This is a genomic window from Sphingomonas metalli, from assembly GCF_014641735.1.
Taxonomy (GTDB): Bacteria; Pseudomonadota; Alphaproteobacteria; order Sphingomonadales; family Sphingomonadaceae; genus Sphingomonas; species Sphingomonas metalli.
On record NZ_BMIH01000003.1, the window covers coordinates 611306 to 667652 of the forward strand.

General features: G+C 69.3%; 55 protein-coding genes (2 of these 55 cut by a window edge). 33 read left to right on the plus strand and 22 right to left on the minus strand.

The window, feature by feature from the left end:
• The 7 genes from pyrF to IEX18_RS13340 form a co-directional block, all read left to right on the plus strand.
• On the plus strand, window positions 1-654 hold the 3' portion of the coding sequence (pyrF, locus tag IEX18_RS13310) for an orotidine-5'-phosphate decarboxylase (protein WP_188659224.1). Its footprint begins 21 nt before the window's first position; only the last 654 of its 675 coding nucleotides appear in the window; its start codon lies beyond the left edge, outside the window; it ends in the stop codon at window positions 652-654.
• Between the two features lie 418 nt (window positions 655-1072).
• Complete coding sequence (locus IEX18_RS13315; protein WP_188659225.1) at window positions 1073-1708, plus strand: phosphoribosylanthranilate isomerase; 636 nt, start codon at window positions 1073-1075, stop codon at window positions 1706-1708.
• Window positions 1705-2937, plus strand: a complete 1233-nt coding sequence (trpB, locus tag IEX18_RS13320; protein ID WP_188659226.1) for a tryptophan synthase subunit beta — start codon at window positions 1705-1707, stop codon at window positions 2935-2937. Before IEX18_RS13315 ends, trpB begins: the two co-directional genes overlap by 4 nt.
• A gap of 223 nt (window positions 2938-3160) precedes the next feature.
• A complete protein-coding gene (gene trpA / locus IEX18_RS13325) occupies window positions 3161-3958 on the plus strand; it encodes a tryptophan synthase subunit alpha (protein ID WP_188659227.1) in 798 nt (265 codons plus the stop codon).
• Window positions 3959-3962: 4 nt separating this feature from the next.
• Complete coding sequence (accD, locus tag IEX18_RS13330) at window positions 3963-4814, plus strand: acetyl-CoA carboxylase, carboxyltransferase subunit beta (RefSeq protein WP_188659228.1); 852 nt, start codon at window positions 3963-3965, stop codon at window positions 4812-4814.
• Between the two features lie 255 nt (window positions 4815-5069).
• Window positions 5070-6377: a bifunctional folylpolyglutamate synthase/dihydrofolate synthase gene (locus IEX18_RS13335; protein WP_188659229.1), complete on the plus strand. Its 1308-nt coding sequence runs from the start codon at window positions 5070-5072 to the stop codon at window positions 6375-6377.
• Window positions 6378-6452: 75 nt separating this feature from the next.
• The gene (locus tag IEX18_RS13340) at window positions 6453-6872 is read left to right on the plus strand and encodes a DUF6628 family protein (protein WP_188659230.1); all 420 of its coding nucleotides are present in this window, start codon (window positions 6453-6455) and stop codon (window positions 6870-6872) included.
• A gap of 22 nt (window positions 6873-6894) precedes the next feature.
• Here IEX18_RS13340 and IEX18_RS13345 read toward each other — a convergent pair whose 3' ends face one another.
• Entirely contained in the window at window positions 6895-8208 is a 1314-nt protein-coding gene (locus IEX18_RS13345) for an AmpG family muropeptide MFS transporter (RefSeq protein ID WP_188659231.1), read from the minus strand.
• Between the two features lie 69 nt (window positions 8209-8277).
• Window positions 8278-8706, minus strand: a complete 429-nt coding sequence (locus IEX18_RS13350; protein ID WP_188659232.1) for a response regulator — start codon at window positions 8704-8706, stop codon at window positions 8278-8280.
• Between the two features lie 106 nt (window positions 8707-8812).
• Here IEX18_RS13350 and IEX18_RS13355 point away from each other — a divergent pair, with 106 nt between their 5' ends.
• Together IEX18_RS13355 and rsmD are read left to right on the plus strand one after the other, a co-directional pair.
• The gene (locus IEX18_RS13355; RefSeq protein WP_188659233.1) at window positions 8813-9943 is read left to right on the plus strand and encodes a pseudouridine synthase; all 1131 of its coding nucleotides are present in this window, start codon (window positions 8813-8815) and stop codon (window positions 9941-9943) included.
• Between the two features lie 3 nt (window positions 9944-9946).
• Window positions 9947-10507, plus strand: coding sequence for a 16S rRNA (guanine(966)-N(2))-methyltransferase RsmD (gene rsmD, locus IEX18_RS13360; RefSeq protein WP_188659234.1), 561 nt, complete (start codon window positions 9947-9949; stop codon window positions 10505-10507).
• Here rsmD and IEX18_RS13365 read toward each other — a convergent pair.
• The 5 genes from IEX18_RS13365 to IEX18_RS13385 all read right to left on the minus strand — a co-directional run bounded on the left by IEX18_RS13365 (window position 10480) and on the right by IEX18_RS13385 (window position 15180).
• Window positions 10480-11217, minus strand: coding sequence for a Crp/Fnr family transcriptional regulator (locus IEX18_RS13365; RefSeq protein WP_229664559.1), 738 nt, complete (start codon window positions 11215-11217; stop codon window positions 10480-10482). The genes rsmD and IEX18_RS13365 overlap by 28 nt on opposite strands.
• A gap of 217 nt (window positions 11218-11434) precedes the next feature.
• Window positions 11435-12160 (minus strand): TorF family putative porin, encoded by a 726-nt coding sequence (locus IEX18_RS13370; protein WP_188659450.1) that lies wholly within the window; start codon window positions 12158-12160, stop codon window positions 11435-11437.
• Window positions 12161-12174: 14 nt separating this feature from the next.
• On the minus strand, window positions 12175-12630 hold the full coding sequence (locus tag IEX18_RS13375) for a hypothetical protein (protein WP_229664560.1): 456 nt from the start codon (window positions 12628-12630) through the stop codon (window positions 12175-12177).
• A gap of 100 nt (window positions 12631-12730) precedes the next feature.
• Window positions 12731-14653 (minus strand): 1-deoxy-D-xylulose-5-phosphate synthase, encoded by a 1923-nt coding sequence (dxs, locus tag IEX18_RS13380; protein ID WP_188659235.1) that lies wholly within the window; start codon window positions 14651-14653, stop codon window positions 12731-12733.
• 59 nt (window positions 14654-14712) lie between these two features.
• A complete protein-coding gene (locus IEX18_RS13385; RefSeq protein WP_188659236.1) occupies window positions 14713-15180 on the minus strand; it encodes a Fur family transcriptional regulator in 468 nt (155 codons plus the stop codon).
• Window positions 15181-15256: 76 nt separating this feature from the next.
• Here IEX18_RS13385 and IEX18_RS13390 point away from each other — a divergent pair, with 76 nt between their 5' ends.
• The 5 genes from IEX18_RS13390 to IEX18_RS13410 all read left to right on the plus strand — a co-directional run bounded on the left by IEX18_RS13390 (window position 15257) and on the right by IEX18_RS13410 (window position 21288).
• Window positions 15257-16300: a COX15/CtaA family protein gene (locus IEX18_RS13390; protein ID WP_188659237.1), complete on the plus strand. Its 1044-nt coding sequence runs from the start codon at window positions 15257-15259 to the stop codon at window positions 16298-16300.
• Between the two features lie 120 nt (window positions 16301-16420).
• On the plus strand, window positions 16421-16900 hold the full coding sequence (gene rplM / locus IEX18_RS13395; RefSeq protein WP_188659238.1) for a 50S ribosomal protein L13: 480 nt from the start codon (window positions 16421-16423) through the stop codon (window positions 16898-16900).
• Entirely contained in the window at window positions 16900-17448 is a 549-nt protein-coding gene (gene rpsI, locus IEX18_RS13400) for a 30S ribosomal protein S9 (RefSeq protein ID WP_188659239.1), read from the plus strand. Before rplM ends, rpsI begins: the two co-directional genes overlap by 1 nt.
• A 742-nt stretch (window positions 17449-18190) precedes the next feature.
• Window positions 18191-19900 (plus strand): DUF1800 domain-containing protein, encoded by a 1710-nt coding sequence (locus tag IEX18_RS13405; protein WP_229664561.1) that lies wholly within the window; start codon window positions 18191-18193, stop codon window positions 19898-19900.
• Window positions 19900-21288 (plus strand): DUF1501 domain-containing protein, encoded by a 1389-nt coding sequence (locus IEX18_RS13410; protein WP_188659240.1) that lies wholly within the window; start codon window positions 19900-19902, stop codon window positions 21286-21288. Before IEX18_RS13405 ends, IEX18_RS13410 begins: the two co-directional genes overlap by 1 nt.
• A 120-nt stretch (window positions 21289-21408) precedes the next feature.
• On the opposite strand, the gene IEX18_RS13415 is transcribed toward IEX18_RS13410, so the two are convergent.
• The 8 genes from IEX18_RS13415 to cyoA form a co-directional block, all read right to left on the minus strand.
• The gene (locus IEX18_RS13415) at window positions 21409-24819 is read right to left on the minus strand and encodes an amidohydrolase family protein (protein WP_188659241.1); all 3411 of its coding nucleotides are present in this window, start codon (window positions 24817-24819) and stop codon (window positions 21409-21411) included.
• A 183-nt stretch (window positions 24820-25002) separates the two neighbouring features.
• On the minus strand, window positions 25003-25530 hold the full coding sequence (locus IEX18_RS13420; protein WP_188659242.1) for a response regulator transcription factor: 528 nt from the start codon (window positions 25528-25530) through the stop codon (window positions 25003-25005).
• Window positions 25527-26795 carry an ATP-binding protein gene (locus IEX18_RS13425; protein ID WP_188659243.1) on the minus strand — a complete coding sequence of 423 codons (1269 nt, stop codon included), beginning with the start codon at window positions 26793-26795 and terminating at the stop codon, window positions 25527-25529. Before IEX18_RS13425 ends, IEX18_RS13420 begins: the two co-directional genes overlap by 4 nt.
• Window positions 26792-27499 carry an SURF1 family protein gene (locus tag IEX18_RS13430; RefSeq protein ID WP_188659244.1) on the minus strand — a complete coding sequence of 236 codons (708 nt, stop codon included), beginning with the start codon at window positions 27497-27499 and terminating at the stop codon, window positions 26792-26794. The genes IEX18_RS13425 and IEX18_RS13430 overlap by 4 nt, the downstream gene beginning before the upstream one ends.
• A 2-nt stretch (window positions 27500-27501) precedes the next feature.
• Complete coding sequence (gene cyoD / locus IEX18_RS13435; protein WP_188659245.1) at window positions 27502-27891, minus strand: cytochrome o ubiquinol oxidase subunit IV; 390 nt, start codon at window positions 27889-27891, stop codon at window positions 27502-27504.
• Window positions 27888-28523 carry a cytochrome o ubiquinol oxidase subunit III gene (gene cyoC, locus IEX18_RS13440; protein ID WP_188659246.1) on the minus strand — a complete coding sequence of 212 codons (636 nt, stop codon included), beginning with the start codon at window positions 28521-28523 and terminating at the stop codon, window positions 27888-27890. Before cyoC ends, cyoD begins: the two co-directional genes overlap by 4 nt.
• Before the next feature lie 3 nt (window positions 28524-28526).
• Entirely contained in the window at window positions 28527-30545 is a 2019-nt protein-coding gene (cyoB, locus tag IEX18_RS13445) for a cytochrome o ubiquinol oxidase subunit I (protein ID WP_188659247.1), read from the minus strand.
• 5 nt (window positions 30546-30550) lie between these two features.
• Window positions 30551-31666 (minus strand): ubiquinol oxidase subunit II, encoded by a 1116-nt coding sequence (cyoA, locus tag IEX18_RS13450; protein WP_188659248.1) that lies wholly within the window; start codon window positions 31664-31666, stop codon window positions 30551-30553.
• 122 nt (window positions 31667-31788) lie between these two features.
• Here cyoA and IEX18_RS13455 point away from each other — a divergent pair, with 122 nt between their 5' ends.
• The 4 genes from IEX18_RS13455 (at window position 31789) to IEX18_RS13470 (ending at window position 35225) form a co-directional block, all read left to right on the plus strand.
• Window positions 31789-33117, plus strand: a complete 1329-nt coding sequence (locus tag IEX18_RS13455) for an MFS transporter (RefSeq protein WP_188659249.1) — start codon at window positions 31789-31791, stop codon at window positions 33115-33117.
• 155 nt (window positions 33118-33272) lie between these two features.
• On the plus strand, window positions 33273-34019 hold the full coding sequence (locus IEX18_RS13460; protein WP_188659250.1) for a hypothetical protein: 747 nt from the start codon (window positions 33273-33275) through the stop codon (window positions 34017-34019).
• A 4-nt stretch (window positions 34020-34023) separates the two neighbouring features.
• Entirely contained in the window at window positions 34024-34860 is an 837-nt protein-coding gene (locus tag IEX18_RS13465) for a metallophosphoesterase family protein (protein ID WP_188659251.1), read from the plus strand.
• A complete protein-coding gene (locus tag IEX18_RS13470; RefSeq protein WP_188659252.1) occupies window positions 34857-35225 on the plus strand; it encodes a hypothetical protein in 369 nt (122 codons plus the stop codon). Before IEX18_RS13465 ends, IEX18_RS13470 begins: the two co-directional genes overlap by 4 nt.
• A 424-nt stretch (window positions 35226-35649) precedes the next feature.
• Here IEX18_RS13470 and IEX18_RS13475 read toward each other — a convergent pair whose 3' ends face one another.
• From IEX18_RS13475 to IEX18_RS13485, 3 genes are all read right to left on the minus strand, one after another.
• Entirely contained in the window at window positions 35650-36657 is a 1008-nt protein-coding gene (locus IEX18_RS13475; RefSeq protein WP_188659253.1) for an inorganic phosphate transporter, read from the minus strand.
• A 16-nt stretch (window positions 36658-36673) separates the two neighbouring features.
• Window positions 36674-37783, minus strand: coding sequence for a DUF47 family protein (locus tag IEX18_RS13480; protein ID WP_188659453.1), 1110 nt, complete (start codon window positions 37781-37783; stop codon window positions 36674-36676).
• A gap of 74 nt (window positions 37784-37857) precedes the next feature.
• Window positions 37858-39285, minus strand: coding sequence for a phospholipase D-like domain-containing protein (locus tag IEX18_RS13485; protein ID WP_229664562.1), 1428 nt, complete (start codon window positions 39283-39285; stop codon window positions 37858-37860).
• An 81-nt stretch (window positions 39286-39366) separates the two neighbouring features.
• Here IEX18_RS13485 and dinB point away from each other — a divergent pair, with 81 nt between their 5' ends.
• Complete coding sequence (dinB, locus tag IEX18_RS13490) at window positions 39367-40446, plus strand: DNA polymerase IV (RefSeq protein WP_188659254.1); 1080 nt, start codon at window positions 39367-39369, stop codon at window positions 40444-40446.
• Between the two features lie 92 nt (window positions 40447-40538).
• Here dinB and IEX18_RS13495 read toward each other — a convergent pair whose 3' ends face one another.
• Together IEX18_RS13495 and glmU are read right to left on the minus strand one after the other, a co-directional pair.
• Window positions 40539-41456, minus strand: coding sequence for an ROK family protein (locus tag IEX18_RS13495; RefSeq protein WP_188659255.1), 918 nt, complete (start codon window positions 41454-41456; stop codon window positions 40539-40541).
• Window positions 41453-42829, minus strand: a complete 1377-nt coding sequence (glmU, locus tag IEX18_RS13500; RefSeq protein WP_188659256.1) for a bifunctional UDP-N-acetylglucosamine diphosphorylase/glucosamine-1-phosphate N-acetyltransferase GlmU — start codon at window positions 42827-42829, stop codon at window positions 41453-41455. Before glmU ends, IEX18_RS13495 begins: the two co-directional genes overlap by 4 nt.
• A gap of 63 nt (window positions 42830-42892) precedes the next feature.
• Between glmU and IEX18_RS13505 the strand changes: the two genes are divergently transcribed.
• The 9 genes from IEX18_RS13505 (at window position 42893) to IEX18_RS13545 (ending at window position 51274) form a co-directional block, all read left to right on the plus strand.
• Complete coding sequence (locus tag IEX18_RS13505) at window positions 42893-43573, plus strand: HAD-IA family hydrolase (RefSeq protein ID WP_188659257.1); 681 nt, start codon at window positions 42893-42895, stop codon at window positions 43571-43573.
• A complete protein-coding gene (locus tag IEX18_RS13510; protein ID WP_188659258.1) occupies window positions 43570-44751 on the plus strand; it encodes an ATP-binding protein in 1182 nt (393 codons plus the stop codon). Before IEX18_RS13505 ends, IEX18_RS13510 begins: the two co-directional genes overlap by 4 nt.
• Before the next feature lie 82 nt (window positions 44752-44833).
• On the plus strand, window positions 44834-45898 hold the full coding sequence (locus IEX18_RS13515; RefSeq protein WP_188659259.1) for a substrate-binding domain-containing protein: 1065 nt from the start codon (window positions 44834-44836) through the stop codon (window positions 45896-45898).
• Window positions 45895-47268: a phosphate ABC transporter permease subunit PstC gene (pstC, locus tag IEX18_RS13520; RefSeq protein ID WP_188659260.1), complete on the plus strand. Its 1374-nt coding sequence runs from the start codon at window positions 45895-45897 to the stop codon at window positions 47266-47268. Before IEX18_RS13515 ends, pstC begins: the two co-directional genes overlap by 4 nt.
• Complete coding sequence (pstA, locus tag IEX18_RS13525; RefSeq protein WP_188659261.1) at window positions 47261-48562, plus strand: phosphate ABC transporter permease PstA; 1302 nt, start codon at window positions 47261-47263, stop codon at window positions 48560-48562. The genes pstC and pstA overlap by 8 nt, the downstream gene beginning before the upstream one ends.
• Window positions 48562-49326, plus strand: coding sequence for a phosphate ABC transporter ATP-binding protein PstB (gene pstB / locus IEX18_RS13530; RefSeq protein WP_188659262.1), 765 nt, complete (start codon window positions 48562-48564; stop codon window positions 49324-49326). Before pstA ends, pstB begins: the two co-directional genes overlap by 1 nt.
• Window positions 49327-49337: 11 nt before the next feature.
• Complete coding sequence (phoU, locus tag IEX18_RS13535; RefSeq protein ID WP_188659263.1) at window positions 49338-50024, plus strand: phosphate signaling complex protein PhoU; 687 nt, start codon at window positions 49338-49340, stop codon at window positions 50022-50024.
• Window positions 50025-50028: 4 nt separating this feature from the next.
• Window positions 50029-50724, plus strand: coding sequence for a phosphate regulon transcriptional regulator PhoB (phoB, locus tag IEX18_RS13540; RefSeq protein WP_188659264.1), 696 nt, complete (start codon window positions 50029-50031; stop codon window positions 50722-50724).
• Window positions 50725-50824: 100 nt separating this feature from the next.
• Window positions 50825-51274, plus strand: a complete 450-nt coding sequence (locus tag IEX18_RS13545) for a hypothetical protein (protein ID WP_188659265.1) — start codon at window positions 50825-50827, stop codon at window positions 51272-51274.
• Window positions 51275-51897: 623 nt separating this feature from the next.
• On the opposite strand, the gene IEX18_RS13550 is transcribed toward IEX18_RS13545, so the two are convergent.
• Window positions 51898-52467: an FKBP-type peptidyl-prolyl cis-trans isomerase gene (locus tag IEX18_RS13550; protein WP_188659266.1), complete on the minus strand. Its 570-nt coding sequence runs from the start codon at window positions 52465-52467 to the stop codon at window positions 51898-51900.
• 124 nt (window positions 52468-52591) lie between these two features.
• The gene (rpsU, locus tag IEX18_RS13555; RefSeq protein WP_007404630.1) at window positions 52592-52798 is read right to left on the minus strand and encodes a 30S ribosomal protein S21; all 207 of its coding nucleotides are present in this window, start codon (window positions 52796-52798) and stop codon (window positions 52592-52594) included.
• A gap of 213 nt (window positions 52799-53011) precedes the next feature.
• On the opposite strand from rpsU, the gene IEX18_RS13560 reads away from it, so the two are divergent.
• The 5 genes from IEX18_RS13560 to cysS form a co-directional block, all read left to right on the plus strand.
• Window positions 53012-53767 carry a response regulator gene (locus IEX18_RS13560; protein WP_229664563.1) on the plus strand — a complete coding sequence of 252 codons (756 nt, stop codon included), beginning with the start codon at window positions 53012-53014 and terminating at the stop codon, window positions 53765-53767.
• Entirely contained in the window at window positions 53751-55016 is a 1266-nt protein-coding gene (locus tag IEX18_RS13565; protein ID WP_188659267.1) for an ATP-binding protein, read from the plus strand. The genes IEX18_RS13560 and IEX18_RS13565 overlap by 17 nt, the downstream gene beginning before the upstream one ends.
• 66 nt (window positions 55017-55082) lie before the next feature.
• Complete coding sequence (locus tag IEX18_RS13570) at window positions 55083-55232, plus strand: hypothetical protein (RefSeq protein ID WP_188659268.1); 150 nt, start codon at window positions 55083-55085, stop codon at window positions 55230-55232.
• A gap of 89 nt (window positions 55233-55321) precedes the next feature.
• Window positions 55322-56230: a dioxygenase family protein gene (locus tag IEX18_RS13575; RefSeq protein ID WP_188659269.1), complete on the plus strand. Its 909-nt coding sequence runs from the start codon at window positions 55322-55324 to the stop codon at window positions 56228-56230.
• Between the two features lie 116 nt (window positions 56231-56346).
• Window position 56347: a 1-nt sliver of a cysteine--tRNA ligase gene (gene cysS / locus IEX18_RS13580; protein ID WP_188659270.1), read on the plus strand. The gene runs 1436 nt beyond the window's last position; only 1 of the gene's 1437 nt is visible here; the start codon is cut by the window's right edge — 1 of its three bases falls inside, at window position 56347; its stop codon lies beyond the right edge, outside the window.

A 56347-nucleotide genomic window follows, 5' to 3' on the forward strand; every position in this document is an offset into this window, starting at 1 on the left:
GCGATCGACACGCCCGATCTCGCCCGCGCCAAGGCGATCGCCACCCGCGTGCGCACCCATGTCGGCGGGCTGAAGCTCGGCCTCGAATTCTTCTGCGCGCATGGCGCCCCGGGCTATCGCGAGATGGCGGCGCTCGGCCTGCCGATCTTCCTCGACCTGAAGCTCCACGACATCCCCAACACCGTCGCCAAGGCGGTGCAGGCGCTCTCCCCCCTCGCCCCCGCCATCCTTACGGTGCACGGCGCAGGCGGCCGGGCGATGCTGGAGGATGCCAAGGCCGCCGCGCCGACCGGAACCAAAGTGGTCGCGGTGACGATGCTGACCAGCCTCGATGCCAGCGACCTCGGCGCGACCGGCATTGCCGGCAGTGCCCACGACCAGGTGCTGCGTCTCACCGATCTCGCCTGCGAGGCGGGGATCGACGGCATCGTCTGTTCGGGCGAGGAAGTCGGCGCGGCCCATGCCCGCTGGCCCAAGGGATGCTTTGTCGTCCCCGGCGTCCGCCCCGCGGGCGGCTCGGTCGGCGACCAGAAGCGCGTCGTCACGCCGCGCGCCGCGATCGATGCCGGCGCCTCGATCCTCGTCATCGGCCGCCCGATCACCCAGGCCGAGGACCCAGACGCCGCCGCGCGGGCGATCGCGGGTACGCTGTAGGATCGAGTTTATCCCGGGACGCTGTGCGTCGGACGCAGAAGCGTAGCGCGCGGAGGCGCGGAGAACGCAGAGGCGTTTCGCGATCGGCAACGTGCCTCTATTTCCTCGATGGCTGGGGGAAGAGAGGCTCAGAAGCGACGAGTGAAACACCTCCGCGCCCTCCGCGCCTCCGCGCCTCCGCGCGAAAACCTCTCCCTACGCTGCCACGTTCGATGGCTTCTGAAGCTCGATCCACTTGGCCAAGATCGTCGCCCCAGCGCAGGCTGGGGCCTTCTGCGACCCCATCCTCGCGCCATCACCGTGAGATCCCAGCCTCCGCTGGGATGACGCCTGTTGCAGAACGGATGAAGCAGGGTCTGCCTCGGGCGACCCGCAACATGCCTTGCAAAGCCGGGGCGGCAGGGCGATGTCGCCCGCCATGCCCGTCCTCGCCAAGATCTGCGGCCTCGCCACGGCCGACACGCTCGACGCCGCCGTCGCGGGCGGTGCCAGCCATGTCGGCTTCGTCTTCTTCCCGCCCTCGCCCCGCCATCTCGGCTACGACCGCGCCTCGGGCCTCGCCGCTCGCGTGCCGGGCCATGTCGCCCGCGTCGGCGTGTTCGTCGACCCCGACGACGCGCTGCTCGACGAGGCGGTGCGCGCCGCGCGGCTCGACGCCGTCCAGCTCCACAAGACCGCGCCCGAGCGCACCGCCATCATCCGCGCGCGCACCGGCCGCGAGACCTGGGCGGCGGTCGCGGTGAAGACCCGCGCCGACCTCGACCAGGCCCGCCACTATGCCGGCGCCGCCGACCGCATCCTCTACGACGCCAAGACCCCGCCCGGCGCGGCCCTGCCCGGCGGCATGGGGCTGCGCTTCGACTGGACGTTGCTCGACAACTTCCGCCACCCCCTGCCCTGGGCGCTGTCCGGCGGGCTCGATCCCGCCAATGTCGCAGAGGCGATCCGGCGCACCACCGCGCCGCTGGTCGACGTCTCCTCGGGCGTCGAGAGCGCGCCCGGCGTCAAGGATGTGGACAAGATCGCGGCGTTCCTTAAGGCGACGCGGTCATGAACGCGCCCAACTCCTTCCGCACCCAGCCCGACGAGCGGGGGCATTTCGGCCAGTTCGGCGGCCGCTTCGTCGCCGAGACGCTGATGCCGCTGATCCTCGACCTCGACCGCGAATATCGCGCGGCCAAGGTCGATCCCGCCTTCCGCGCCGAGTTCGACGACCTGCTCGAACATTATGTCGGCCGCCCCAGCCCACTCTACCATGCCGAGCGGCTCTCCGCGGCGCTGCGTGACGGCGCGCCGGAGGGGATGGGCGCGCAGGTCTGGTTCAAGCGCGACGAGCTGAACCACACCGGCGCGCACAAGATCAACAACTGCCTCGGCCAGATCCTGCTCGCGATCCGCATGGGCAAGACCCGCATCATCGCGGAGACGGGCGCCGGCCAGCATGGCGTCGCCACCGCCGCGGTCTGCGCGCGCTTCGGCCTCCCTTGCGTCATCTACATGGGCGCCAAGGACGTCGAGCGGCAGCAACCGAACGTCTTCCGCATGAAGCTCCTCGGCGCGGAGGTCCGCCCCGTCACCAGCGGCGCGCAGACCCTGTCGGATGCCATGAACGAGGGGCTGCGCGACTGGGTCGCGAACGTCCACGACACCTTCTACATCATCGGCACCGCCGCCGGCCCGCACCCCTATCCCGAGCTCGTCCGCGACTTCCAGAGCGTGATCGGTCGCGAGGCGCGCGAGCAGATGATGGCGCGCACCGGCCGCCTGCCCGACCTGCTGGTCGCGGCGATCGGCGGCGGCTCCAACGCGATCGGGCTGTTCCACCCGTTCCTCGACGATCCCTCGGTCGGGATGCTCGGCGTCGAGGCGGCAGGCCATGGGCTCGAGGGCAGCGAACATGCCGCCAGCCTCGCGGGCGGCTTTCCCGGCGTGCTCCACGGCAACAAGACCTATCTGCTGCAGGACGAGGACGGCCAGATCGCCGAGGGTCATTCGATCTCGGCGGGTCTCGACTATCCCGGCATCGGGCCCGAACATGCCTGGCTGCGCGACATCGGCCGCGTGGAATATGACAGCGCCACCGATGCCGAGGCGCTCGACGCCTTCCAGCTCCTCTGCCGGACCGAGGGCATCATCCCCGCCCTCGAACCCAGCCACGCCATCGCCGCCGTCGCCCGCCGCGCGCGGACGATGCCGCAGGACGCGATCATCCTCGCCAATCTGTGCGGCCGGGGCGACAAGGACATCTTCACCGTCGCGAACGCGCTGGGGGTGGCGATATGACGCAAGTTCCGGCGATGGTTCTCGTATCGGGTCATCCCAGCGCAGGCTGGGATCTTTCGGTTGTTGAGCGCGGCGCTCGCCTCAAAAAGATCCCAGCCTTCGCTGGGATGACGCCCGAAGCTGGTGTCGCTCGGCCGTGCCGCATCGGCCAGCTCAGCGCCGACCGGACGCTGTTTGTGACGGCGCGCAACACCTGCCCATCACCCAGCTCAAAGTCCGCCGCATGACCACCCGCCTCAGCGCCGCCTTCGCCAAGGGCCACCCCGCCCTCGTCGCCTTCGTCACCGCCGGCGACCCGACCCCCGCCGCGACTCCGGCGATCCTCGACGCGATCGTTGCGGGCGGAGCGGACGTGGTCGAGCTGGGCATGCCCTTTACCGACCCGATGGCGGACGGCCCCGCCATCCAGTCGGCGAACATCCGCAGTCTCGCCGCCGGCACCCGCACCGCCGATGTGCTGGCCATCGCCAAGGGCTTCCGCGCACGCCACCCGGACGTGCCGCTGGTGCTCATGGGCTATGCCAACCCGATGCTCCGCCGCGGCTCGGAATGGTTCGCCGCCGAGGCGGCGACAGCCGGCGTCGATGGCGTGATCTGCGTCGACATCCCGCCCGAGGAAGACGATGCGCTCGGCCCCGCGCTTCGCGCTGCGGCCATCGCCCCGATCCGCCTCGCCACGCCCACCACCGATGCGGCGCGCATCGGCGAGGTGCTGGCGGGCGCAGAGGGCTTTCTCTACTACGTCTCGGTCGCCGGCATCACCGGCCTGCAACAGGCCGCCACCGGCTCGATCGAAGAGGCGACCGCCCGGCTGAAGGCCGCGACCGACCTGCCCGTCGCGGTCGGCTTCGGCATCCGCACCCCCGAACAGGCCGCGGCCGTCGCGCGCGTCGCCGACGGCGTCGTGGTCGGCTCGGCGATCGTCGATCTGGTGGCGCAGCATGGCGCGGCCGCACCCGCGCCCGTCGCCGCATTCGTCCGCAGCCTGGCCGACGCCATCGCCGCGGCCCGCAAGGAGTAACGCCATGACCTGGCTCAACAGCGTCCGCAACGCGCTCGCCTTCCGCACCAAGAAGGAAACGCCCGACAATCTCTGGCACAAGTGCAAGGGTTGCGGGCAGATGATCTTCACGCGCGAGCTGGAAGAGAATCTCTACGTCTGCCCCAAATGCGAGCACCATGAGCGGATCGGCCCCAAGATGCGCTTCGCCCAGGTGCTGGACGAGGGCAGCTGCCAGGCGCTTCCCGCACCCAGGGTGCCCGAAGACCCGCTGAAATTCCGCGACTCGAAGAAATATGTCGACCGGATCAAGGCCGCCCGCACCGCCACCGCGGAGCCGGACGCGCTGCTCAATGCGCGCGGCACGATCGAGGGGCATCGCGTCGTCATGGGCGTGCAGGACTTCGCCTTCATGGGCGGCTCGATGGGCCTTGCGGTCGGCGAGGCGTTCGTCCGCGGCGTGGAGGCGGCGATCGCCGATCGCTGCCCCTATCTGATCTTCACCGCGGCCGGCGGCGCGCGGATGCAGGAAGGCATCCTCAGCCTGATGCAGATGCCGCGCAGCACCGTCGCGATGCAGATGCTCCACGACGCGGGCCTGCCCTATATCGTCGTGCTGACCGACCCCACTACCGGCGGCGTCACCGCCAGCTATGCGATGCTGGGCGATATCCAGATCGCCGAGCCGGGCGCGCTGATCGGCTTTGCCGGCCAGCGGGTGATCGAAAGCACGATCCGCGAGAAGCTGCCCGAGGGGTTCCAGCGCGCCGAATATCTGCTGGAGCACGGGATGCTCGACATGGTCGTCCACCGCCGCGACCTGCGCGCGCGACTGGCGCAAGTGATCGGCTATCTCTGCCACCGCCGCGCGGCCTGATCCCAATCCTCCCCCGCCAGGGGGAGGATAAGAGGCCGCTGGAGGCGGATGACACGAGGTTGACCGTTCGTGCTGAGCGAAGTCGAAGCACAGGCAGCTTCCAAGCCCTTCGACTGCGCTCAGGGCGAACGGCAGGAAGCGGGCAGTCCCCAGGCCAACCTTTTCTCACCCCCCCATCCTTCGGCTTCCCCCGCGCATCTCCACCGCGCCCATGCTACACTCCTGCGCAGACCGCATCCCGGAAAGGCCCCGCCCATGCCCGACCACGCCGTCTCCTCCTCACCCGCAGTGCAGGCGCAGCTCGACCGGCTCGCCCTCCTCTCGCCGGGGGCGGACATGCTGGGACTGGAGCGGATCACGCGGCTGCTCGCACGTCTCGGCGACCCCCATCTCGCGCTGCCGCCCGTGTTCCACGTCGCCGGCACCAACGGCAAAGGCTCGACCTGCGCGTTCCTCCGGGCCGCGATCGAGGCGGCGGGCCATTCGGTCCATGTCTTCTCCAGCCCGCACCTCGTCCGCTTCAACGAGCGTATCCGCATTGCCGGCGAGCTGGTCAGCGACGCGCAGCTCGCCGGACTGCTGGCCGAGGTACTCGACGTCGCGGACGGGATCGCGCCCAGCTTCTTCGAGGTGACGACCGCCGCCGCCTTCCTCGCCTTCGCGCGCGCGCCTGCCGCCGCCACGATCGTCGAGGTCGGGCTCGGCGGGCGGCTCGATGCCACGAACGTCGTCGCCCGGCCCGCAGTCACCGGCATCGCCGCGCTCGGGCTCGACCATCAGGCCTTCCTGGGCGAGTCGGTGCCGGCGATCGCCGCGGAAAAGGCGGGAATCGCCAAGCGCGGCGTCCCGTTGGTCACCATGGACTATGCCGCCGCTGCCCGCGCACGGATCGCAGCGGTGGCGGAGGCGGCGGGGGCGCCCGTCCTCGCCCGCGGCCGCGACTGGCAGAGCGCCACCGCGCGCAGCACCCTGCGCTATACCGATCCCGGCTTTGCCGTCGTCACCCGCCGCCCGCGGCTGGTCGGCGCGCACCAGTCGCGCAACCTCGCCCTCGCCATCGCGATGCTCCGGCATCAGGGCGCGGTGGCGGTGCCCGAGGCTGCGATGCGCGCCGCGGCGGACTGGGCGAGCTGGCCCGCGCGGATGCAGCGCCTGTCGCCCGGGCCGCTCTTCGATCGCCTGCCCGCGGGATCGGAACTCTGGCTCGATGGCGCCCATAACCCGTCCGCCGCCGCGCCGGTCGCACGCGCGCTGCGGCGCCTCGGCCGGGGCAAGCCGGTCGTGCTGGTCCTGGGCATGCTCGCCAACAAGGATGCCGCCGGCGTGCTGCGCCTGCTCGCGCCAGTCGTCGACCGCGTGCTCGCCGTACCGGTGCCCGGACACGAGCATCATTCGCCCGAGGCGCTGGTGCAGATCGCCGGCGCCCTCGGCATATCGGCCGATACGGCCGACGGCATCGCCGCCGCGCTCGACCTCGTGACCGAGCCCGCTTTGTGTCTCGTGGCGGGCTCGCTCTATCTCGCCGGAACGGCGCTCGCCGGGAACGACGAACCGCCCCAGTGAACGACACATTTATTGCTATTGACTTGCAATAACGTGCAAGCGAGGATGATGGCCTGTTCCAGAGAGAGGCCAGTCATGACCCCGACGATCACCCTCCTCCCCCATGCCCTGCCCACCTGCCCGAATGCGCGGCTGGTGCTGTTCGCGATGCGGCGGATGGGCGCCCACGGCCTGGCGGACGCCCGGGCGGCGCACGCGATCTTCACCGACTTCGGTCAAAGCTTCCGTCGCCCGCTCGTCCTGATGCGCGCGCTGATGAGTGATCTGGCCCATTCCGCGGAGGGGACGATCGCGATCGCGCCCTGCTGCTGCGCGCGGATGACGCCGGCAGAGGCCGCGCTCATCACCATCCTCGCCCGCATCGAGACCGCGCCGGACAGCGCGCGCTTCCTGATGGCCGACCTGCTCGGCACGCGCCGCGTGGAAGGAACGCTGATGTCCGCCGCCGCCCTCGCCGCAGCCTTCGCCGATGAGGGGCGGCCGGTGGTGGGCTGACGGTGCTATTGAAGCCGGTGCGTTAATCTTTGCGCACGTCTCCCGGCCCGGCAGTGCCTGCGCTGCCGATCGACTCGTCCACCAGGCCGGTGCGCGCCATCCACCAGAACAGCAGAACCCCCGGCAACGCTGCGATCGTCGTGAGCAGATAAAAATTCACATAGCCCATCTGCTCGACCAGCCACCCGGCGCTCGTTCCGGTCAGCAAGCGACCGACCGCGCTCGCCGCAGCCGAGATCAGTGCATATTGCGCCGCCGTGAAGCGCAGATCGCACAGCGCGGAGAAATAGGCGATCACGGTCACGCCTCCGATCCCACTTGCGATATTCTCGAATCCGATCGCGCCGGCCATGCCCCAGTTGCTGTGCCCTGCCGCGGCGAGCGCCGCGAAGCTGGCATTGGAAATCGCCATGAGGATTAGGCTGATGAGGACGGAACGCCGCAATCCGAGCCGGGCATAGAGCGCGCCGCCGATAAAGATGCCGAGCAGATAGGCCCAGAAGCCGACGCCCACATCGTACAGCGCAATCTCGTCATTCGAGTAGCCGAGATCGTCGAACAACAGGCGGACCACGAGCTGCCCCAGCGTGTCGCCAATCTTGTGCAGCAGGATGAAGGCCAGCACGATGATCGCGCCCGGCCTGCGAAAGAATTCGATGAACGGACCGGCGATCGAGGCCCATAGCTCCGCAGCCCCGCGCCGCGCGACAGGCTCGCGATGCCGTGTCGGTTCACCCATGACCAGCGCGACCGCCATTGCGGGCAGCGCGAAGCTGGCACAGGCGAGATAAGCCACCGACCAACCGACCCGCGCCGCCAGCACCAGCGCCAGCCCGCCGGCCGCGACCGAACCGATCCGCCAGCCATATTGGGTCATCCCCGACCCGACACCGAGTTGATAGGGCTTGAGCGTTTCGATCCGATAGGCGTCGATGACGATGTCAAACGTTGCGCCTGCCAGACCGACAAGGAGAGCCGCGGTCACCGTGGCGCCCAGATTGGCTGCCGGATCGACCAGTGCCAGATTGGCGACAGCCGCCATGGTGAGAAGGCCGGCAAGCAGCATCCAAGATACGCGCTGCCCCAGCGCGCCAAGCACCGGTAGTCGCACGCCGTCGACGGCCCAGGCCCAGAGCGGTTTAAGATTGTAGACAAAGAAAGCGAGGGTGAAGGCGGTGATCGTCTTCTTGTCGATTCCGTCCTGCGCCAGTCGCGTGGTCAGCGTCGCGCCGATCATAGCATAGGGGAAGCCGGAGGAGATGCCGAGCAGGAAGGCCGCGATCGGCTCCTTCTCGACATAAGGGCGCAATCCCGAGCGACCGACCGCTACTGTCATTCCAACTTACCCCGCGCGCAACTGCCGCGAACCATAGCGCGCCGCAACGCCCGCGCCAGAGGCTCCGCGTCAGGCCGCCGACTGGAAGAGCTGGAAGCCCGGCGGTAGGCGGCGGGGGGTCTTGCCGGCGATGCCCGCCTCGACCGCGTCGATCGCGCCGACCAGATCCCGCTGGGCATAGGGCTTGGCGAGAACGCCGGCGGCGAGCGGGGTCGCCTCCGGCGGAAAGGCGCCGGTCACGAACAGCACCGGCACCCCCTGCCCCCGCGCCGCCCGGGCGACGTCGAGCCCGGAGCCGTCGGCCAGGTTCACGTCGACGACGACGAGATCGACCTGATCCTCGCCGAGCACCGACAGCGCGTCCGCGACGCGATCGACCGTCGCCACCACGACATAGCCGGCGTCGGACAGGACATGCTCGTTCTCGAACGCGACCAGCGGTTCGTCCTCGACGACGAGCAGGCGCTCGATATTCCTTTTCTTCCTCCCGAACAGCATCTTTGGTTCCGTTCGTTACGCTTGATCCTTGTAACGCATCGTGTTCGCGCGCGGTCGCAAAAGTTTTTTCGCCCCGGCACATAAAAACACCTGTATCGCGCTGGGGATGACGACCGACACTTCCCGTCCGGAGGGCGACCGTATCGCCAAGCTGCTGGCGCGGGCCGGCATCGCCTCGCGCCGCGAGATCGAGCGGATGATCGCCGAGGGCCGGATCGCGCGCGACGGCGTGACGATCGATACGCCGGCGACCGTGCTGCGCTCGCTCCACGGCATCACCGTGGACGGCAATCCCGTCGCCGCGCCGCCGCCTGCGCGCCTGTTCGTCTTCCACAAGCCGCCCGGCCTGCTGGTCACCGAACGCGATCCGCGCGGACGCCCGACGATCTACGATCGCCTACCCCGCGACCTGCCCCGGCTCGTGCCGGTCGGCCGACTCGATCTCGCCACCGAGGGGCTGTTGCTGCTGACCACCGATGGCGGGTTGAAACGCCAGCTGGAGCTGCCCGCGACCGGAGTCGAGCGCACCTATCGCGCCCGCGCCTATGGCGAGGTGACGCAGGCGATGCTCGAATCGCTGATCGAGGGGATCGAGATCGACGGCGTCCGCTACGGCTCGATCGACGCCAATCTCGAGCGGCGCACGGGCGCGAACGTCTGGATCGAGCTGACCCTGACCGAAGGCAAGAACCGCGAGGTCCGCCGCGTCCTCGAATATCTGGGACTGCAGGTCAGCCGGCTGATCCGCACCCGCTACGGCCCCTTCATCCTCGGCGACCTTCCGGTTGGAGAGATCGGCGAGGTGCGCCAGCACGAGCTCGTCGCCTTCCGCCAGACGCTGACCGGACGCCGGCCGCGCGGCGCGGACCTGGGCGAGACCGTCGCGGTCGCCCCCCGCCCCCGGCCGGAAGCCATCGCGCCACCGGCCGCCGCGCCCGCGGCACGGGCCCCCGCCCGCCCGCACGCGCCGGCGGGTGGCGCCGGCCAGCCCCACGCCACGTCACGACCGCGGTCGCCGCAGCAGCCCGGCCCGAATGCCACCCGGCCGGCCCGTCCCGCGCGGGCGCCCGATGGCGAACGGCGGCGCGCCGGCCCATCTTCAGGCGGCTCGCCAGCCGCGCGCGACACGGCGGCGCCTCGACCGACGCGGCCGGGCCGGACGGGCGATGGCGAGCGCAACGCCCGCCGCCCGGCCCCGCGCAAGCCCGGCGGCGGCACGCCGCGGCGGGGTCGCTGAGCGATGCGGGTTATCGCCGGCCAGTGGCGGGGTCGCCCGCTCGTCGCCCCAAAGGGCGACGCGACCCGCCCCACCGCCGACCGCACGCGCGAGGCGCTGTTCTCGATGCTCGCGAGCCGGCTGGGCACGTTCGACGGCCTGGCGGTCGCCGACCTGTTTGCCGGCTCGGGCGCGCTGGGTATCGAGGCGCTGTCGCGCGGCGCGGCGTCTTGCCTGTTCGTCGAGCAGGATCGCACGGCGCTCGATGCCCTGAAGGCCAATCTGGCGAAGCTCGACACGCGCGGCGATGTGCGCGCCGCATCCGTGCTGGCCCTCGGTCCGGCGGCGAAGCCGATGGACCTCGTCATGATGGACCCGCCCTATGGCACCGGCGCGGGCTCTGTCGCGCTCGACAAGCTGGCGCGGCTGGGCTGGATCGGGCCGGCGACCTGGGTCAGCATCGAGACCGACAAGGCGGAGGAGATCCAGGTCGCGGGCTTCACCGTCGACGCGAGCCGCGTCCACGGCAAGGCCCGGCTGACGCTGCTGCGCCGCGATCAGTCGGGGCAGTCGGCGTCGATATAGAGATAGGCGGGGTCGAACTCGCCGATCCGACGCAAGCGTACCGGATCGTGGATGGTCACCTCGCCCGAGCGCCAGGTCATGATGTCCTGCTCGCGCAACGATCGCAGTACGCGATTGACGTGGACATTGGTAAGGCCGCAGGCGTCGGCCAGATCGATCTGCTTGAGCGGCAGGGCGAAGCTGCCGTCGCCGGCGAGGCCGACCGCCTGCAATCGGGCATGAAGCTCGGCGACGAAATGCGCAATGCGGCCCTCCGCGCCGAGCCGCCCGACCCGGAAGATCCACATGCGGTGCATCGCGGCGTCCAGCAGCGTCGCATACCAGAGCATTCGCGTGAGATCGGGGCGTTCCCCGGTCAGCCGATGGAGCGTCTCGTGCTGCCATACCGCGACACGGACGGGGCCGAGCGCCATCACATCGTGTTCGAGCCGCTTCAGCGGATAGCCGTGGAGATCGACGAAATCGCCGGGCACGTGGAGTGCGACCAGCTGCCGCGCGCCGTTGCGATCGTCGATATAGCGGCAGATCGTGCCTTCCAGCAGCAGGGTGCTGGCCATAACGAGTTCGCCCGCCCTCACCAGCATGTGTCGGGCCGGAAGCTCGCGAATCTGATCGACCGAGGCGTCGAGCGTCGCTCTCTGCTCGGGCGTCAGGCACTGGTCGATCCGCCGCTTCAACCTGACATGATCGATCTGCCCTGCCGTCGCCAAGCCGTTGCTCCCTGTTGCGGCCGGATCGACGCGATCCCGGTTTAACGTAGAACAACCTGAAATGCCGAGTGTTCCGTCGCAAGCCGTCCGACGGGAATGCCCGGTCGGAAATTGTTCCACGTGGAACAATTGGGGAACAGACTATCAAGGGATCACCGGGACCCACTGCGCCGGGCTTTCGCCCGGCGCGACCCGATCGAGCTGGCGTCATCGTGCTCTAGAAGCCGAAGCGCGCCCGCGCGACCAGGCGGTCGCCGCTGTGTCGGCCGTCCCCATAGGAGGACGTTACCGCATCGCGCGCGATGTCGGAGCCGACATATTCGACCGCCAGCGTCAGCGGACCGGTGACATGCTCCACGCCGACGCGCCAGTCGGTGTAGCGGCCGGCCGGTCGCAGCCGCGCAGCGCGATCGGGGTCGTCGACGCTGCCCGAGGACCGGCCGACGTCCGCCAGCAGCGTGAAAGGCGTCGACGGGATGCCCAGCGTCGCGCCGGCCCTCAGATAGAGATTGTCGCCGCCGATCGCGGCCTGGTCGGGCGCGTAGTCGGCCCCCAGGGTCAGCTGCGCGGGGCCCAGCGTATAGCGCGCCTCCGCCGTCAGCTCGCCATAGTCCATCCGCCGGTCCGCCCCGGTGAAGAGATGGGCGGTGGCGCCGACGCCGAGACGCAGGCCGCTCACATCCCAGCCGGTGCCGAGCGACAGGTCCGCCACCGCATCCGCGCCCGCATGACGGGGCGAGCCGCGCGTCGCCGCGATCCGCGCGCCCGCGTCGATGGCCCCGAAGCTGCCATAGGCATCGGCCGACAGCGACGGATCCCCGCCGCTCCAGCTCAGCCCGCGCCGCCGCTCGTCGGTGGTCGCCTCGACGCCCGCACCCAGCGTCGACTGGGCCACGGCCGGAACCGCCGCGGCGAGGGCGCATCCCCCCGCCACGACCCTCATCCCTCGCGACAGTCTCATCCGGCAGCGCGATTCGCGTGCATCTGGTCGAGTTCGGCGCGCAGGACCGAATGGTCCTCCTCCGCGATCGCCATCATCTCCTGCCGTACCCGATCGGTGCGCAACGCGACCTCGCGTGCGATCTGGGCGCGCTGGCCGCTGCACCAGCCGGCGCGGCTGCCCTCGACCACCGCGTCGCGGCTGATCGAGCGGGTCATGATGCTGCCGCCGGGATGCTGCGCCTGGCGCTCCACCGTCAGGCCGGCGCTCCACAGGCAGCGCAGCGTCGAGGCGCGGCCGCCCGGGGTCGCGGCGCCGACCTGCCGGTGGCTCACGGCGACATCGGCGCGATAGACCGCGTCCACCGCGCCGCCATGATGTTCGATCCGCACCCGATGCTCGGTCGCCGCCGCGGGCGCGGCGGCAGCGATCGTGCCGGTTATCAGGGCGGCCCAGAGGGTCGTCTTCATCATCGTCTCCTTGCGGTCGCTCCGCCCCATTATTGGTCGGTAGCGTACAGAATGAATGATCGAGACGGCGCAGAGTTGCCCGAAAACCGGTGTTTCCGGCGCGTCAGGCGCGCGCCTCCGCCACCCCGCCCGAATTGTGCCGGAGCGCGCCCAGGACGGTCGCGACGATATGGTCCGCGTCCAGCCCGGCCGCGGCATATTGCGCCTGGGGCGAGTCCTGATCCTGGAAGATGTCGGGCAGGCGCATGGTGCGCAGCTTCAGCCCGCCATCGATCAGCCCGGCATCGGACGCCAGCGTCAGCACATGCGCGCCGAGGCCGCCGATCGCATTCTCCTCGATCGTCACCGCGACCTCGTGCGTGGCGAGCAGCCGGCGGATCAGCGCCTCGTCGAGCGGCTTGGCGAAGCGCAGGTCTGCGATGGTGGTCGAGAGGCCCTTGGCCTCGAGCTGGTCGGCGGCCTTGATCGCCTCCGCCAGGCGGGTGCCGAGCGACAGGATTGCGACCGTCTTGCCCTCGCGCACCAGCCGGCCCTTGCCGATCTCCAGCCGCTCGGGCGTTTCGGGCAAGGCGACGCCGGTGCCGTTGCCGCGCGGATAGCGGACGGCGATCGGACCGCTGTCGTGGAGCGCGCAGGTATGCGTCATATGGACCAGCTCCGCCTCATCGGCGGCGGCCATCACGACGAAATTGGGCAGGGTCGCCAGATAGGTGACGTCGAAGCTGCCGGCATGGGTGGCGCCGTCCGCACCGACCAGCCCGGCGCGGTCGATCGCGAAACGGACCGGCAGGTTCTGGATCGCGACGTCATGCACCACCTGGTCATAGGCGCGCTGAAGGAAGGTGGAGTAGATCGCGCAGAAGGGCCGCATTCCCTGCGCCGCAAGGCCGGCGGCGAAGGTGACGGCGTGCTGCTCGGCGATGCCGACGTCGAAGAACCGGTCGGGATGCGCGGCGGCGAAGGTGTCGAGGCCGGTGCCAGACGGCATCGCCGCGGTGATCGCGCAGATCGTCGGATCGCGGCCGGCTTCCTTGGTCAGCTGCGCGCCGAAGACGTTCTGATATTGCGGTGGTCCCGGCGGCGCCTTGGCCTGCGCGCCGGTGATGACGTCGAACTTCTGGACGCCGTGATATTTGTCCGCCGCCGCCTCGGCCGGGGCATAGCCCTTGCCCTTCTTGGTGACGACATGGATCAGGATCGGCCCTTCCTCGGCGTCGCGGACATTCTCCAGCACCGGAATGAGATGGTCGAGATTATGGCCGTCGATCGGGCCGACATAGTAAAAGCCCAGTTCCTCGAACAACGTGCCACCCATGGTCATGCCGCGGGCGAACTCGTCGGTCTTGCGCGCGGCGGCGTGGATCGGGCGCGGCAGGCGGCGAGCGAACTTCCGCATCAGGTCGCGCAGGCCCAGGAACTCGCGGCTCGAGACAATGCGCGACAGATAGGCGGACAAGCCGCCGACCGGGGGCGCGATCGACATGTCGTTGTCGTTGAGGATCACGACCAGCCGGTTGCCCGCCTGCTCGGCATTGTTCATCGCCTCATAGGCCATGCCGGCGGACATGGCGCCGTCGCCGATCACCGCGATCGCCTTGCCCGGCGTGCCGGCGAGCTTGTTGGCGACGGCGAAGCCCAGCGCCGCCGAGATGGAGGTGGAGCTGTGCGCCGCGCCGAACGGGTCGTACTCGCTTTCCGACCGCTTGGTGAAGCCGGACAGTCCGCCGCCCTGGCGCAGCGTACGGATGCGCTCGCGCCGGCCGGTCAGGATCTTGTGCGGATAGCATTGGTGGCCGACGTCCCACACCAGCCGGTCGCGCGGGGTATCGAACACATAGTGGATCGCGACGGTCAGCTCCACCACGCCGAGGCCCGAGCCCAGATGCCCGCCGGTCGTGCCCACTGCAGAGATCGTTTCCGCGCGCAGCTCGTCAGCCAGCTGGCGCAGCTGATCGGGCTGGAGGGCGCGCAGCTCGGTGGGGGTGTGAACGGCGTCGAGCAACGGCGTTAGAGGTAGATCAACCATCAACGGGGTTTAGCCGAGCCCGGAACGGGTGTCGATTGGCCTTCCGCGTGTAACTTCGGTCAGCTTTCCGTGCAGGCCGCGCACAAGCCGCGCACCTCGACCACCGGGCGCACCGGCGCGAACCCCGCCGCCGAGGCCGCGCCACGCAGGTCCTGCGAGATGCGGTCATCGTCAATATGGTCGGTCCGCCCGCACCGGTCGCAGATCAGGAAGATGCAGTCGTGCAGGCAGCCGGGATGCGCGTTGACGATATAGGCGTTGGCGCTCTCGACCCGCTGGGCGAGGTTCGCCGCGACGAACAGGTCGAGGATACGATAGACGCTGTTGGCGACCACCCGACGCCCCTCCGCCCGCGACACCGCCTCGGCGATGTCATAGGCGCTGGCCGGTCGCTCGTTCGCGGCGAGCGCGGCATAGACGGCGGCGCGCATCGGCGTCCATTGCTCGCCCGCCCTTTTCATCGCGGCGCGCGCCGCGCTGGTCAGTTCCTCGCCGTGCGGTTCGGCATGGACGTGCGAATGGGCCATGCGATGCAGGTAGGTCGCGCGCCGGGGGCTGGCAAGCCGGCGTTGCCCCTGGTGCCGGCAGGGCCTAGATGGAGACATGCTCCAACCCAGCGCCGCGTTCATGTCCTCCGCCCGCCCGCGCCAGATCGCACGCTGGCTGTTCGTCGTCGCCGGCCTGATCGTGCTGATGGTCGTGGTAGGCGGGATCACCCGGCTGACCGAGTCGGGCCTGTCGATCACCCAGTGGAAGCCGATCAGCGGCACCCTCCCCCCGCTGACCGAGGCGGCGTGGCAGGCGGAGTTCGACCGGTACAAGCAGATCCCGGAATATGCGGCGTTCAACCAAGGCATGACGCTGGGCGGGTTCAAGGCGATCTTCTTCTGGGAATATCTGCACCGCCTGCTCGGCCGGGTGATCGGCGTCGCCTTCGCCCTGCCGCTGCTGTGGTTCGCGGCGAAGCGGCAGATCCCGGCCGGCTATGGCTGGCGGCTGACCGCGATCCTGATGCTGGGCGCGCTGCAGGGCGCGATCGGCTGGTGGATGGTCGCCTCCGGCCTGACCGAGCGGACCGATGTCAGCCACCTTCGCCTCGCGGTGCATCTCGTCACCGCGCTCGTCATCCTGGCGGGGACGGTCTGGACCGCGCTCGACCTGCTGAACCTCAACCGCACCGGCACCGCCTCGATCCCCGCACGCCTGTCGATCGGCACCGGCGCGGCGCTCGTCGCCCTCTACGTCCAGATCGTCTGGGGGGCGTTCACGGCCGGTCTCGATGCGGGCTATGCCTTCAACACCTGGCCGCGGATGGGCGACACCTTCTTCCCCGCCGGCGTGCCGCTGCTCAGCCCGGCCTGGACCAATGCGGTCGACAATCCGGTAGTGGTGCAGTTCATCCACCGCTGGCTCGCCTTTCTCGCCGCAGCCGGGCTGGTCTGGCTGGCGGTGCAGGCGACCCGGACCGGATCGCGCATCGGCTTCGCCGTGGTGGGACTGGTGACGCTGCAGATCTTCCTGGGCGTCGCGACGCTGATGACGGGCGTGCAGATCGAGGTGGCGGTGGCGCACCAGGCCAATGCCGCGCTGCTGCTGATCGCCGCGGTCGTCGCCGCCCACCGGGTCGGGACACGTCATCGGGTATGATAGTACCCGTCAGCAATGCGCCGGAAATCTTGACTTCCTGACGGTCCTGCGCCAAACGCCCGCCATCCGCGCTGCCCCGATGGGGCGGCGTGATTTCGTTTTCGGAAAGGTCTCACGCCCATGAAGGCGCTCATGAAGACCACCAAGTCGGCCAAGCCGCACGAGGTGGAGAAGAAGTGGCACATCGTCGACGCCACCGACCTGGTCGTCGGCCGCGCTGCGGTGGTGATCGCCAACGTCCTGCGCGGCAAGCACAAGACGTCGTTCACCCCGCATGTCGACTGCGGTGACAACGTCATCGTCATCAATGCCGACAAGATCCGCTTCACCGGCAACAAGGCCGCGCAGAAGGTCTATTACAAGCACACCGGCTATGCCGGCGGCATCAAGGGCGTGACTGCCGCCAAGGTGCTGGAGGGTCGCTTCCCCGAGCGCGTGCTGGAGAAGGCCGTGGAGCGCATGATCCCGCGCGGGCCGCTCGGCCGCCAGCAGATGCGCAACCTGCGCATCTTCAAGGGCGCGGAGCATCCGCACGAAGCCCAGAACCCCGAAGTCCTCGACATCGCCGGCATGAGCCGCAAGAACAAGGTGGGCGCATAATGTCCGACAACCGTCAGTCGCTTTCCGATCTGGCCGCCGCGCTCGGCCAGCAGCGCGCCGCTGCCGAGACTTCGTCCGACGCGCAGGCCGAGGCCTATATGGCCGGCCAGATCGACGCGCCGGTCCAGACCGCGCCGCTGCGGGCGCAGGAGCTCGACAAGTTCGGCCGCGCCTATGCCACCGGCCGCCGCAAGGACGCCGTCGCGCGCGTCTGGCTGAAGCCGGGCTCGGGCAAGATCACGATTAACGGTCGCGATCAGGAAGTCTATTTCGCGCGTCCGACGCTGCGCCTCGTCATCAACCAGGTGTTCGGCATCACCGAGCGCGAGGGCCAGTATGACGTGATCTGCACCGTCAAGGGCGGTGGCCTGTCGGGCCAGGCCGGCGCGGTGAAGCACGGCATCAGCCAGGCGATCACCAAGTACGAGCCGGCGCTGCGCGCCCCGGTGAAGGCTGCGGGCTTCCTGACCCGCGACAGCCGCACCGTCGAGCGCAAGAAGTACGGCCGCGCCAAGGCGCGTCGCAGCTTCCAGTTCTCGAAGCGCTAAGACTGGATGCTCGCCCGCGGCATCGCGGGTGGATCGGACAAGAGGCGGTGCCGGCGACGGCGCCGCCTTTTTCGTGCGTGGTGCTTGGAGAGCATCCCGGGGGGTGTTCGCAGAGGGGCGGAGATTTGCATTCGCGCAGAAGCGCTGAGGGCGCGAAGGAGTGGTATTGGTTGGAACCTAATGCCGCGGGAGCCTTGCATGCGGCGAGCTCTCGATCGCACACAAGCGAAAGCTCGATTTCGATCGCCTTGATCCATTCTCCGGAGCGCGATCGCGGTTCAGACCGGGATCCATCCGAACTGATCCGTGCATTCCACCGACGGGGAGACCTCTGCAATAGCCCGAGCAATCCGTAATCAGCGTCCACCCCGGCAGACGGCTGGGTCCAGCTGGGCGAAGCTTTGCAATAGCTTACTCCCGTCTCCCGACTGGACCCCGGCCTTCGCCGGGGTGGACCGAGAACTTTCGCCGAGATTTCGGCTTCACCAGAATGACGGGTGAGGCTCGTCAGGACGAAGATCGAGGGAGAGCACGATGAAACAGCGCTCCCCTCCCTCTGCGTCCTCGGCGCCTCTGCGCGAAAACCAATCTCCGCGTGTCGCGCGAATTCCAACTTTCCCGCCAGACCAAAGGTCACGAAAACACGACGAAGCGCGTGACCGGAGATCCAATCCGTTAACTCCCATATACTAATCCATGATCCTGCATCGGCGCGGCGGGCGCGCCTTCGCGGGGGCGTGGCGTGCAGCGGACCATCATCGAAGAGGAGCGGCCCCGGGTCGCGGCGGATACGGGCGGGGTGGAGGCGGCCCCGGCGTTGATGACCCCTGCCGTGCTGGCGCCCGCGCTGTTGCTGGCGGCCTGTGGCGGCGGCGGGAGTGGCTCGGGGAGCGACGGCACCGCGGCGGTGAGTGCGCCGGTGGCGGTCGCCAAGGTACCGCCGACCGACGTGCAGGCCAGCCGTTTCCTGTCGCAGACGACGATGGGCGCGACGCGCGAGAGCATCGCCGATGTCGTGGCCAAGGGCTATGAGGGGTGGATCACCGCCCAGTTCGCCCTGCCCCGGGCGACCACGCATTGGGACTGGCTGGTCGCCAACGGCTATAATGTCGACGCGAACATCAACAACCAGACCGGCTTCGACGTCACCATGTGGCGGCAGCTGATCGTCGAGCCGGACCAGCTGCGCCAGCGGGTCGGCATGGCGCTGCTCGACCTGCTCGTCGTCGGAATCGATGCGGTCAACCTCAACTGGCGGCAGTTCGCCATGGCCGCCTATGTCGACATCCTGCTCGACAACGCCTTCGGCAATTACCGCCAGATCATGGAGGCGGTGACGCTGAACGCGGCGATGAGCTCGTTCCTCACCTTTCTCGGCAACCGCAAGGCGAACCCGAATACCGGCGCGCAGCCCGACGAGAATTACGCGCGCGAGCTGATGCAGCTCTTCACGCTCGGCCTCTACCAGCTCAACATGGACGGGACGGTGAAGACCAGCGGGGGCACGCCGCTCGAGACCTATAGCCAGGCCGATGTGAGCGGGCTGGCACGGGTGTTCACCGGCCTCAGCCTCGTCAACAACACCTATACGACGCCCGATCGCTATCGCCAGCCGCTGGTGATGAATGCCGGGATCAACGAGACCGGGTCGGCGAGCTTCCTCGGCACCACCGTGACCGGCGGCGGGATGGCGGCGGTGAAGGCGGCGCTCGACGCGATCTTCGCGCATCCCAACATCGCGCCCTTCGTCTCGAAGCAGCTGATCCAGCGGCTGGTCACCTCCAACCCCTCCCCCGCCTATGTCGGACGGGTCGCGGCGAAGTTCGCCGATAACGGCCAGGGCGTGCGGGGCGACATGAAGGCGGTGATCGCGGCGATCCTGCTCGACACCGAGGCGCGCAGCGATGCGGCGCTGACGGCCGCCAATGCGGGCAAGCTGCGCGAGCCGGTGATGCGGCTGACCGGCTGGGCGCGCGCCTACAAGGTCAACTCGCCGTCGAACGCCTGGGGCTTCGGCGACACGACCAGCCAGTTCAACCGGCTGGGGCAGGCGAAGGGCCGCAGCCCCTCCGTCTTCAACTTCTACCGGCCGGGCTACACGCCGCCCGCGACCGGGATCGCCACTGCCGGGCTGGTCGCGCCGGAGTTCCAGATCACCAACGAGCAGACGGTCGTCGGCTACGTCAACTATATGTACGCCTTGGTGGCCAACGGCACCGGCGACACCAAGGCCGATTATACCGACATCCTGACCAAGGCGGCGGACAGCGCCGCGCTGGTCGACGAGGTGAACCTGGTCCTCGCCGCCGGTCAGCTTTCGACCGCCACCGTCGCCGCGATCCGCGCGGCGGTGGACAGCGTCGCGACGACCGCGACCAACGCCAATACGAACCGCGTCGGCATCGCGATCATGCTGACGCTCGCCGCCCCTGAATATCTGACGGTGAAGTGATGAGCTGCTTCGAACACGACCAGTCGCGCCGCGCCTTCCTCAAGCGGGCGGGTGCGCTCGGCCTGGCCGGGGTGGGCGCGCCCTTCGCCACGACCCTGGGCGCGATCGGCGAGGCGGCGGCGGCGACCGCGACAGACTACAAGGCGATGGTCTGCGTCTTCCTCTATGGCGGGATGGACTATGCCAACACGCTGACGCCCTATGATCAGGCGAGCTACAACCTGTATCAGGCAGCGCGCAGCAACATCGCCCTGAACCGCGACTCGCTGGCGGCGACGCTGCTGAACCCGGCCGCGGCGCTGGACGGCGGACGGCAATATGCGCTCGCGCCGACGATGGCATCGCTGCTGCCGCTGTTCAATCAGGGCAAGATGGCGGTGGCGCTGAACCTCGGCACGCTCGTCCAGCCGACGACGAAGACCAAGTACCAGCAGCAGTCGGTAAAGCTGCCGCCCAAGCTGTTCAGCCACAACGACCAGCAAAGCTACTTCCAGGCTTCCAAGCCCGAGGGCGCGCCGTCGGGCTGGGGCGGGCGGATCGGCGACATCTTCCAGAACGGCAATGGCAGCGCGACGCTGACCTGCATCAGCACCAGCGGCAATGCGGTATACCTGACCGGGCGCGACGCGGTGCAATATTCGGTCGGCACCGGCGGCCCGGTCGCGCTGATCAACAACAGCCGCACCCTCTACGGCTCGACGACCGCGGCGACGACGCTGCGCACGCTGATGACCGGCAACACCGGCGGGCTGCTGGCGGACGAATATGCCAGGGTCTCGAAGCGGTCGCTGGACACCTATGCGCAGGTCGCGGGTGCGCTGAATGCCGCGCCGGCCGCAAATTTCACCCTGTTTCCCGGCAGCAACTATCTGGCCGACCAGCTGAAGATGGTGGCGCGGCTGATCTCCGTCTCGTCGGAGCTGGGGGCGAAGCGGCAGGTGTTCTTCGTGTCGATCGGCGGGTTCGACCTGCACGACAATCTGGTGGCGCAGCACGGCCCGCTGATGGGGAAGGTCGCCGATGCGCTGCGCGCCTTCTACGACACCACGGTCCAGCTCGGCGTGGCGGACAGGGTGACGAGCTTCACCGCTTCCGATTTCGGGCGGACGCTCCAGTCGAACGATGACGGGTCGGACCATGGCTGGGGTTCGATGCACTTCGTGCTGGGCGGCGCGGTGAAGGGCCAGCGTTTCTACGGCTCGCCCCCCGCGATCGGGAACAACACCGCCGACGATGTGGGTCAGGGCCGGCTGCTGCCGACCATGTCGGTCGACCAATATGCCGCGACGCTGGCGCGCTGGTTCGGGGTGTCGGATACCGACCTGCGCACCGTTCTCCCGAACATCGGGAATTACAATGCGTCGAGCTGGAATGTGGGGTTTGTGTGAGGCCTACTCCCCTCCCCTTCAGGGGAGGGGTCGGGGGTGGGGCGTGTCCGCGCTTGAATCATTTGTTGAAGCGCCCCACCCCAACCCCTCCCCTGAAGGGGAGGGGCTAATTGTAAGACCTCAATCCAGATCCCCATGGCCATGACCGACGGTCGCCCGCGCTCCGGTGCCGGTCCTGTCGCCGCCATTCTCCCACCAATAGGGTTGGCGCTTGCGGGTGCCGGTGGCGACCTCGTTGAGGGTGGCAGCGTCGTAGAGGCGGCCGCCGAGCATCACGCGGCTGACCTTGTCGCTGTTGCGGATGTCCCGGGTGGGATCGGCATCGAGCACGACGAGATCGGCGAGCTTGCCCGGCTCCAGCGAGCCGACATCCTTCGCATAGCCGAGCGAGGTCGCCGCGGCGATCGTGCCGGCCCGCAGCGCCTGGATCGGCGTCCAACCGCCGCGCACGAAGCTCCACAACTCCCAGTGCGCGCCCAAGCCCGGCTGCTGACCGTGCGCGCCGATCGCCACGGGAATGCCGCGGTCGGCGAGCTTGCGCGCCTCGCGCGCGGTGACGCCGTCGACATAATCCTCCTCGGGCGCGATCTCGCGCCGGGCGTTCTGCGCGGCGAGGAGCGCGGGCGGCGCGTGGCGGCTCAGCAGCGGATGCCGCCAGACGTCCATATGCGCACGCCAATAGGGATCGCCGGCCGGGCCGCCATAGGCGACGACGAGCGTGGGCGTGTAGCCGACGCTGGTCTGGGCCCACATCCCCAGCACATCGGCGTAGAAGCGTTCGAGCGGGACGTTGTGCTCGATCGTGGCATTGCCGTCCTGCACCAGCGTCATGTCGAGGGTGAAGAGCGAGCCGCCCTCGGGCACCACCTCCATATTCTCGGCCTGCGCGGCGGCGACGACCATCTGGCGCTGTTCCCGACGGGGCTGGTTGTAGTTCTTGACGCTGTTCGCGCCCTGTGCCTTGAGCCGGCGGATCACCGCCAGCGCATCGTCATAGCTGTCGATCTGGGCGTAGACGTCCGGCGCCTTGGCTCCATAGACGATCTCGCCGACCGAGAAGGTGCGGGGCGCCAGGATCATGCCGGCACGCTGCATCTCGGCGGCCGGGAAGATTTCCGCCGAGCGCGACGAGGGATCGTGGACGGTGGTGGTGCCGAGCGCGAGATTGGCCATGGCCGACCAGTTCTGCTGCGGGGTCAGCTCTTCCTCGCCCTGCGGCCCATGGGCGTGGGCGTCGACCAGGCCGGGGATGATCGTCTTGCCGGTGACGTCGACGGTGATCGCGCCGGCGGGCACCTGCACCGCGGCGCGCGGGCCGACCGCGACGATACGGTCGCCGCGGATCAGGACGGTGGCGTCGTCGATGATGCCGCCATCCTCCTTCGCCATCGTCACCACGCGCGCGCCGGTGAGCGCGACGGTGGCCGTGGGCTTGGCGGCGGCGACCTCCATCGACAGCGACACGCCCGAGCGCGGCATCTGGAACTTCGCGGCATCCTCGCCGGCGGGCGCGGAGCGGAACAGCGCGGCGGTTTCGGCGGTGTAGAAGGTCGGGCCGGCGCTCCAGTGGATCTGTTTGCCGTCGTTCGACCAGTTGATGAAGTCCGCCCCGTCGGCGCTGACGCGGGTGACGGGCAGCGCGCCCGACTTGGCGTCGAGCTCGACCGCCTGCTTGCCCGGCATCAGCGGCACGACGAACGCCTCGTAGCTCTGGCGGAAGGCGACGAAGTCGCCGGCGGGCGAGACCTGATAGTCGTTGACCAGCTCGCCCGCGGCATGGACGCGGCGATCCTCGCCATTCAGATCGGTGCTGATCAGCTGCCGCTTGCCCTTCTCGTTGGCGATCAGGAAGATCCGGTCGTTCGCCGCGCCGAATTGCGGCTCGGCGACATCGCGGGCGATGCGGACCGGCGCGCCGCCGGTCGCGGCGACCCGATAGGCGCCGCTGCCGGGATTGCCGCGCGACGAGACGAGGCCGCCCCCCTCCCCCTGCTCGAAGACGATCGTCTTGCCGTCGGGCGAGAAGCGCGGCCGGCTGTAATGGCCGGGCACGGTGGTGACGGTGCGCGCCGCGCCGCCGCCCGACGCGACGGTGCGGATCTGGCCGAGGCCGGCATCGGTCCACTGGACGAAGACGACCTGTCGCCCGTCGCGCGACCAGCTGGGATAGGCCTCCATCCCCTCGTCGCCGCGGGTCAGGCGGCGGGGCGCGCCACCGGCGGCGGGCTTGACCCAGATCTTGCCGAGTGTCTCAAACAGGATGGTGCGGCCGTCCGGCGAGGCGCTGGCCCAGCGGGGCATCTTCGTCTGGAAACGGTCCGGGGCGACGGCGATCTGCGGGTGGAGCGGCTCCACCACCACGCGCGTATCGGCGACGCGGAACGGAATGACGCTGCTGCCGCTGCCGTCCGCCGCCACCCGGTGCAGCTTGCCGCCGGCCCAGAAGACGAGGCCCTTGTCGTCGCCCGTCCAGGCCATGTTGGGATAGACGCCGGTGACCGCCCAGGTCTCCTGCACGTCGCGGTCGAGCGGGCCGTAGACGACGCGCTCGACGCCGGTCGCGAAGTCCTTGACCCACAGCTTGGTAACGTTGTTCTCGCGCCGGACGAAGGCGATGCGCTTGCCGTCGCGCGAGGGCGTCGGGCGTACCGAGCCGCCCGCACCGGAGACGACGGTCGTCACCTCGCCGGTGTCAACGTCATAGCGCTCGATATCGAACAGGTCGGTTCGCGAGTTCTGCGCATATTCGAAGATCGGGCCGGGCGAGACGTTGCGGGTGTAATAGATGCTCTTGCCGTCGGGCGCGTAGATCGGCTCGCCCAGCTCCTTCTGCAGCTGCTCGCTCGCGCGCTTCACCAGCTGGACGCCGCCGCCGCCCGAGACATGGTAGAGCCACACCTCGCCGGTGCCGAGCGAGCGGCCGGTGGTGAAATGCTTCTTGGCGGCGATGAAGCGGCCGTCCGGGCTCCAGGTCGGCTGGTTGAGGAGGCGGAAGTCCTCCTTGGTGACCTGCCGCTTGTCGGAGCCGTCGACGTTCATCACCCAGATATTGTCGCCACCGCCCCGGTCCGAGGTGAAGGCGATGCGGCGGCCGTCGGGCGAGAAGCGCGGCTGATGCTCGAAGGCGAGGCCGGACGCGACCCGCGTCGGGGTGCCGCCCGCGATCGGCATGGTGTAGATGTCGCCGAGCAGGTCGAAGGCGACCGTGAGCCCATCGGGCGACACGTCGACGTTCATCCAGCTGCCCTCGTCGACATCGATCCGCACCTCACGCGTGCGCAGGCCGCGCGGGGCGTTGACGTCCCATTTGGCGGGTTTGGCGTCCGCCTTGGCCGAGGCAGCGGCCGGCGTCGCGGCGGCGGGGGTCGGCGGCGGCAGCGGGCCGGCCTGTTCCGGAAGGGGCGCGGTCGCCTTGTCCTCGGGGGCCTGGCTTTGCTGGACGGGGTTTTCGGCGGGCGGCGGCACGGCCTGCGCCGACAGCTCGGCGGCGGAGAGGACAAGGGCAAGGGCGGTCAGGCTGCGATGGATCACGGTGTCAGGGTTCCCCTTTGGATGCGGGGAACCTAGCCGATCGCGCGGCGGCGTCACGGGGAAAGTGGGACCTCATGAACGTCGCCCCAGCGGAGGCTGGGGCCTTTGGCGAGGCGTGTACACCGATCGCCAAAGATCCCTGCTTGCGCAGGGATGACGGTAGAAGGTTCAGCAGCCGTCATTTCAAAGATGCCGCTTCTCCAGCTTCCGCGCGAGGGTGCGCCGGTGCATTCCCAGCCGCCGCGCGGCTTCGGAAATGTTGAAGTCGGTGTCGACCAGCACCTGGTGGATATGCTCCCACTCCAGCGTGCGGATGGTGGTGGGGCGCTGGGCGATGGCGATCTCGGCATTGCCGCGGCCGGCGGCGAAGGCGACCTCGATATCGTCGGTATTGGCGGGCTTGGTCAGGTAGTTGGTCGCACCGAGCTTGATCGCCTCGACCGCGGTGGCGATGCTGGCGAAGCCGGTCAGGACGACGATCAGCGTCGCCGAATCGCGCGTATGGAGCCGCTCGATACAGGCCAGTCCCGACGCGCCGCCGAGCCGAAGGTCGATCACCGCATGGGTGGGGCGAAAGCGCGCGGCGGTTTCGTCGAGCCCGTCGGGGCCGTTCATCACCTCGACCTGGTAGCCGCGCCGCTCGAAGGAGCGCGACAAGGTGCGCGCGAAGACCGCGTCGTCCTCGACGATCAGCAGCCGCCGCCCGGTCATGCCCGCGCCTCCGCCAGCGCCAAGGCCTCGATGGGGAGGCGCAGCGTGACGCGGGCACCGCCGACTGCGCGGTTTTCCGCCTCCAGCGAGCCGCCGAGCGTGCGCAGCACGTTGCTCGACAGGAACAGGCCGAGCCCCGCGCCGCGCTTCGTCTTGGTCGAGCTGTAGGGCGCGCCGATCCGGTCTAGCATGTCGGGCGGAAAGCCGCGGCCGTCGTCGCGGACGATGATAGTCAGTTCCCCCTCCAGCGATACGGTGACGCTGATGCGGTTCGCCTCGGCCTCCGCGGCATTGTCGAGCAGGTTGAGCAATGCCTGGCCGAGCGCGCGATCGGCGACGATCGGGCGGTCGCGGCCGGTGCGGTCCTCGACGATGATCCGATCGCGGGCGGCGGCGGTGGCGACGATGTCGGCGATGAATTTGCGGAGCGTGGTGCGCTCGGGCGCCTCTCCTGTGACGGCACCCGCGGCGAAGAGGATGCCGGCGACGATCTCCTTGCAGCGCTTCACCTCCGCCTGCATGTCCGCCACCTCTTCGCGCAGGGTCGCCGAGGCGCGGACCGCGGGGTCGGCACGCCAGTCGCCCAACGCGACCGAGAGCGAGGCGAGCGGCGTTCCCAGCTCATGGGCGGCACCGCTGGCCAGAAGGCCCATGCGGACGATCTGCTCCTCCTCGGCGGCGCGCTGCTGAAGCGCGGCGAGGCCGGCGTCGCGCGCCCGCAGGTTGCGCGACACCTGGGTAGCGAAGGCGACGAGCAGCACCGCCGCGAGCGTGTAGTTGAACCAGGAGGCGAAGACGAAGGGCGGCGACAGCGAACTGGCGATGGCCGGCGGCAGCGGCAGCGGCGGCGCGACCATGGCGAGGCCGGCAAAGGCGACGCTGGTGATGGCGACCAGCGCCCAGCTCGCCCAGGCCTCGAGCAGCACCGCACCCAGCCCGACCTGGAGCAGGTAGAGCGAGATGAAGGGATTGGTCGCGCCCCCGCTGAGATAGAGCTGCATCGTCAGGCAGCCGACATCGACCAGCACGGTGAGGAGCAGGGTCACGTCCGATACCGGCCAGCGGCGGCTGCGCAGCGCGACCAGGTTGACCAGCACCAGCACGCCCAGCGTCGCCAGCATCGGCTCCATCGGCAGGTCGACCTTGAGCAGGCGCTTGACCGCAAGGATCGTCGCCAGCTGCCCGGCCACCGCCAGCCAGCGCAGCTGGATGAGGAGGAGGAGATTGCTCCTCGCCGCCTCGTCGCGCGCGGTGCGGCGGCTCATGCAGGGGCGCCGGGGCGGCGGAGCGCGCGGACCGTCATGACCGCGACCAGCGCGGCTAGCGCGAACCAGGTGATCGCATAGACGAGATGATTGTTGGGAAAGCGCACGGTGGTCAAACCCCCGCGCGGCCATCCGGTGCCGCGCAGTCCGGCCCCGTCGGCGTCGACGAAATAGGGGGCGATCGGGCCCAGCCGGCGGCTCGCGGCGATCGCACCGACGTCGCGCGAGAACCAGCGGTTCGCGGCGGGATCGTTGTGGCGGAGAAAGGCGCCGCCGGGCTCGGTCACGCGGAGCAGGCCGGTGACTCGTCGTGGCCCGGCGGCGGGGGCCGCGGGGCTGGCATCGGTGGGGACGAAGCCGCGATTAACGAGGACACGCCAGCCCTGCGCCGTCTGGAACGGGGTGAGGATCCAGGATCCGCCGCCCAGATCCGTCACCGCCTGCACCCGCACGTCCTGGCCGGGAAGGAAGCGGCCGGTGACGGCGATGCGGGTATAGGCGTCGTCGCGGCCGATGGCGGACCAGCGGTCCGGCCCCGGGGCGGCGACCGGTGCGGCCGACAGACGGCGGTCGACCTGCGCGATCAGCGCGCGCTTCCAGGCGAGCCGCTCGACCTGCCAGACGCCGAGCGCGAGGAGCAGCGCGATCGCCGCCAGCGCCAGGGCGACGAGCCCGAGCGGCCGGCGGCCGGCGACCGCGCCCAAGCTTACATCCCGCCGGACATTCCCATGTCCGGCATCATGTTCGCGTTCATGTGGTACATGACCCACAGCGACCCCGTCAGCGCGATGACGACGATGATGATCGTGAAGATCAAGGCCATCATCGTCCAGCCCCCTTCGGAACGCGTATTCATATGGAGGAAGAAGACCATATGGACGACGATCTGGACGATCGCGAAGCTCATGCAGATCGCCGCCGCGGTATTGGGGGTGGCGAGGCCGTTCAGCATCACCACCGCGAAGGGCACGGCGGTGAGCAGCACCGACAGGGCGAAGCCGACCAGATAGCCCTTGCGGCTGCCATGCGGCGCGCCGTCGTGATGGCCGTCATGACCGTGGCCGTGAGGCGCGGCGGCGTGGGGATCGGCGCTCATCGCAGCACTCCCAGAAGATAGACGAAGGTGAAGACGCCGATCCAGATGACGTCGAGAAAGTGCCAGAACAGCGACAGGCACTGGAGACGGCGGACATTCTCCGGCACCAGCCCGCGCTGCGCGACCTGGACCATCAGCACGACCAGCCAGATCAGGCCGAAGGTGACGTGGAGGCCGTGGGTGCCGACCAGCGTGAAGAAGGACGAGAGGAAGGCCGAGCGCCACGGCCCCGCCCCTTCATGGATCAGGTGCGAGAATTCGTAGAGCTCGATCGCGAGGAAGCAGAGGCCGAACAGGCCGGTCGCGGCGAGCCAGCCTTGCGCCTGCGCCTTCTTCCCTTCGTCGGTCGCGATCATCGCGAAGCCGTAGGTGAGCGAGGAGAAGAGCAGCATCGCGGTGTTCACCGCGACCAGCTTCAGGTCGAACAGCTCCTTCGGATCGGGGCCGCCGGCATAGCTGCTGCCATAGACACCCCAGGCCGCGAACAGCATCGCGAAGATGAGGCAGTCGCTCATCAGGTAGAGCCAGAAGCCCAGCATCGTGCTGCCGCCCGACGGGTGCTCGTGCGGATCGGTGTCCCAGAAGGCCGGGGCGTCGGCGCCGGGCGGCAGGGTCAGGGTATCAGTCGCCATGGTTCAGGCTCCCGCCAGCTGCGGATGGGCGGCGAGCGCCGCGGTCCGCTGGTCCTCGACCGCCGTCACCTCCTCGGCCGGAATGTGATAGTCGCGGTCGTAGTTGAAGGTGTGGACGATCGCCGCGCCCAGCAGGCCGACAAAGGCCAGCCCGGCCAGCCACCAGATGTACCAGATCATCGCCAGCGCGAAGACCATCGACAGGCCGGCGAGCACCACCCCCGCCCCGGTGTTGCGCGGCATGTGGATGTCGCGGAAGCCGCTGGTCGGCCGGTCGGCCTTGCGGTTCTTCATGTCGTACCAGGCATCGAGGTCGTGGATCACCGGGGTGAAGGCGAAGTTGTAGGCCGGGGGCGGCGAGGAGGTCGCCCATTCGAGCGTCCGCCCACCCCAGGGATCGCCGGTGAAGTCGCGCAGCCGGTCGCTGTTGCGGTCGCGGATGCTGACGAAGATCTGCATCAGGAAGGCCGCGATGCCGATCGCCACGATCACCGCCCCGACCGCCGCGACGACGAACCAGATCTGCAGGCTGGGATCGTCGAAGTGGCGCAGCCGGCGCGTCACGCCCATCAGGCCCAGGATGTAGAGCGGGGTGAAGGCGACCCAGAAGCCGATGACCCAGCTCCAGAAGCTGATCTTGCCCCAGAAGGGATCGAGCTTGAAGCCGAAGGCCTTGGGCCACCAGTAGTTGATCCCCGCGAACATCCCGAACAGCACGCCGCCGATGATGACGTTGTGGAAGTGGGCGACAAGGAACAGCGAGTTGTGGAGGACGAAGTCCGCCGGCGGCACCGCCAGCAGCACGCCCGTCATCCCGCCGATGACGAAGGTGAGCATGAACGCCACCGTCCACATCATCGGCAGCTCGAAGCGCACCCGGCCGCGATACATGGTGAACAGCCAGTTGAAGATCTTCGCGCCCGTCGGGATCGAGATGATCATCGTGGTGATGCCGAAGAAGCTGTTGACGCTCGCGCCCGACCCCATGGTGAAGAAGTGGTGGAGCCAGACCAGATAGGCGAGGATGGTGATGACGAGGATCGCGTAGACCATCGACGTATAGCCGAACAGCCGCTTGCTCGAGAAGGTCGAGGTGACTTCCGAGAAGACGCCGAAGGCCGGCAGGATCAGGATGTAGACTTCCGGATGGCCCCAGATCCAGATCATGTTCACGTACATCATCGGGTTGCCCCCGCCGGTGTTCGTGAAGAAGTGCGTGCCGACATAGCGGTCGAGGCTGAGCATCGCGAGCACCGCGGTCAGCACCGGGAAGGCGGCGACGATCAGGATGTTGGTCGCCAGCGCGGTCCAGGTGAAGACCGGCATCTTCATCAGCGTCATGCCCGGCGCGCGCATCTTGACGATGGTCGCGATCAGGTTGACGCCCGACAGCAAGGTGCCGACGCCCGCCACCTGGAGCGCCCAGACATAATAGTCGACGCCCACATCGGGCGAATAGTCGAGCCCCGACAGCGGCGCCATCGCCAGCCAGCCGGTGCGCGCGAACTCGCCGACGAACAGGCTGGCCATGACGATCATCGCGCCCGCGGTCGTCATCCAGAAGCTGAAATTGTTGAGGAAGGGGAAGCTGACGTCGCGCGCACCGATCTGGAGCGGTACGACATAGTTCATCAGCCCCGTCACGAACGGCATCGCCACGAAGAAGATCATGATCACGCCGTGGGCGGTGAAGACCTGGTCGTAATGGTGCGCGGGCAGGAAGCCTTCATTGGCACCGAACGCCATCGACTGCTGTGCGCGCATCATCAGCGCGTCGGCGAAGCCGCGCAGCAGCATGACGATGCCGAGCACCATGTACATGATGCCGATCTTCTTGTGGTCGACGCTGGTGAACCACTCCTTCCAGAGATAGCCCCAGAGCTTGAAATAGGTCAGCGCCGCGAGCACCGCGCCGCCGCCGATCGCGACCACCGCGAAGGTGCCGACCAGGATCGGCTCGTGGATCGGAAAACTCTCCCAGGAGAGGCGCCCGAAGATCGTCTTGATGAGGGTGTCGGACATGGGTCTCAGCTCCGCGCGCTCTGGATCGCGCCGGGCAGTGCCGGCCGCTCGAGGCGGGTCATGTTACGGTTGGTCTGATCGCCGGGCTTGCCGCTGCCGGAGGCAGGGCCGCGCGGGGCGGTGAGGTGCGGGCTGGTGCCCTTCTCCTCGGGCGCCTTCATCAGCGCGCCTTCCGAACCTTCGGCCGGACGATTGTTGACGGGCGGCTGCATGCCGTGATGCCCCTCGCCATGCATGGTCACGCACGGCTCGCCGGGGCGGACGCACATCTTGACGATGCGATCGAACAGGCCCTGCTGGACCGCGGCGAAGCGCATGGCCGGCACCTTCTCGCTCGGCTTCTCCAGCTGCAGATAGCGCGCCTGCGACAGCGCGCCCTGCCCGCCCTTCACCGTCGCCACCCAGCGGTCGAAGCCGGTGTCGTCCATGGCCAGGGTCGGGAAGCGCATCTCGGAAAAGCCCGCGCCCGAATAGTTGGCGGACATGCCGTCGAACCGGCCGGCGCGGTTCAGCACCGCGTGCAGCTTCGTCTCCATGCCGGGCATGGTGTAGATCATCCCGGCCATGGCGGGGACGTAGAAGGTGTTCATCACCGACGAGGAGGTCAGGCGGAAGCGCACCTGCCGGTCGACCGGCAGCACCAGCTCGTTCACCGTCGCGATCCCCTGCTCGGGATAGATGAACAGCCATTTCCAGTCGAGCGCGACGACCTGCACCTCCAGCGGCGCCTGCCCGGCGGGAAGCGGCCGCCCCGCCGCGAGCCGGCCGATCGGCCGATAGGGATCGAGCGTGTGTGTCGCGACCCAGGTCAGCGCACCCAAGGCGACGATGATCAGCAGCGGCGCGGACCAGATGACGAGTTCGAGCCCGGTCGAATGGTCCCAGTCCGGCCGGTAGTCGGCCTCCTTGTTGGTGGCGCGATACTTCCAGGCGAACACCACCGTCAGCACCATCACGGGAACGATGATGAGGAGCATCAGCGCCGTCGACCACAGGACGAGATCCGCCTGCTGGCGTGCGACGTCGCCTGCGGGGTTCATCACGACCATGTTGCAGCCGCCGAGCAGCGACAGGCCCGCCAGCGGCGCCAGCCGGACGGGGAAGGAAGGGAAGCGTGCCATCACGATCCGCGCGCTACGCCTCATTGTGCAGATGCGAAATAGGACAATTTGCCCTATCCCCCCGCCCCGCGCGGGGGTCTAAAGGCGCCTGTCGAACGTTCGTTTCTACCGAAAGCGAGAACATGGCCGAGGCCGCTGCCCATTCCGCGCCGCTGGAGCGCGATGCCCGTGTGGTGAACACCCGTGGCGACCACCAGGTGCATCCTGGCGAGATCGCGATCGGGGTGATCATCGGCCGCACGTCGGAATTCTTCGACTTCTTCGTCTATGCGATCGCCTCGGTGCTCGTCTTTCCCGCACTGGTCTTCCCCTATCTCGACCGGCTGACCGGCACGCTCTGGTCGTTCGCGCTGTTTCCGCTCGCGTTCATCGCGCGACCGATCGGTACGCAGATCTTCATGGCGATCGACCGGCGGCACGGGCGCGGCACCAAGCTGACGATCGCCCTGTTCCTGCTCGGCACCGCGACCTGCACCGTCGCCTTCCTTCCCGGCTATGCGGAGGTCGGCGGCTGGTCGGCGGTGCTGCTCGCGATCCTGCGCATCGGCCAGGGGCTGGCGCTGGGCGGCGCGTGGGACGGGCTGCCTTCGCTCCTCGCCCTCAACGCCCCGCAGGAACGGCGCGGCTGGTGGGCGATGGTGCCCCAGCTGGGTGCGCCGCTCGGCCTGATCATCGCATCGGGCCTGTTCGCCTTCTTCCTGGGCACGCTGTCGCCGGAGGACTTCCTGTCCTGGGGCTGGCGCTATCCGTTCTTCGTCGCCTTCGCGGTCAACGTGGTCGCGCTGTTCGCGCGGCTGCGGATCGTGGTGACTCCCGAATATACCGAGCTGTTCCAGAGCCGCGAGCTGACTCCGTCGCGGGTCACCGCGACGCTGAAGGCGCAGTGGCGCAACATCCTGATCGGCGCGCTCGCCCCGCTGGCCAGCTTCGCGCTCTTCCACATGGTCACGGTGTTCCCGCTGTCCTGGGTGGCGCTGTTCACCAGGGAAGACATCACCCGGTTCCTGCTGATCGAGATGGCGGGCGCGGTGCTGGGGGTGCTGGCGATCATCGCCTCCGGCCTCGTCGCGGACCGGGTCGGGCGCCGGTCGCTGCTCGGCTATACCGCCGCGGCGATCGCGGTCTTCTCCGGCTTCGCGCCGCAGCTGCTCGCGGCCGGGCCGGTGGGCGAGACGGCGTTCATGTTCATGGGCTTCATCCTGCTCGGCCTGTCCTTCGGCCAGTCCTCGGGCGCGGTGACCAACAATTTCCCGAAGCGCGCGCGCTACACCGGCGCGGCGCTGACCAGCGATCTCGCCTGGCTGTTCGGCGCCGGCTTCGCACCGCTTGCGGCGCTGCTGCTCGCGCAGCATCTCGGGCTGATCGCGGCCGGGGGCTATCTGCTGTCGGGCGCGATCGCGACGCTGCTGGCGCTGGGCCTCAACAAGGAACTCGCTCGCCGGATGGCGTAAGGGTCGTTCGATCCGCGGCGGGGGCATCGCATCGCCCCCGCCTGTCAATCCCGTCACGATCGGCTATGCCGGTGACATGATCGCATTTGTCGTGCCTTATAAACGAAGGGTTCACACCCTCGCCGCTAGCTGGCCAGGCTAGGCAGGGCACGGACATGGCAACGGATTTCGAGCGCAACCGCAGCGTCTCCACGGATATGGAGCGGCTGTTCGGCCCCTCCGCCGAACCGGGCGCCGCGTCGGACGCGCGGTCGCGGCGGGACTCCCTCGTCACGACTGTGGTCGACGGCGCAAACGGGTCCCGCGGATCACGGCATCCGCGCCGCTGGCTGCTGCTCGCCGCGCCGCTGCTGGTCGCCCTGTTCGTGCTGGTGCTGGCGGTCCGCTTCGCGCTGACGCTGGTGCCGGAGAACAGCGTCGCCGCAGCGCGGCCGGTGCCGCCCGCGCCCCGGGCGAGCCCCGCCGCCTATAGCGCCCAGGCCTCGCCGCCGCGCCCGGTGACCGAGACGGTCACCGAAGACACGCTGGCGCCGGACGATTTCGGCCCCGCGCCGATCGAGACCCCTCCCCCTGCCCCGCCCCGCCCGGCGGCGGTCCGTACCGAACGGAGCGTCGAGACCGACCGCGAACCACCCGCGCCGCGCACGCGGCGGGACGGCTGTGCGCCCGGCAGCCGCGACGATGCGTGCATCTATGGCGATGTCCTCGCTGCGGACCGGCGCCTGCGGCGAGCCTATGATGCGGCGACCCGGGCCGGGGTGGAAACCGATTCGCTGGTCGCGATCCGCCGCCGCTGGAATCGCGCCCGCGGCATCTCGCTCGATGCGCCGGACGAGACGATCCGCCGCTATGACGAGCTGACGGAGCAACTGGACGATCTGCTCCGGAGCGAGCAACAGTAGCGCCATGCACCAGGCCGTCCTCGATCCGCTCACCGTGGCCGCTACGCCGATCGAGGTGGTGCGCCGTGCCGATGTCTCCCGCGACACGCCCTCGGGCGCGACCGACGGGCAGGTGGTCTATGCGATCGGCGACGTGCATGGCTGTTACGACCTGCTGATCGCCCTGCTGGGCGCGATCCGCGAGGACGCTGCGGCGCTTCCCGCCGGCGGGCCGCGGCCGCTCCTGCTGTTCGCCGGCGACTATGTCGATCGCGGGCCGCATTCGGACAAGGTGCTGTCGACGCTGGTGTGGCTGTCGCGCCGCTCGCCGCTCGAACTCGTCTTCCTCAAGGGCAATCACGAGGCGATGCTGCTCGACTTCATCGAGCGGCCGTTCCACGCCCGCGGCTGGCTGCGCGTCGGCGGCGCGGCGACGCTGGCGGCCTATGGGGTCGCGCTGCCCGAGGGGGAGCAGGCGGTCGCCGACCGGTGCGAGGCGATCCGCGACGAGCTGATGGACCGGCTGCCCGCCTCCCATCTCGACCTGCTGCGCGCCATGCCGACCAAAGTGATGCGCGGCGACTATCTGTTCGTCCATGCCGGGGTGCGGCCGGGCCTGCCGCTCTCGCGCCAGGACGAGCGCGATTATCTGTGGATCCGCGACGATTTCCTCGAAAACGGCCAGCTTCTGGAAAAGGTGGTGGTTCATGGCCACAGCTGGACCTCCGCCTCGCCCGTCCTGACGCCGTGGCGGATCGGAATCGACACTGGCGCGTATCGTACCGGGGCCCTCACCGCCGTGCGGCTGGGGACTCCGAGTATTGAATTCATTCAGGTAAGACAGGTACAGCCGCAGGCATGAACAGGCTGAGAACGTGTGTGGCGATGCTGTCCATCGCGACGATGATCGTGGCCGCGATCTTCCTGATGGTGCCGGAGGTGCATCTGTCGGTCATCGTGGCCATGGGCATCGGCGGTGCGGCGCTGGCGATCGTCGCCCCCTTCGAGGCGATGGACCGGCCGGCGCGACGCCGCGTACTCTATGCCTGCCTGGCGCATGTTCTGGCGATGATCGCGACGCTGGGTCTGCTGGTGGTGACCGAAGCGAGCATCAGGCCGCTTTCGGTCGTGGCACTGCTTCTCACGGTTGGCGCGGTCCTCTCCGGCTGGGCCTTCAAGAGCCGCAACCGCCGTCGCCGGGTGGGCTGGAACGACTATTACGATTGAGAGGGCGTGGCGGCTGACCGCGCCCGTCGTCGATCGCCGAAGCTCGGTCCCGATGGGTCCAATCGTCGCCCGAGCATAGGCGGTTACCTTGAGCGTCTATAGCGTCGCGCTATCACCACAAAATCCGAGCCTTAACGGGACCTTGGGAAAGCCTTTCTTCCGTCATCCCCGCGAAGGCGGGGATCCAGACGCGCGGGAGAGTGCCGGATTACTCGCAAACATCAGAGATTATGGATCCCCGCCTTCGCGGGGATGACGGCATCAATGCAAAGGCCTCGCCTACGCAGGAAGGGAGACTTTCTCCGTCTGCACGAGTAGCGTCCAGGTGGCGGTCGCCACCCGCACACCTTCCATGCAACGATCCCCTAACGGCCAGCGGGCCCGGGATGGATGCGGCATGAAACGGCGATCTCCGTGTCCGAACTCAGCCCATAGCCCGCCCGACCAGCACCGTCCCCCAATAGACCGCCGCGCCGATCGCGCCTGCGGCGGGCAGGGTCACGAACCAGGCGATGACGATGTTCGAGGCGACGTTCCAGCGCACCGCCGAGAGCCGCCGCGCCGCGCCGACGCCGACGATCGAGCCGGTGATCGTATGGGTCGTCGAGATCGGGATCCCGCCGATATTGGCGATGGCGAGCGTGATCGCCCCGCCCGTCTCCGCGCAGAAGCCCTGGGCCGGGGTCAGCCGGGTGATCTTCGATCCCATGGTGTGGACGATCCGCCAGCCGCCCGACATGGTGCCGAGCGCGATCGCGGCATAGCAGGATAGAACGACCCAGAGCGGGACGTAGAAGGTGTCGCCGAGCAGGCCCTGGCTGTACAGCAGCACCGCGATGATCCCCATCGTCTTCTGCGCGTCGTTGCCGCCATGGCCGAGGCTGTAGAGCGCGGCGGAGACGAGCTGGAGCCGGCGATAGCGCTTGTCGACCGCCAGCGGGGTCAGCCGGATACTGGTCCAGGCGACGATCAGCACCAGCGCGAGCGCGAGGATCGAGCCGAGCGCGGGGGCGACGAAGATGCCCGCGACGGTCTTGAAGATCCCGCTCCAGACGATCCCCCCGAGCCCCGCCTTGCTGAGACCGGCGCCGAGCAGACCGCCGATCAGCGCATGGCTGGACGAGGACGGGATGCCGAGCAGCCAGGTCGCGATGTTCCACGACACCGCGCCGAACAGCGCCGCCCAGATCACCGTCGCATCGATGACGTTCGCGTCGACGATGCCCTTGCCGACCGTGTTGGCGACATGCTCGCCGAAGACGAACAGCGCGAGGAAGTTGAACGAGGCCGCCCAGAGGACGGCATATTGGGGCTTGAGCACGCGCGTCGACACGACGGTCGCGATGGAATTGGCCGCGTCGTGCATGCCGTTGAGGAAGTCGAACAGCAGCGCGAACGCCACCAGCGCGACGAGCAGGGTCATGGAGATCATCGCGGAACCTTCCGGGTCAGGCGTGATCGATGACGAGACCCTGGATCTCGTTGGCGACATCCTCGAACCGGTCGACCACGCGCTCCAGATGGCCGTAGATCTCGCGCCCGACGATGAAGCCCATCGGATCGTCGCGATGACTGGCGAACAGCGCGCGCAGGCCGCTTTCGTGGATGTCGTCCGCCTTGCCCTCGATCGCGATCATCCGCCCCGTCAGCTCGTTGAGGCGTTCCCCGTTGCGGTTGAGCGAGCGCAGCAGCGGGATCGCCTCCGCCGTGATCCGTGCCGCCTCGACGATGATGCCGGCCATGTCGCGCATCTGCGGCTCGAAGCGGGCGACGCCGTAGAGCGCGATCGACCCCGCCGTCTGGTTCATCTGGTCGATCGCGTCGTCCATCGCACCGATCAGTTCGATGATCGCGCTGCGGTCGAACGGGGTGACGAAGACGCGGCGTACCTCGTGCAGCACGTCGCGGGTGATATCATCCGCCTCATGCTCCAGCGCGACGATCTGGTCGATCGCGGTCGCGGTATCGCTCCCGTCCCCTGCGTGAAGCAGTCGGGCGAGCGCATCGGCGCCGCGGGTCAGCGTGGCGGCATGCGCCTCGAACTGTTCGAAGAAGCGCCCCTGTTTGGGCAGCAGCGACTGGAACCAGCCCAGCATCGACCATCGACTCCCGGATCCGGCCGGAATGGCGGGATCGCTCTCACCGCCCGATGGCCCAGCCGGCGCGCGAAATCCAGCGATCAAAGCGGACAGATCGGGCTCGTCGACCGCGGCGGCGGCCTCCGCGACCGGAAACCAGCGGGTTACGCGTTCGTGTCGCTCGGGAAATTCGTCAGCCTGCTGGGTGACGGCGAGCGGGAACAGCGTGACCCGCGCCGCCCGCACACCACTTCGCCGCCGCTTGTCGTAGACATAGTCGCCGAGCGGGTGCGCGCAGGGAAAGCCGCGCACCCCCGCCTCTTCCCACGCCTCCAGCGCCGCCGATTCGTGCGGCGACAGGCCCAGCTCGGCATTGCCCTTGGGCACGACCCAGCGACGCGTGTCGCGCGAGGTCACCAGCATGACCTCCGCCGCGCCGTCCTCGTCGATTCGATAGGGAAGAGCGCCAACTTGCCGGATCATCGTTTACGAGGATGGGGCCGGTGGCCTGTGATAGCAATAATTCCGATTAGCGCAGACGATATGTCCGCAAATCAGGCAGCCGGGCGGCGCAGACGGCGGAACAGCCCCCGGCGCGACAGCGGCTCGAACATCTCGTCCGGCCCCTCGGGATCGAGCACCTCGTTGTCGGCGAGCCACTCCTCGACGCTGCTGAGATCGGGCACCTCATAGGGGCGCAGCGTCTTGCCGCCGCCGCGCAGGCTCTCGATCGCGCCGATCAGCGACCCGGTCCGGCCGATCGCCTCGGCGACGACCGCGCGCTCGACGCCGAGATGCTCCGCGATCAGGCCGTCGCGAATGGCGGTGACGCACGCGGCCCGGGCCTGGTCTTCGGCCTCGATCACCAGGTCGCACTCGGAATCGAGCCGCATGGAGCGGTTGTTGACGTTGCTCGAGCCCAGCCGCAGCACCCGGCCGTCGGCGATCAGGATCTTGGCGTGGCAGTAGATCGGCACGCCGCCCGCGGTGAAGGGGTGGTAGAGCCGCAGCCGCCCGTGCCGGTCGCGCCGTCGCAGGGCAGTGACGAGCCGCGCCCTGGCCGTGTCCATCGCCAGGGGTTCGAGCCACCCCTGCGCGGCGACGGGATTGATGACCACGACCTCCGGGCCATCGGGCTCGTCCAGCCGCCGCGCGATCGCCTCGGCGATGCGTCGGGAGGCGAAATACTGGCTCTCGATATAGAGGCTGTGGCGCGCCCCCGCGATCTGGCGGAGGAACAAGGCCTCGCTCTCGTGCACGCCGGACTGGTCGGGCATGTCGGGCAGGGTGCGGGCGATGCCGACGTCGATATCGGTGAAGTCGACCGCCAGACCGTCTGGCCAGCAGGTGCCGAGCGGTTCGGGCGGCGGCAGATGCCGGTGGCTGCCGCCGGCGGCGCGCCATCGCTCGCGGAAGAGCTCGGCGAGTGCGACCGCGATCGGGCCGGAGACCGCACTGATCGCGTCGTGCCACGGCTTGTAGTGCTGGCCGAGCGGACGGCGACGGAGCGGCTGGTCGTCGAGATGCTCGCGCGTGTCCCACCGGTCGCCGGTCATGTCGATGCCGCCGCAAAAGGCGAGGCAGTCGTCGATGATCACGATCTTCTGGTGGTGCGACGCGCCGGTCGGATGATGCCCGTCGAGCAGCGTGTGGATGCGCGGGTGCGCCATCCATTTGAGGACGGTGAAGATCGTCGTTCCGCGACCGAGCGTCTTGAGCGCGCCGAGGTCCCAGCGGAGCAGGAACACTTCCAGCTCCGGATTGCGGCGCACGAGATCGTAGATGAAGCGGCCGACGGGCTCGCGCGGGGCGACGCGATGATCCAGGATGATCCGCGCGTCGAAATCCCAGCCGATCAGCAGGATGCGCTTCCTTGCCTGAAGCATCGCCTGCCGCGCGGTGCGGAAATAATCGTCGGCGTCGACGATCACGGTCATCCGGTCGGCCCGCTCGACCCGCCACAGCGCCTCGCCCGGCTCCATCCCTGTCTCCCTGCCCCTTGCTGCGACGTCGCGCATGCCCTGATGCTGCAAACGGCGCAAATCCATATTATCTCCACCAACATGGCCGACGCGCCCGTCCGCAAGATCATCCATGTCGACATGGACGCCTTCTTCGCCTCGGTGGAGCAGCGCGACGACCCGACGCTGCGCGGGCGGCCGGTGGCGGTCGGCGGCAGCCGGGCGCGCGGCGTGGTGGCGGCGGCAAGCTACGAAGCGCGGGTATTCGGCGTGCGCTCGGCCATGCCCTCATCGACCGCGGTACGGCGCTGCCCCGACCTCGTCTTCGTGAAGCCCCGGTTCGAGGTCTACCGCTCGGTCTCGCACCAGATCCGCGAAATCTTCCGCGACTATACCGACCTCGTCGAGCCGCTGTCGCTCGACGAGGCCTATCTCGACGTGTCGGAGGATCGCCACGCCCTCGGCTCGGCCAGGGCGATCGCCGAGGCGATCCGCACCCGGATCCGCGAGACGACGGGGCTGACCGCCTCCGCCGGGGTCAGCTACAACAAGTTCATCGCCAAGCTCGCCTCAGACCAGAACAAGCCCGACGGGCTGTGCGTGATCCCGCCCGCCAAGGGACCGGACTTCGTCGCCAGCCTGCCCGTCGCGCGCTTCCACGGGGTCGGCCCGGTCACCGCGCGACGCATGGAGGCGTTGGGCATCCTGACCGGCGCCGACCTGCGCGACCGTCCCCTGCCCTGGCTGCAGGCGCATTTCGGCAGCTTCGCGCACTATCTTCACGGCGCCGCGCGGGGGCAGGACCACCGGCCGGTGCGCTCCCACCGGATCGCGAAGTCGATCGGGGCGGAGCGCACCTTCGAGCGCGACCTGACCGAGCCGGCGGCGCTCGACGAGAAGCTCGTCCTGGTGGCGGACGCGGCGTGGGACCGGGTGGAGCGTGCGGGAATCGGGGGCCGGACGGTGACGCTGAAGCTGCGGCGGCACGATTTCTCCACGATCACGCGCGCGCGGTCCTTCGCCCAGCCGCTGACGAGCAAGGCCGCGTTTCTGGAGACCGGCCGGGCTCTGCTGGCGGCGGAACTGCCGGTGCCGGGCGGGATACGACTGCTGGGGCTGACGCTGTCGGCGCTGGGCGAGGCGGCGGAGGTGGAGGAGGTGCAGCCGGGCTTGCCCTTTTGACAGACTTTCTGCGGCTTACCTTGTGCTCCTTCCGTCCACCCTGAGCTTCTACAAGCTCGGCACGAACGGGGTCAGGATCAGAAGGGGCCGCCCTACCCCCGGAACACCCGCCCCATTTCCGCCTGCACCGCCTGCGCGCCGAGGACGATCGCGCCGAGCGGGCCGGCATTGCCGCCCAGGGCGGGCGGGACGACGAAGGTGTCGGCGTCCGCCACCTCCGCCAGCGCGACATAGCCGGCGAGGCTGCGGGTCATCGCCGCGCGGACGCGGGGAAAGAGGTGGTCGGTCCCGACCATCACGCCGCCGCCCATCACGATCCGCCGCGGCACGCCGGTCAGGACCAGCGTGTGGAGCAGCTGCCCGAGCGCATCGGCGACGAGGTCCCAGGCGCGGTGGTCGGCGGGCAGGTCCGGGCCGGGGATGCCCGTGCGCGCCTTGATCGCGGGGCCCGCCGCCAGCCCTTCGCAGCAGGCACCGTGATAAGGGCAGTTGCCGATCCAGTCGTCGCCGGCGACGCGGACCGGCCGGATATGGCCGAATTCCGAATGGGTCAGCCCGCCGACCGGCCGCCCGCCCGCGATCAGACCGACGCCGATGCCGGTGCCGACCGTCGCATAGGCGATATCGGCCAGCCCCGCCGCCGCGCCCCAGCGCGCCTCCGCCAGTGCCGCGCCGACGACATCGGTATGGAAGCCGGTGGGCACCCGGGCATGGCGGCGGAGACGCTGGGCGACGTCCTGCCCCGCCCAGCCGGGCTTGGGCGTCGAGGTAATGTGGCCGTAATCGGCGGCGTGCGGGTCGATCGACACGGGACCGAAGCTGGCGATGCCGAGCCCGACAAAGCCGGACCAGCGGTCGAGCACCGCCTCGATCCCCGCGAGCGTCTCCTCCGGACGCGTGGTCGGCAGCTGTACCCGGTCCTCGATCGAATCGGGACCGCGCGCGAGAATGCAGATGCACTTGGTGCCGCCCAGCTCGATTCCCGCGATCAGCGGCGCCTCGTCGCTCATGCCCCGGATCCCTTCTTGGCGCGCATCATGTCGCGGAACCGCGCCGCCCAGCCGGGGCGCTGTTCCTGCCGGCCGCGCGCGAGCGCCAGCGCGTCTGCAGGAACGTCGGCGGTGATCACCGATCCCGCACCGACGATCGCGCCGTCGCCGATCGTCACCGGCGCGACGAGCGCGCTGTTGGACCCGACGAAGGCACCGGCGCCGATGCGGGTACGGGACTTACGGAAGCCGTCGTAATTGCAGGTGATCGTGCCCGCGCCGATATTCGCGCCCGCGCCGATCTCCGCATCGCCCAGATAGGCCAGGTGGTTCGCCTTCGCGCCCGCCCCGAGCACCGCCTTCTTCATCTCGACGAAATTGCCGATCTTCGCTCCCGCCTCCATCACCGCACCGGGGCGAAGGCGCGCATAGGGCCCGATCTCCGCACCGCTCGCGACCTGCGCGCCCTCGATATGGCAGAAGGCGTGGATGGTGACGCCATCGGCGACCGTCACGCCGGGGCCGAACACGACGTTCTGGCCGATGCTCACGTCCCACCCGATCACGGTGTCGTGCGCGAACCACACCGTGTCCGGCGCGAGCAGCGTCACGCCGGCGGCCATCGCCTCGTCGCGGCGCCGGGCCTGCCAGCCGGCCTCGACCGCAGCGAGTTCGGCGCGGCTGTTGACGCCGGCGACCTCGTCTTCGCCCGTCTCGACGCACACGGCGCGGCCGCCCTCGGCGAGCGCGAGCATGACGATGTCGGGAAGATAATATTCACCCGCGGCATTGGCATTGCCGACGCGATGGAGCAGGCGCCACAGATCGCGGGAGTGCACAGCCGTAACGCCGGAGTTACAGAGCGTTACAGCCCGTTCCTCGGTAGTCGCATCCTTGTATTCCACCATCTTCTCGATGGTGCCGTCGGCATCGGCGAGGATCCGGCCATAGGCGGCGGGATCGCGCGGGCGGAAGCCGAGCACCGCGACGGCGGGCGCGTCCGGCGCGGCGAGCCGTGCGGTCAGCCGTGCGACCGTCTCCGCCGCCAACAGGGGCGTATCGCCGAAGCAGACCAGCACGATGCCGTCGAACGCGGCCAGCGCCGGCTCCGCCTGCAGCGCGGCATGAGCGGTGCCGAGCTGCTCCTGCTGCCAGGCGATCGCGACACCCTGCCCCGCGACGGCGGCCTCGACCTGTTCGCCGGATGCGCCGACGACGACGACCCTTTGCGTCACGTTCGCGCGGCCCAGACTGTCGAGCAGATGGAGCAGCATGGGGCGCCCGGCGATCGGGTGCAGCACCTTGTGAAGATCGGACTTCATCCGCGTGCCCTTGCCAGCGGCGAGGATGACGGCGGCGATCGGGGCGGCGGAAACGGTGTCGGCAGCGCTCATGGCCGGGCGGGTTGGCACGAATGGCTTGCCAACGCCATAGGGGTGCTGGCACCCCGCGCATCCATGACCGATTTTCCCTTCGACCTGGTCGGATTCGACATGGACGGCACGCTGCTGGACACCAGCGCCGACCTCGCCGCGGCGGTGAACCATGCGCTGTCCCAGGCCGGCCGGCCGGCGCTGGACGTGGCGGAGGTGCGGCCGATGATCGGCGGCGGCGCGCGCCACATGCTGGCGCAGGGTCTGGACCGGACCGGCGGCTGCGACCCGGCCATGCTCGACAGGCTGCATCGCGTGCTGCTCGACTATTACGAAGCGCATATGGTGGTCCACACCGCGCCCTATCCGCAGGCGGTGGAGGCGCTCGACAGCCTCGCGGCGCGCGGCGTGAGGCTGGCGGTGGTGACCAACAAGCTCGAGGCCTATGCGACCCGCGTCCTCGCCGCGCTTGGCCTCACCGACCGGTTCGTGACGGTGATCGGGGGCGATACGCTGGGACCGGGCAACGGCAAGCCCTCCCCCCGCCCGATCCAAGAGATGATCGCACGCGCCGGAGCGCACCGCGCAGCCTTTGTCGGCGATTCGATCTACGATGTCCGCGCGGCGCAGGCGGCGGGGGTGCCGGTGGTGGGATGCAGCTTCGGCTTTCTCGATCGACCGGTGGCGGATTTGGGAGCGGACGCGGTGATCGACGGGTTCGCCGAACTGGTCCCGACGCTGGAGCGGCTGGGCGCGGCGCGATGAACAGCCCGCTGCCCGCGCTCGGCCTGGCGCTCGTCACGGCGGTGTCGGTGCTGCTGCTGGGCGGCAACTGGGAGGGCGGCGCACTCGCTCTGGTCGGCTCGGTCGCGGTGGCGCTGCTCGCCCGCCGCCGCGAGCCGCGCGTCGCCGCGCCGCCGCCGCCGCCCCCCGCCGACCCGTCGCTGGGGGCGGTGCTCGACGCGGTGGCGGATCCGGTGGTGCTGGTCGAGAACGGCCGGGTCGTCATCGCCAACGCCGCCGCGCGCGCGGTGCTCGGCGCGCATGTAGTGGGCGAGGACGTGCGGGTCGCGGTGCGCCATCCCGCCGCGGCGCAGGCGCTCGCCGCGGCGGACGGCAATCCCGTCGAGCTCTACGGCATCGGCAGTCCCGATCGGCGCTGGGAGATGCGCGTCGCCCCGGTTGCTCCGGGCATCGTGGTGATGAACCTCGTCGATCGCACCCAGCACGCCGCGGCCGAGCGGATGCGGGTCGATTTCGTCGCCAATGCCAGCCACGAGCTGCGCACCCCCCTCGCCTCGATCATGGGCTATATCGAGACGCTGGGCGAGGAGGCTGGCGAGGAGCCGGTGCTGCGCCAGCGCTTCCTGAAGATCATGATGGACGAGGCCCGGCGGATGCAGCGGCTGGTCGAGGACCTGCTGTCGCTGTCGCGGATCGAGGCGGACAAATATCGCGTGCCCGATCGCACGCTGGACCTCGGCGAACTGCTCGACGACGTCTGCGCCGAGCTGCGCGACGGCGGCAATCCGCGTGCGGCGGATCTGGTGGCGGAGATGCACGACGGATTGCCGCCGATCGTCGGGGATCGCGCTCAGATCTCTCAGCTGATCCACAATCTGATCGGCAACGCACTGAAATATGGCCGCCCGGGCACGCCGGTGACGGTCACGCTGCGGCGGGCCGCGAACAACATCGCCTTCTCCGTCGCCGACGAGGGCGAGGGCATCGCGCCCGAGCATCTGCCGCGACTGACCGAGCGCTTCTATCGTGTCGATGCCGGGCGCAGCCGGGCTCTGGGCGGCACGGGCCTTGGCCTCGCGATCGTCAAGCACATCGCCGAACGGCATCGCGGAAGGCTCGACATCGCCAGCAAGGTGGGGGTCGGGACGACGGTGACGGTCACCCTGCCCCCGGCAAATCCTGCTTCGCCAACGCCCTGAAGCGGTGTCATAAAGGCGTAACCGGACGGTCACATAGGGCGGCCGACCGGAGGGCGGGCTGCCCTTCGCGACGGGGATTCCGATGCGCCGCCACCCTCTCACCGCCCGGCTGATGCTGGTGCCGATCGCCGCCTGCGCGCTGGTCGGCTGCCGCGATCAGGCCAATGGCGGCGGGGCGGGCGCGCGCGACCAGATCAGCGTCGTCGGGTCGTCGACCGTCTACCCCTTCACCACGATGATCGCCGAACAGCTCGTCGCCTCCGATCCCGACGTCAAGGCGCCCGTGATCGAATCGACCGGGACGGGCGCGGGCATGAAGCTGTTCTGCGCCGGCATCGGCGCGGCGCATCCCGATATCGAGGATGCCTCGCGCCGGATGAAGGCGAGCGAGTATCGCGACTGCGTCGCCCATGGCGTACGCGACATCATCGAGGTGCAGGTCGGAATCGACGGCATCGCCTTCGCCGAGGCGAAGAATGGGCCGAAGATGGACCTGACGCCGGCGCAGCTCTATCGCGCGCTGGCGGCGGCGCCGGGCGGCAAGCCGAACACCGCGCGAACCTGGCGCGACGTCGACGCCGCGCTGCCGCCGATCCCGATCCAGGTCTATGGGCCGCCCGCGACCAGCGGGACGCGCGACGCGATGGCCGAACTGATCCTGACCCGCGGCTGCGAGGATCTCGATCCTGCCGCCAGGGCGCTGGCGCACACCGATCCCGAGGCGCACAAGGCCCTGTGCACCCGCGTGCGCGAGGACGGCGCCTATATCGATGCCGGCGAGAACGACAATCTGATCGTCCAGAAGCTGCAGTCGAACCCCAATGCGATCGGCGTCTTCGGCTATTCCTATCTGGAGGAGAATGCCGCGACGGTGAACGGCGTGCGGATCGCGGGCGTGGCCCCGACCTACCAGACGATCGCGGACGGCCGCTATCCGGGCAGCCGGCCCCTCTACCTCTACGTCAAGAAGGCCCATCTCTCGGCGATCCCGCATCTGGCCGACTTCCTGAAGCTCTACGCGGCGAGCTGGGGTCCGGACGGTCCGCTCGTGCGCCGCGGACTGATCGCGGCTCCCGATGCGATCCGGGCGCGCTCAGCCGCGATCGTCGCCGGCCAGACGCCGCTCGACCCGGCGGTGCTGCCATGAGCGCGCTGGCACTGGCCCTGATCGTCGCGGGCCTCGCGCTGATCGGCTGGCTGGTCGCGCGAGCGCGTGCGGCCGCGTTCCGTAACGGCAGCCAGCGGTTCAGCTCGCTGCCGGGCCATCATGGCTGGTACGTCGCACTGTGGGTGATCGTACCGCCGCTCGCCTTCCTCGCCATCTGGTCCGCCGTCTCGCCCGCGCTGGTGACCGAGGCGGTGGTCGCGCAACCGGCCGCCGCCGCATTGCCGCCGCCCGGCTTCGACCGCGCCTCGATCCTGTCGGAGGCGCGGGCGCTCGCCGAAGGCCGGGCCTATGGCGCGTTCAACGACCTGTCGGCGCGGCTCGCACCCTTCTACGCCGTGGCGCAGGCGCGCTACGACTGGATCGCGACGGCGGCCGCGCTGCTCCTCGCCTTTGCCGGCGGTGGGTTCGCCTTCACCCATGTGCGCCCGGACTTCCGCGCCCGCACCAGGGTGGAGCGGATCGTGATGGGGCTGCTCCTCGCCGCCTCGCTGATCGCGATCCTGACGACGATCGGCATCGTCGCCTCGCTGCTCTACGAGGCGGCGCGCTTCTTCCGGATGGTGCCGATCGGCGATTTCCTGTTCGGCACCCACTGGTCGCCGCAGGTGCTCGACGCGCGCGATCCGGGCGCGAATCTGGGCGCGGTGCCGCTGTTCTGGGGCACCTTCTTCATCGGCGCGGTGATCGCGATGGCGGTGGCCATCCCCTTCGGGCTGATGAGCGCGGTGTATCTGACGCAATATGCCGCCCCGTCGGTGCGGCGCTGGATGAAGCCGATCCTGGAGGTGCTCGCCGGCGTGCCGACCGTGGTCTATGGCTATTTCGCCGCGCTGACCGTGGCGCCGGCTGTACGCGACGTCGCGGTCTCGCTCGGCGTGACCTGGGCATCGTCCGAAAGCGCGCTGGCGGCGGGGCTGGTGATGGGGGTGATGATCATCCCCTTCGTCTCCTCGATGGCCGACGACAGCCTCAATGCCGTGCCGAGCGCGATGCGCGACGGCAGCCTCGCCATGGGTGCGACGAGTTCGGAGACGATCCGCAAGGTGATGATCCCCGCGGCGCTGCCGGGCGTGGTCGGCGGGGTGCTGCTCGCGATCAGCCGCGCGATCGGCGAGACGATGATCGTGGTGATGGCCGCGAGCGGGGTCGCGACCCTGACCGCCAATCCCTTCGCCAGCGCGACGACCGTGACCCGCCAGATCGTCGACCTGCTGACCGGCGAGGCGGAGTTCGACAGTCCCAAGACGCTGGCCGCCTTCGCCCTCGGCCTGACGCTGTTCATCGTCACCCTGCTCCTCAACATCGTCGCGCTGACCGTGGTGAAGCGCTACCGGGAGGCCTATGAATAGCTCGCTCGTCGCCGGCGCGCCGACGCTGGCCGCCACGCCGGGCGAGTCCCCGGCGCGCGTACCGACCGACTGGACGACCGCGTCGATGCAGCGCCGCATCCGCCGCCGCTATGCCGCCGAGTGCCGCTTCCGGCTGATGGGTCTCGGCGCGGTGGTGCTGTCGGCGGGGTTCCTTGCCTTTCTGATCGCGACCATGCTGGTGCAGGGTCTGGCCGGCTTCACCGAGACGCGGGTTCGGGTGCCGATCGACCTCGCAGCGGCGAAGCTGCCCGTCACCGCGCGCCAGCTCGATGGCCGTGGCGCCGATCTGGCGCTGGCGGGTGCTGGGCTGGAGGGAGCGGTCGGCGCCGCGGCGGCACGGGCCTGGGGCGATCCCGCGCTCCTCTCGGGCGGCGCTTGGCTGCGCGTGCGCGACGCGATCAAGGCGGACCCCTCGCTGCTGCGGCGCAGTGCCAGCTTCGACCTGCCCGCGGCGAGCGCGATCGACATGGCGGTGAAGGGCGAAGGCGCGCCGGACGCCGAGCGGACCGTGCGCCGTCTGGCTAGCGCGGGCGCCCTGTCGCGCGGGCTGAACCGAGACTTCCTCGTCGGCGCCGACGCGACCGACCCGACGCGGGTCGGCATCTGGGGCGCGCTGAAAGGCTCGTTGCTGACGATGTTCGTCACGCTCGCCCTCGCCTTTCCGATCGGCGTGCTGTCGGCCCTGTATCTCGAGGAATATGCTCCCAAGAACCGGTGGACCGACCTGATCGAGGTGTCGATCAACAATCTGGCGGCGGTGCCCTCGATCATCTTCGGCCTGCTGGGTCTGGCGGTGTTTCTCGGCACGTTCGGCCTGCCCCGCTCCGCGCCGATCGTCGGCGGGCTGACGCTGGCGCTGATGACCATGCCGGTGATCGTCATCGCCGGGCGCAACGCGATCAAGGCGGTGCCGCCCTCGATCCGCGACGCGGCGCTCGGCGTCGGCGCGTCGCCGGTGCAGGTCGTCTTCCACCATGTGCTGCCGCTCGCCCTGCCCGGCATCCTGACCGGCACGATCATCGGCATGGCCCGCGCCCTGGGCGAGACCGCGCCGCTCCTGATGATCGGCATGCGTGCCTTCATCGCCGCGCCGCCGACCGGGGTAACGAGCCCGGCGACGGCGCTGCCGGTCCAGATCTTCCTCTGGTCCGATCAGGTCGATCGCGGCTTCGTCGAGAAGACCTCGACCGCGATCATCGTGCTCCTGGTCTTCCTGCTCGCGATGAACGGGCTCGCCATCTACCTCCGCAACCGCTTCGAGACCCGCTGGTAATGACCGACAGCCCCAAGATGACGGCCCGGCACGTCAATGTGCATTACGGCCCGAAACAGGCGATCGCCGACGTCTCGATCGATATCGAGCAGGATCGCGTCGTCGCCTTTATCGGTCCGTCGGGCTGCGGGAAGAGCACCTTCCTGCGCACGCTCAACCGGATGAACGACACGGTGCCGAGCGCGCGGGTCGAGGGAGACATCCGCCTCGACGGGCAGGATATCTATGCGCCCGAGATGGACGTGGTGCAGCTCCGCGCGCGGGTGGGCATGGTGTTCCAGAAGCCCAACCCCTTCCCCAAGTCGATCTACGAGAATGTCGCCTATGGCCCGCGCATCCACGGCCTGGCCGCGAGCAAAGCGGATCTGGACGCCGTGGTCGAGCGCTCGCTGACCCGGGCCGGCCTGTGGAACGAGGTGAAGGACCGGCTGTCGGACAGCGGCACTGCGCTGTCGGGCGGCCAGCAGCAGCGGCTGTGCATCGCGCGCGCGATCGCGGTCGATCCCGAGGTCATCCTGATGGACGAGCCGTGCAGCGCGCTCGACCCGATCGCCACCGCCAAGATCGAGGAACTGATCCACGAATTGCGCGGCCGCTACGCCATCGCGATCGTCACCCACAACATGCAGCAGGCGGCGCGCGTCAGCCAGCGGACGGCCTTCTTCCACCTGGGAACGCTGGTCGAGTACGGCGCGACGTCGGACATCTTCACCAATCCGCGTCAGGAACGGACGAAGGATTACATCACCGGCCGCTACGGCTGAGTGGGGGACGTATGAACGAGCATACCGTCAAGGCCTTCGACAGCGACATCGGTCAGCTGCGCGGCCTGATCAGCGAGATGGGCGGCCTGGCCGAGGACGCCATCGCCAAGGCGATGCAGGCGCTGACCCGCAGCGACCTCGCGCTCGCCGCCGCAGTGCGCGAGAACGACCGGCGGATCGACGAACTGGAAGCCGAGGTGGAACGGCAGGCGGTGCGGATCATCGCCCTGCGCGCGCCCCTGGCGGTCGACCTGCGCGAGGTGGTGGCGGCGATGAAGATCGCCAGCGTGGTCGAGCGGATCGCCGACTATGCCAAGAACATCGCCAAGCGCGTGCCGCTGATCGAGAGCGAGCATCGGATCGAGCCGGTGTCGATCCTGCCCGCCATGGGCCGCATGGCGGCCGAGATGGTGCGCAGCGCGCTCGATGCCTTCGCCGCACGCGATGCCGCGGAGGCGGCGCGGGTGTGGGACAGCGACGCCCCGCTCGACGATTTCTACGACTCGATCTTCCGCACCCTCGTCACCTTCATGGTCGAGAATCCGACGACGATCAGCCAGGTCGCGCACCTGCTGTTCATCGCCAAGAATCTGGAGCGGATCGGGGACCATGCGACCAATGTCGCCGAAATGGTCTATTTCGCCGCCACCGGCGAGCATCTGGCCGACCGCGAACGCGGCGGCCTGGAAAGGGAGTAAGCCCATGGCCCGTGTCACCATGCTGCTGGTCGAGGACGATGCGGCGCTCGCCGAGCTGCTGACCTTCCACTTCCGGCGCGAGGATTTCGAGGTGGTCCACACGCCCGACGGCGAGGAGGCGCTGCTGCTCGCCCGCGAGCGCGCGCCGGACATCGTGCTGCTCGACTGGATGGTGGAGGGGGTGATCTCGGGTCTCGAGGTCTGCCGCCGGCTGCGTCGGGCGCCCGAGACGCAGAACGTGCCGATCATCATGCTGACCGCCCGCGGCGAGGAAGAGGACCGGGTACGCGGGCTGGAGACGGGTGCGGACGATTACGTCACCAAGCCCTTCTCCCCGCGTGAGCTGGTGGCGCGGGTCGGCGCGGTGCTACGCCGCGTCCGCCCGGCCCTTGCCGGCGAGGCGCTGACCTATGCCGATATCGAGATGGACACGGTCGGCCACAAGGTGAAGCGCGGCGGCGAGACGGTGGCGCTGGGGCCGACCGAGTTCCGCCTGTTGAAGCACTTCCTCGAACATCCCGGCCATGTCTTCTCACGCGAGCGGCTGCTCGACAGCGTGTGGGGCCATGACAGCGACATCGAGAGCCGGACGGTGGACGTGCATATCCGGCGGCTGCGCAAGGCGATCAATGTCGGCGGCCGGTCGGATATCATCCGCACCGTTCGCTCGGCCGGATACGCGCTCGACGCGGAGGGCTGAGCGCAGGGGGATCGTTGCGCGAAGGACACATACGCGCGCTGGGGCGTTGGCCCGCCGCTGGATGAACGATCCCGCACCGATATTCCGAGGAGAAACCTCCATGAAGTTCGTGCTTCTTGCCGCCACCGCGCTGATCGCAGCGCCGGTCGTCGCCCAGGATATGACGACGCAGGGCACCCCGAACTCGACGACCACGCCCGATACCGCCACGGCGCAGCCGCCGGCCGGCGATCCCGCGATGCCCTCGTCGACCACGGACACCACCACCGCGCCCACGACCGACACCGCCCCGGCGACCGATTCGGGCATGACCACCCAGGCGCCCGCCGGCGGCGCGACGGGCGCGGCGCCCGGCGGCATGACGACGGGCGACCCGGTCGGCGGCTATCAGCCGACCACGCCGACCACGGCCCCGGCCGCCGGCGCCCCGGTGACGGTCGCGCCGTCGCAGAGCCCGTCGCAGGCCTTCCCGCCGCCGGCGCCGCTGCAGAACTACCCGATCTGCAAGAAGGGCCAGTATGACAAGTGTCGCCAGCGCGGCGGCAAGTAACCGGCTGATGCCCGCCGCGTGATGCGGCGGCGCGGCTGAAGAAGAGGGCGCTCCGGAGAGCCAGGGCGCCCTTTTTATATGGGTGGTAAGCGTGGCCGGCGGTCGCAGGATGGGGTTTACCAGCTGAAACAGCCTCTACCCCCTTCGTTCGCGCTGAGCCTGTCGAGGCGCTGTTCTTACCCGTCGCGCCTTGGCGAGGAGAGCCGGCGGCATCAGCCGACTTGCGCAGCGGCCGTCAGAGAGCGAAAGATCCAGGCCTCCGCGGAACCTTCGCAAAAGGCGCGGCGGCTGCATCCTACAATCGTCATCCCGGACGTGTTCCGGGATCCACCGTTCCGCGAAATTTCTGGCTTGTACGCTCGCGGCGCAGTGGATGCCGGAACAAGTCCGGCATGACGCGCTCGCTTTCGCAGGTGTCTTGCCATCACGGCGATGACGTTGGGCCCAATTTTGGCTGGCTCCCGATTCGGAGCAACGCTTCGACAGGCCCAGCGCCAACGGGCGTGTGGCGGCATCGGGATCATCGGGTTCGCGCGGTTGATCGAGCCATACCTACCGCCGGCCAACCGACCCGCCGTCCAATCGACCAACCACGTCCGCCGACGCGGGCGCAGCCTTAGCAATCAGCGCCCGGCGCCCGGGGGCATGCCGCCTGCGCCGCCGGCGCCGCCCATCATCATCTGCTGCTGCATCTGCATCTGGCGGACCTGCTCCTCGGGCAGAAAGTCGACGAGCTCGATATCGAAGACGAGCGTCGAATTCGCCGGGATCGGACCCTTGGCCTCGGCGCCATAGCCGAGCGAAGGCTTGAGCCAGACGCGGTACTTGGCGCCCTTCGGCATCAGCTTCAGCGCCTCGGAGAAGCCCGGCACGACACCCGCGACGGGCATGGGCGTCGGCTGCTGCGACTTGTCGAACACCTTGCCGTCGAGCAGCTTGCCCTCATAGTTGATGAGCGCGATGTCGGCATCGGTCGGCTTGGCCGCGCCCGGCTTGCCCGGCTCGAGCACCTTGTACTGGAGGCCGGAGGCGGTGACCTGCACGCCCCGGGCCCGGGCGTTGCGGGTGAGAACGTCGTCGCCCTGCCGGGCCAGCGCCACCGCGGCGATCACCGCCAGCGCGAGCCCGATCCAGAGATAGACCAGATAGCTGCGCTTGACCGGCTGGAGCGGAACGGCGGTGACGGTCGACATGGGGAACACATCCGTGCTGGAGATGCCGGCCCGGTCGCCGCCACCGGAAGTAGATCAAGGAGACCGGCCGCCGATCGGGCCGATCCGTCCGGCAGGCGAAGCGATCGCCCGCCGGACCGGGCGCTTACCGCGCGCCGTCGCGCTCGGCGCGCTTGCGCTCCAGCTTGCGGGCGCGGCGCACGGCAGCGGCACGCTCGCGCGCACGCTTCTCCGACGGCTTCTCGTAGTGACGGCGCAGCTTCATCTCGCGATACACGCCCTCACGCTGCAGCTTCTTCTTGAGCGCGCGAAGGGCCTGGTCGACGTTGTTGTCGCGAACGATGATCTGCATAAAACCCGGTAAGCTCCGAACAAAAGACGATAGCGGCGCGGAACGAACCGCACCGTGGATGGGTCCGCCTACCAGCCGGGCGCGGCAAAGGCAAGTCTTTGCGGGCCGGCGCGCCGCGGAGAGCTGTGGCCGGATCGCCACAGCGGCGTGGCATTCGGCGTCATGTTGCAGCTCTGCAATGCGGGCGATACGCAGGGACATCAGTCCGGCGCCATGCCACAGCCCCGCGAGACCATGGACCTGGAGACCCGCCTGCTCATCGTCGACGACGATCCGGACATCCGCGAGCTGTCCGCCGCCTTCCTGTCGCACCACGGCTATATCGTCGACGTGGCGGAAGACGGCGCGGCGATGCGCGCCGCGCTGGCGCGGCACAGCTATGCGCTGGTGGTTCTGGACGTGATGATGCCCGGCGAAGACGGACTGTCGATCCTGCGCTCGCTCGAACCCGCGACCGCGCCGGCAGTGATCATCCTCTCGGTCATCGGCGAGGAAGTCGACCGGATCGTCGGGCTCGAAATGGGCGCGGACGACTATATCGCCAAGCCGGCCAACCCGCGCGAGCTGCTCGCGCGCATTCGCTCGGTCCTGCGCCGTCACGAGGAGCGGCCGGCGCGACGTACCGGCGCCGTCGTGCCGCTCCGCCCGCAACAGCATTTCGCCGGCTGGCGGCTCGACCCGCAGGCGCGGTTGCTCACCGATCCCGACGATGTCGTCATCAACCTGTCGGATGGCGAGTTCCGGCTGCTGATGACTTTGGTCGACCATCCCCGGCGCGTGCTGACCCGCGACTTCCTGCTCGATCATTCGCGCGGCGTGCAGGCCGAACATTTCGACCGGGCGATCGACGTGCAGGTCAGCCGGCTGCGACGCAAGCTGGCCCGACCCGACGGGCGGGGCGGCGACGAGCTGATCCGGACGGTGCGCAACGAGGGCTATATGTTCGCGGCCGATGTCGAGACGCGCTGACGTGCGCTCGATCGCCTGGCCGATCTTCGCGCTGGTGCTCGCGTCGGTCGTGGTCGCGGTCACCGCAATCTTCCTCGTCACCTTCAGCGGCCCCCCGCCCCGCCGCGCCGGTATCGATACGCGATTGATCGTGGCCGCGCTGCGCGGTGGCGAAGGCGCGGGGCGACTGCGCGCCGAGCAACGCACTGCGCCGCCCAATCCGGGCCGCCCCTTCCACCCCGATGCCGAGGCACAGGCCCGGATCGCGGGAGTGCTCGACGTCCGGGCGTCCGACGTGCGGGCCTATTCGATGCGTCCGCCGCGCGGCCCCGGCGAGGAGTTCGGGCGCGACTTCGTGCTGGCGGTGCGCCGCGACGGGGGCTGGCGGGTCGTCGAGACGGAGCGTCCGCTGCTCGCGCCATGGCATGTCCAGACCCTGATGGTGATGTTGATCGTGGTCGCGGTCTTCGGCGGACTGGGCTGGGTGGTCGCGCAACTGATCTCCCGCCCGGTGCGCGCGGTGGCGCGCGCCGCGCAGGATGCGCGCGCGGGCGCCTCGCTGCCGCCGCTGCCCGTCGGGGGCCCGCGCGAGGTCCGCGACCTGTCGCGCGCGGTCGGGGCGATGCACGCCCGCCTCGCCGCGCATGCGGAAGGGCGCACGACCATGCTGGCGGCGATCGCGCACGACATGGGCACCCCGCTGGCGCGGCTGGCCTTTCGCGTCCAGCAGCTGCCCGATGCGGCGCGCGAGCGGGCCGAGGCCGACATCGCCGAGATGCGCGCGATGATCGCCGACGCACTGTCCTTCGCGCGCGACGAGCGGGTCGAGGCGGAGGCGCGGATCGATCTGGGCAGCCTGCTCGACAGCCTTGTGCAGGACCGACGCGAGGGGGGCGCGGCGGTGACGCTGCAGCCGGGCCCGCGTGCGGTGGTGCGCGGCGACAGCGGCGCGTTGCGCCGGCTGTTCGACAATCTGATCGGCAATGCCGTCCGCTATGGCGATCGTGCCGAGCTGGGCTGGCGGACAACGGGGGACCGGGTCGAGATCTGGGTCGACGATCACGGGCCCGGCATCGACCCGGCGACGGTCGAGCGACTGTTCGAGCCATTCGTCCGCGGCGACCCATCCCGCAACCGGGCGACCGGCGGCGCCGGCCTGGGTCTCGCCATCGTGCGTTCGATCGTGGCGCGGCACGGCGGCGATGCCGTGCTCGAGAACGGGACGACCGGCGCGCGCGCGCGGGTGACGCTGCCGCTGGCGACGCGCTGATCGCGATTGCGAAGATGACGCCGAGTTTATACAGGCCCGCGATCACCAGCTTGCCGGATGCCGTCGTTGGAAACTCGCCACCTCATCGCCTACGGCCTGATCGCCCTGCTCGTTTTGGGCGGCATGGGGTTCGCGCTGGTCTATGGCCGGAAGCGGGCGGCGCGGCGGCGGCGGCTGCGCGGGATCAAGGACTATAATGGCGGCGCAACGCGCTGACATGAGGCGAAACATCGCCGAAGCATGACGACATAAGCCGGCAAAGCGCCGACCCCAGAGACCTTCCTGCAACGACAGGGAGGCCAAAGTTGACCCACCGACACGACGCCGATCACGGCCACGGCCTGGCCGAGGACTGGCCGCGGATCGAGGCGCTGCTCGCCCGGCGGCGGGCGCTGAAATGGTTCGCTGGTGCCGGCACCGCCGCATTGGTCGCGGGCTGCGGCGGCAGCGACGGCGATGCCTCGACGGTCAGCGTGACGACCGGCACCGCCACGCCGACGCCCACCGCCTCGGCCAGTGCGACGCCGACCCCAACAGCGACGGCGACCGCCACCAGCGGCTGCATCGTCGATCCCAGCGAGACCGCCGGCCCCTATCCGGGCGACGGGACGAACACGGCGAGCGGATCGACCTCCAACGTCCTCACCGCCTCCGGCATCGTACGCTCCGACATCCGCCCCAGCTTCATCGCCAGCACGACGGTGGCGACCGGCGTAGCGATGACGCTCACCCTGACGCTGGTCGATGTGAACGCAGCCTGCGCGCCGCTCGCCAATTTTGCCGTCTATCTGTGGCATTGCGACCGGCAGGGGCATTACTCGCTCTACACCGCCGCGGCGGAGAGCTATCTGCGCGGCGTGCAGGTGACCGACGCCTATGGCCAGGTGACCTTCACCACCATCTTTCCCGGCTGCTACGACGGCCGCTGGCCGCACATGCATTTCGAGATCTTCTCCAGCCTGACCAATGCGACCAGCGGGCGCTATGCCGTGCTGACCTCGCAATTCGCGATGCCCGCTTCGGTATGCGGCATCGTCTATGCCGACAGCGCCACCTATCCGAGCAGCGCGTCCAACTTCGCCGCGATCTCGCTGCCGCGCGACAATGTGTTCGGCGACAATAGCGCGGCGCAGCTGGCGCAGCAGACGCCCGCCTTCACCGCGAATGCGAGCGGCGGCTATGCGGCGACCGCGTTGATCGGCATCGCGCGCTAGACGGTATCACGAGATGCGCGGCGGCTCCCCCTGTGCCGTCCGCGCAGCCCCGGCCGGCGTCGCCCCCGGCCGGGGCCCCTTGGCGAAGCGGCGCGGGCGCGGGTAAGGCGCGTGCCA

Excerpts from the sequence above, each read along its gene's own strand:
- IEX18_RS13315 (WP_188659225.1), top strand. The coding sequence starts at position 1,073 with ATGCCCGTCCTCGCCAAGATCTGCGGCCTCGCCACGGCCGACACGCTC.
- trpB (WP_188659226.1), top strand. The coding sequence starts at position 1,705 with ATGAACGCGCCCAACTCCTTCCGCACCCAGCCCGACGAGCGGGGGCAT.
- trpA (WP_188659227.1), top strand. The coding sequence starts at position 3,161 with ATGACCACCCGCCTCAGCGCCGCCTTCGCCAAGGGCCACCCCGCCCTC.
- accD (WP_188659228.1), top strand. The coding sequence starts at position 3,963 with ATGACCTGGCTCAACAGCGTCCGCAACGCGCTCGCCTTCCGCACCAAG.
- IEX18_RS13335 (WP_188659229.1), top strand. The coding sequence starts at position 5,070 with ATGCCCGACCACGCCGTCTCCTCCTCACCCGCAGTGCAGGCGCAGCTC.
- IEX18_RS13340 (WP_188659230.1), top strand. The coding sequence starts at position 6,453 with ATGACCCCGACGATCACCCTCCTCCCCCATGCCCTGCCCACCTGCCCG.
- IEX18_RS13345 (WP_188659231.1), bottom strand. The coding sequence starts at position 8,208 with ATGACAGTAGCGGTCGGTCGCTCGGGATTGCGCCCTTATGTCGAGAAG.
- IEX18_RS13350 (WP_188659232.1), bottom strand. The coding sequence starts at position 8,706 with ATGCTGTTCGGGAGGAAGAAAAGGAATATCGAGCGCCTGCTCGTCGTC.
- IEX18_RS13355 (WP_188659233.1), top strand. The coding sequence starts at position 8,813 with ATGACGACCGACACTTCCCGTCCGGAGGGCGACCGTATCGCCAAGCTG.
- rsmD (WP_188659234.1), top strand. The coding sequence starts at position 9,947 with ATGCGGGTTATCGCCGGCCAGTGGCGGGGTCGCCCGCTCGTCGCCCCA.
- IEX18_RS13370 (WP_188659450.1), bottom strand. The coding sequence starts at position 12,160 with ATGAGGGTCGTGGCGGGGGGATGCGCCCTCGCCGCGGCGGTTCCGGCC.
- IEX18_RS13375 (WP_229664560.1), bottom strand. The coding sequence starts at position 12,630 with ATGATGAAGACGACCCTCTGGGCCGCCCTGATAACCGGCACGATCGCT.
- dxs (WP_188659235.1), bottom strand. The coding sequence starts at position 14,653 with ATGGTTGATCTACCTCTAACGCCGTTGCTCGACGCCGTTCACACCCCC.
- IEX18_RS13385 (WP_188659236.1), bottom strand. The coding sequence starts at position 15,180 with ATGGCCCATTCGCACGTCCATGCCGAACCGCACGGCGAGGAACTGACC.
- IEX18_RS13390 (WP_188659237.1), top strand. The coding sequence starts at position 15,257 with ATGCTCCAACCCAGCGCCGCGTTCATGTCCTCCGCCCGCCCGCGCCAG.
- rplM (WP_188659238.1), top strand. The coding sequence starts at position 16,421 with ATGAAGGCGCTCATGAAGACCACCAAGTCGGCCAAGCCGCACGAGGTG.
- rpsI (WP_188659239.1), top strand. The coding sequence starts at position 16,900 with ATGTCCGACAACCGTCAGTCGCTTTCCGATCTGGCCGCCGCGCTCGGC.
- IEX18_RS13410 (WP_188659240.1), top strand. The coding sequence starts at position 19,900 with ATGAGCTGCTTCGAACACGACCAGTCGCGCCGCGCCTTCCTCAAGCGG.
- IEX18_RS13420 (WP_188659242.1), bottom strand. The coding sequence starts at position 25,530 with ATGACCGGGCGGCGGCTGCTGATCGTCGAGGACGACGCGGTCTTCGCG.
- IEX18_RS13425 (WP_188659243.1), bottom strand. The coding sequence starts at position 26,795 with ATGAGCCGCCGCACCGCGCGCGACGAGGCGGCGAGGAGCAATCTCCTC.
- cyoD (WP_188659245.1), bottom strand. The coding sequence starts at position 27,891 with ATGAGCGCCGATCCCCACGCCGCCGCGCCTCACGGCCACGGTCATGAC.
- cyoC (WP_188659246.1), bottom strand. The coding sequence starts at position 28,523 with ATGGCGACTGATACCCTGACCCTGCCGCCCGGCGCCGACGCCCCGGCC.
- cyoB (WP_188659247.1), bottom strand. The coding sequence starts at position 30,545 with ATGTCCGACACCCTCATCAAGACGATCTTCGGGCGCCTCTCCTGGGAG.
- cyoA (WP_188659248.1), bottom strand. The coding sequence starts at position 31,666 with ATGGCACGCTTCCCTTCCTTCCCCGTCCGGCTGGCGCCGCTGGCGGGC.
- IEX18_RS13455 (WP_188659249.1), top strand. The coding sequence starts at position 31,789 with ATGGCCGAGGCCGCTGCCCATTCCGCGCCGCTGGAGCGCGATGCCCGT.
- IEX18_RS13460 (WP_188659250.1), top strand. The coding sequence starts at position 33,273 with ATGGCAACGGATTTCGAGCGCAACCGCAGCGTCTCCACGGATATGGAG.
- IEX18_RS13465 (WP_188659251.1), top strand. The coding sequence starts at position 34,024 with ATGCACCAGGCCGTCCTCGATCCGCTCACCGTGGCCGCTACGCCGATC.
- IEX18_RS13470 (WP_188659252.1), top strand. The coding sequence starts at position 34,857 with ATGAACAGGCTGAGAACGTGTGTGGCGATGCTGTCCATCGCGACGATG.
- IEX18_RS13475 (WP_188659253.1), bottom strand. The coding sequence starts at position 36,657 with ATGATCTCCATGACCCTGCTCGTCGCGCTGGTGGCGTTCGCGCTGCTG.
- IEX18_RS13485 (WP_229664562.1), bottom strand. The coding sequence starts at position 39,285 with ATGGAGCCGGGCGAGGCGCTGTGGCGGGTCGAGCGGGCCGACCGGATG.
- dinB (WP_188659254.1), top strand. The coding sequence starts at position 39,367 with ATGGCCGACGCGCCCGTCCGCAAGATCATCCATGTCGACATGGACGCC.
- IEX18_RS13495 (WP_188659255.1), bottom strand. The coding sequence starts at position 41,456 with ATGAGCGACGAGGCGCCGCTGATCGCGGGAATCGAGCTGGGCGGCACC.
- glmU (WP_188659256.1), bottom strand. The coding sequence starts at position 42,829 with ATGAGCGCTGCCGACACCGTTTCCGCCGCCCCGATCGCCGCCGTCATC.
- IEX18_RS13505 (WP_188659257.1), top strand. The coding sequence starts at position 42,893 with ATGACCGATTTTCCCTTCGACCTGGTCGGATTCGACATGGACGGCACG.
- IEX18_RS13510 (WP_188659258.1), top strand. The coding sequence starts at position 43,570 with ATGAACAGCCCGCTGCCCGCGCTCGGCCTGGCGCTCGTCACGGCGGTG.
- IEX18_RS13515 (WP_188659259.1), top strand. The coding sequence starts at position 44,834 with ATGCGCCGCCACCCTCTCACCGCCCGGCTGATGCTGGTGCCGATCGCC.
- pstC (WP_188659260.1), top strand. The coding sequence starts at position 45,895 with ATGAGCGCGCTGGCACTGGCCCTGATCGTCGCGGGCCTCGCGCTGATC.
- pstA (WP_188659261.1), top strand. The coding sequence starts at position 47,261 with ATGAATAGCTCGCTCGTCGCCGGCGCGCCGACGCTGGCCGCCACGCCG.
- pstB (WP_188659262.1), top strand. The coding sequence starts at position 48,562 with ATGACCGACAGCCCCAAGATGACGGCCCGGCACGTCAATGTGCATTAC.
- phoU (WP_188659263.1), top strand. The coding sequence starts at position 49,338 with ATGAACGAGCATACCGTCAAGGCCTTCGACAGCGACATCGGTCAGCTG.
- phoB (WP_188659264.1), top strand. The coding sequence starts at position 50,029 with ATGGCCCGTGTCACCATGCTGCTGGTCGAGGACGATGCGGCGCTCGCC.
- IEX18_RS13545 (WP_188659265.1), top strand. The coding sequence starts at position 50,825 with ATGAAGTTCGTGCTTCTTGCCGCCACCGCGCTGATCGCAGCGCCGGTC.
- IEX18_RS13550 (WP_188659266.1), bottom strand. The coding sequence starts at position 52,467 with ATGTCGACCGTCACCGCCGTTCCGCTCCAGCCGGTCAAGCGCAGCTAT.
- rpsU (WP_007404630.1), bottom strand. The coding sequence starts at position 52,798 with ATGCAGATCATCGTTCGCGACAACAACGTCGACCAGGCCCTTCGCGCG.
- IEX18_RS13560 (WP_229664563.1), top strand. The coding sequence starts at position 53,012 with ATGCCACAGCCCCGCGAGACCATGGACCTGGAGACCCGCCTGCTCATC.
- IEX18_RS13565 (WP_188659267.1), top strand. The coding sequence starts at position 53,751 with ATGTCGAGACGCGCTGACGTGCGCTCGATCGCCTGGCCGATCTTCGCG.